The sequence below is a fragment of the Nocardioides sp. 31GB23 genome (genome assembly GCF_040012395.1).
GTDB classification, from domain to species: domain Bacteria; phylum Actinomycetota; class Actinomycetes; order Propionibacteriales; family Nocardioidaceae; genus Nocardioides; species Nocardioides salarius.
In genome coordinates, this window is record NZ_JBDYKJ010000027.1 from 1 (window position 1) to 53,688 (window position 53,688).

At 73.6% G+C, this 53,688-nt stretch carries 48 protein-coding genes and 1 tRNA gene; 14 read left to right on the forward strand and 35 right to left on the reverse strand.

Translation table 11 applies throughout. The features are described from left to right. Positions 1-87: 87 nt before the first annotated feature. The 3 genes from ABKW28_RS10440 to ABKW28_RS10450 all read right to left on the reverse strand — a co-directional run bounded on the left by ABKW28_RS10440 (position 88) and on the right by ABKW28_RS10450 (position 2,272). The gene (locus ABKW28_RS10440; RefSeq protein WP_193669705.1) at positions 88-384 is read right to left on the reverse strand and encodes a WXG100 family type VII secretion target; all 297 of its coding nucleotides are present in this window, start codon (positions 382-384) and stop codon (positions 88-90) included. Positions 385-426: 42 nt separating this feature from the next. Next, complete coding sequence (locus tag ABKW28_RS10445; protein WP_193669706.1) at positions 427-753, reverse strand: WXG100 family type VII secretion target; 327 nt, start codon at positions 751-753, stop codon at positions 427-429. A gap of 148 nt (positions 754-901) precedes the next feature. Then, positions 902-2,272, reverse strand: a complete 1,371-nt coding sequence (locus tag ABKW28_RS10450; RefSeq protein ID WP_193669707.1) for a hypothetical protein — start codon at positions 2,270-2,272, stop codon at positions 902-904. A gap of 120 nt (positions 2,273-2,392) precedes the next feature. Here ABKW28_RS10450 and eccCa point away from each other — a divergent pair, with 120 nt between their 5' ends. Further along, entirely contained in the window at positions 2,393-6,454 is a 4,062-nt protein-coding gene (eccCa, locus tag ABKW28_RS10455) for a type VII secretion protein EccCa (RefSeq protein ID WP_348609082.1), read from the forward strand. Positions 6,455-6,490: 36 nt separating this feature from the next. Here eccCa and ABKW28_RS10460 read toward each other — a convergent pair whose 3' ends face one another. Then, complete coding sequence (locus tag ABKW28_RS10460) at positions 6,491-7,000, reverse strand: nuclear transport factor 2 family protein (RefSeq protein ID WP_348609085.1); 510 nt, start codon at positions 6,998-7,000, stop codon at positions 6,491-6,493. Between the two features lie 150 nt (positions 7,001-7,150). On the opposite strand from ABKW28_RS10460, the gene ABKW28_RS10465 reads away from it, so the two are divergent. Both ABKW28_RS10465 and ABKW28_RS10470 read left to right on the forward strand, forming a co-directional pair. Beyond that, positions 7,151-7,411, forward strand: a complete 261-nt coding sequence (locus ABKW28_RS10465; RefSeq protein ID WP_193669804.1) for a hypothetical protein — start codon at positions 7,151-7,153, stop codon at positions 7,409-7,411. 133 nt (positions 7,412-7,544) lie between these two features. Beyond that, on the forward strand, positions 7,545-8,072 hold the full coding sequence (locus ABKW28_RS10470) for a LytR C-terminal domain-containing protein (protein WP_193669708.1): 528 nt from the start codon (positions 7,545-7,547) through the stop codon (positions 8,070-8,072). 22 nt (positions 8,073-8,094) lie between these two features. Here ABKW28_RS10470 and ABKW28_RS10475 read toward each other — a convergent pair whose 3' ends face one another. Then, a complete protein-coding gene (locus ABKW28_RS10475) occupies positions 8,095-9,606 on the reverse strand; it encodes a potassium/proton antiporter (RefSeq protein ID WP_193669709.1) in 1,512 nt (503 codons plus the stop codon). A 78-nt stretch (positions 9,607-9,684) separates the two neighbouring features. On the opposite strand from ABKW28_RS10475, the gene ABKW28_RS10480 reads away from it, so the two are divergent. The 4 genes from ABKW28_RS10480 to ABKW28_RS10495 all read left to right on the forward strand — a co-directional run bounded on the left by ABKW28_RS10480 (position 9,685) and on the right by ABKW28_RS10495 (position 14,590). Beyond that, positions 9,685-11,172 carry an FAD-binding protein gene (locus tag ABKW28_RS10480; RefSeq protein ID WP_348609087.1) on the forward strand — a complete coding sequence of 496 codons (1,488 nt, stop codon included), beginning with the start codon at positions 9,685-9,687 and terminating at the stop codon, positions 11,170-11,172. A gap of 94 nt (positions 11,173-11,266) precedes the next feature. Next, positions 11,267-12,499, forward strand: a complete 1,233-nt coding sequence (locus tag ABKW28_RS10485) for a pyridoxal phosphate-dependent aminotransferase (protein ID WP_348609090.1) — start codon at positions 11,267-11,269, stop codon at positions 12,497-12,499. Between the two features lie 148 nt (positions 12,500-12,647). Continuing rightward, positions 12,648-13,079 (forward strand): hypothetical protein, encoded by a 432-nt coding sequence (locus ABKW28_RS10490; protein ID WP_348609093.1) that lies wholly within the window; start codon positions 12,648-12,650, stop codon positions 13,077-13,079. After that, a complete protein-coding gene (locus ABKW28_RS10495) occupies positions 13,076-14,590 on the forward strand; it encodes a hypothetical protein (RefSeq protein ID WP_348609096.1) in 1,515 nt (504 codons plus the stop codon). Before ABKW28_RS10490 ends, ABKW28_RS10495 begins: the two co-directional genes overlap by 4 nt. 3 nt (positions 14,591-14,593) lie before the next feature. On the opposite strand, the gene ABKW28_RS10500 is transcribed toward ABKW28_RS10495, so the two are convergent. Further along, positions 14,594-16,003, reverse strand: coding sequence for a PQQ-binding-like beta-propeller repeat protein (locus ABKW28_RS10500; RefSeq protein WP_348609098.1), 1,410 nt, complete (start codon positions 16,001-16,003; stop codon positions 14,594-14,596). A gap of 221 nt (positions 16,004-16,224) precedes the next feature. Between ABKW28_RS10500 and ABKW28_RS10505 the strand changes: the two genes are divergently transcribed. The 3 genes from ABKW28_RS10505 to ABKW28_RS10515 are packed head-to-tail and all read left to right on the forward strand — an operon-like array spanning position 16,225 to position 19,089. Next, complete coding sequence (locus ABKW28_RS10505; RefSeq protein ID WP_348609101.1) at positions 16,225-16,677, forward strand: hypothetical protein; 453 nt, start codon at positions 16,225-16,227, stop codon at positions 16,675-16,677. Between the two features lie 34 nt (positions 16,678-16,711). Further along, positions 16,712-17,680, forward strand: a complete 969-nt coding sequence (locus ABKW28_RS10510; RefSeq protein WP_348609103.1) for an ESX secretion-associated protein EspG — start codon at positions 16,712-16,714, stop codon at positions 17,678-17,680. Next, a complete protein-coding gene (locus ABKW28_RS10515; RefSeq protein WP_348609106.1) occupies positions 17,677-19,089 on the forward strand; it encodes a hypothetical protein in 1,413 nt (470 codons plus the stop codon). The genes ABKW28_RS10510 and ABKW28_RS10515 overlap by 4 nt, the downstream gene beginning before the upstream one ends. Before the next feature lie 43 nt (positions 19,090-19,132). On the opposite strand, the gene ABKW28_RS10520 is transcribed toward ABKW28_RS10515, so the two are convergent. Both ABKW28_RS10520 and ABKW28_RS10525 read right to left on the reverse strand, forming a co-directional pair. After that, positions 19,133-20,596 (reverse strand): VWA domain-containing protein, encoded by a 1,464-nt coding sequence (locus tag ABKW28_RS10520; protein WP_348609108.1) that lies wholly within the window; start codon positions 20,594-20,596, stop codon positions 19,133-19,135. 4 nt (positions 20,597-20,600) lie between these two features. Beyond that, positions 20,601-21,476, reverse strand: coding sequence for a MoxR family ATPase (locus ABKW28_RS10525; protein ID WP_348609111.1), 876 nt, complete (start codon positions 21,474-21,476; stop codon positions 20,601-20,603). A gap of 36 nt (positions 21,477-21,512) precedes the next feature. Between ABKW28_RS10525 and ABKW28_RS10530 the strand changes: the two genes are divergently transcribed. Continuing rightward, entirely contained in the window at positions 21,513-21,950 is a 438-nt protein-coding gene (locus ABKW28_RS10530) for a hypothetical protein (protein ID WP_348609114.1), read from the forward strand. Between the two features lie 40 nt (positions 21,951-21,990). Then, positions 21,991-22,353, forward strand: a complete 363-nt coding sequence (locus tag ABKW28_RS10535) for a hypothetical protein (RefSeq protein ID WP_348609117.1) — start codon at positions 21,991-21,993, stop codon at positions 22,351-22,353. A 25-nt stretch (positions 22,354-22,378) separates the two neighbouring features. On the opposite strand, the gene ABKW28_RS10540 is transcribed toward ABKW28_RS10535, so the two are convergent. The 18 genes from ABKW28_RS10540 to ABKW28_RS10625 all read right to left on the reverse strand — a co-directional run bounded on the left by ABKW28_RS10540 (position 22,379) and on the right by ABKW28_RS10625 (position 44,395). Continuing rightward, entirely contained in the window at positions 22,379-22,912 is a 534-nt protein-coding gene (locus ABKW28_RS10540; protein ID WP_193669721.1) for a gamma carbonic anhydrase family protein, read from the reverse strand. A gap of 655 nt (positions 22,913-23,567) precedes the next feature. After that, a tRNA-Ser gene (locus ABKW28_RS10545) sits at positions 23,568-23,655 on the reverse strand. A gap of 83 nt (positions 23,656-23,738) precedes the next feature. After that, positions 23,739-25,253 carry a mannitol dehydrogenase family protein gene (locus tag ABKW28_RS10550; RefSeq protein ID WP_348609119.1) on the reverse strand — a complete coding sequence of 505 codons (1,515 nt, stop codon included), beginning with the start codon at positions 25,251-25,253 and terminating at the stop codon, positions 23,739-23,741. After that, positions 25,250-26,209 carry a carbohydrate ABC transporter permease gene (locus tag ABKW28_RS10555; RefSeq protein WP_348609122.1) on the reverse strand — a complete coding sequence of 320 codons (960 nt, stop codon included), beginning with the start codon at positions 26,207-26,209 and terminating at the stop codon, positions 25,250-25,252. Before ABKW28_RS10555 ends, ABKW28_RS10550 begins: the two co-directional genes overlap by 4 nt. Continuing rightward, entirely contained in the window at positions 26,206-27,210 is a 1,005-nt protein-coding gene (locus ABKW28_RS10560) for a sugar ABC transporter permease (protein ID WP_348609125.1), read from the reverse strand. Before ABKW28_RS10560 ends, ABKW28_RS10555 begins: the two co-directional genes overlap by 4 nt. A gap of 102 nt (positions 27,211-27,312) precedes the next feature. Then, the gene (locus tag ABKW28_RS10565) at positions 27,313-28,677 is read right to left on the reverse strand and encodes a sugar ABC transporter substrate-binding protein (protein ID WP_348609128.1); all 1,365 of its coding nucleotides are present in this window, start codon (positions 28,675-28,677) and stop codon (positions 27,313-27,315) included. Between the two features lie 102 nt (positions 28,678-28,779). Next, positions 28,780-29,541, reverse strand: coding sequence for a DeoR/GlpR family DNA-binding transcription regulator (locus ABKW28_RS10570; RefSeq protein ID WP_348609131.1), 762 nt, complete (start codon positions 29,539-29,541; stop codon positions 28,780-28,782). A 299-nt stretch (positions 29,542-29,840) separates the two neighbouring features. After that, positions 29,841-32,168 carry an LUD domain-containing protein gene (locus tag ABKW28_RS10575; protein ID WP_348609134.1) on the reverse strand — a complete coding sequence of 776 codons (2,328 nt, stop codon included), beginning with the start codon at positions 32,166-32,168 and terminating at the stop codon, positions 29,841-29,843. Further along, complete coding sequence (locus tag ABKW28_RS10580; RefSeq protein WP_348609137.1) at positions 32,165-32,956, reverse strand: (Fe-S)-binding protein; 792 nt, start codon at positions 32,954-32,956, stop codon at positions 32,165-32,167. The genes ABKW28_RS10575 and ABKW28_RS10580 overlap by 4 nt, the downstream gene beginning before the upstream one ends. Continuing rightward, a complete protein-coding gene (locus ABKW28_RS10585) occupies positions 32,956-34,434 on the reverse strand; it encodes a rhamnulokinase family protein (RefSeq protein WP_348609139.1) in 1,479 nt (492 codons plus the stop codon). The genes ABKW28_RS10580 and ABKW28_RS10585 overlap by 1 nt, the downstream gene beginning before the upstream one ends. Continuing rightward, complete coding sequence (locus tag ABKW28_RS10590) at positions 34,431-36,476, reverse strand: bifunctional aldolase/short-chain dehydrogenase (protein WP_348609142.1); 2,046 nt, start codon at positions 36,474-36,476, stop codon at positions 34,431-34,433. The genes ABKW28_RS10585 and ABKW28_RS10590 overlap by 4 nt, the downstream gene beginning before the upstream one ends. A 28-nt stretch (positions 36,477-36,504) precedes the next feature. Beyond that, positions 36,505-37,683 carry an L-rhamnose isomerase gene (gene rhaI, locus ABKW28_RS10595; protein WP_348609144.1) on the reverse strand — a complete coding sequence of 393 codons (1,179 nt, stop codon included), beginning with the start codon at positions 37,681-37,683 and terminating at the stop codon, positions 36,505-36,507. 59 nt (positions 37,684-37,742) lie between these two features. Next, positions 37,743-38,078 (reverse strand): L-rhamnose mutarotase, encoded by a 336-nt coding sequence (locus ABKW28_RS10600; RefSeq protein WP_341230482.1) that lies wholly within the window; start codon positions 38,076-38,078, stop codon positions 37,743-37,745. Between the two features lie 8 nt (positions 38,079-38,086). Beyond that, a complete protein-coding gene (locus ABKW28_RS10605) occupies positions 38,087-39,556 on the reverse strand; it encodes an L-fucose/L-arabinose isomerase family protein (protein WP_341230481.1) in 1,470 nt (489 codons plus the stop codon). Between the two features lie 124 nt (positions 39,557-39,680). Then, positions 39,681-40,736, reverse strand: coding sequence for a rhamnose ABC transporter substrate-binding protein (gene rhaS, locus ABKW28_RS10610; protein ID WP_348609146.1), 1,056 nt, complete (start codon positions 40,734-40,736; stop codon positions 39,681-39,683). Positions 40,737-40,768: 32 nt separating this feature from the next. Next, positions 40,769-41,833, reverse strand: a complete 1,065-nt coding sequence (locus ABKW28_RS10615) for an ABC transporter permease (RefSeq protein WP_348609149.1) — start codon at positions 41,831-41,833, stop codon at positions 40,769-40,771. Then, positions 41,826-42,779: an ABC transporter permease gene (locus ABKW28_RS10620; RefSeq protein WP_348609152.1), complete on the reverse strand. Its 954-nt coding sequence runs from the start codon at positions 42,777-42,779 to the stop codon at positions 41,826-41,828. The genes ABKW28_RS10615 and ABKW28_RS10620 overlap by 8 nt, the downstream gene beginning before the upstream one ends. Before the next feature lie 110 nt (positions 42,780-42,889). After that, the gene (locus ABKW28_RS10625) at positions 42,890-44,395 is read right to left on the reverse strand and encodes a sugar ABC transporter ATP-binding protein (protein ID WP_341229132.1); all 1,506 of its coding nucleotides are present in this window, start codon (positions 44,393-44,395) and stop codon (positions 42,890-42,892) included. Positions 44,396-44,604: 209 nt separating this feature from the next. Here ABKW28_RS10625 and ABKW28_RS10630 point away from each other — a divergent pair, with 209 nt between their 5' ends. After that, positions 44,605-45,630, forward strand: coding sequence for a LacI family DNA-binding transcriptional regulator (locus ABKW28_RS10630; protein WP_341229133.1), 1,026 nt, complete (start codon positions 44,605-44,607; stop codon positions 45,628-45,630). A 45-nt stretch (positions 45,631-45,675) separates the two neighbouring features. Here ABKW28_RS10630 and ABKW28_RS10635 read toward each other — a convergent pair whose 3' ends face one another. Genes ABKW28_RS10635 through ABKW28_RS10645 form a run of 3 tightly spaced genes read right to left on the reverse strand, consistent with a single transcriptional unit; the run spans position 45,676 to position 47,914 of the window. Beyond that, entirely contained in the window at positions 45,676-46,944 is a 1,269-nt protein-coding gene (locus tag ABKW28_RS10635; RefSeq protein WP_348609155.1) for a D-arabinono-1,4-lactone oxidase, read from the reverse strand. After that, positions 46,941-47,390, reverse strand: coding sequence for a nucleoside deaminase (locus tag ABKW28_RS10640; RefSeq protein ID WP_348609168.1), 450 nt, complete (start codon positions 47,388-47,390; stop codon positions 46,941-46,943). Before ABKW28_RS10640 ends, ABKW28_RS10635 begins: the two co-directional genes overlap by 4 nt. A gap of 38 nt (positions 47,391-47,428) precedes the next feature. Continuing rightward, positions 47,429-47,914, reverse strand: a complete 486-nt coding sequence (locus ABKW28_RS10645) for a tRNA adenosine deaminase-associated protein (RefSeq protein ID WP_193669731.1) — start codon at positions 47,912-47,914, stop codon at positions 47,429-47,431. A 137-nt stretch (positions 47,915-48,051) separates the two neighbouring features. On the opposite strand from ABKW28_RS10645, the gene upp reads away from it, so the two are divergent. Beyond that, the gene (upp, locus tag ABKW28_RS10650; protein WP_193669732.1) at positions 48,052-48,693 is read left to right on the forward strand and encodes a uracil phosphoribosyltransferase; all 642 of its coding nucleotides are present in this window, start codon (positions 48,052-48,054) and stop codon (positions 48,691-48,693) included. Positions 48,694-48,776: 83 nt separating this feature from the next. Here upp and ABKW28_RS10655 read toward each other — a convergent pair whose 3' ends face one another. From ABKW28_RS10655 to ABKW28_RS10680, 6 genes are all read right to left on the reverse strand, one after another. After that, a complete protein-coding gene (locus ABKW28_RS10655; protein WP_193669735.1) occupies positions 48,777-49,208 on the reverse strand; it encodes an organic hydroperoxide resistance protein in 432 nt (143 codons plus the stop codon). A 97-nt stretch (positions 49,209-49,305) separates the two neighbouring features. Next, positions 49,306-50,676 carry an NAD(P)(+) transhydrogenase (Re/Si-specific) subunit beta gene (locus ABKW28_RS10660; RefSeq protein ID WP_348609157.1) on the reverse strand — a complete coding sequence of 457 codons (1,371 nt, stop codon included), beginning with the start codon at positions 50,674-50,676 and terminating at the stop codon, positions 49,306-49,308. Continuing rightward, complete coding sequence (locus ABKW28_RS10665; RefSeq protein ID WP_348609163.1) at positions 50,676-50,990, reverse strand: NAD(P) transhydrogenase subunit alpha; 315 nt, start codon at positions 50,988-50,990, stop codon at positions 50,676-50,678. The genes ABKW28_RS10660 and ABKW28_RS10665 overlap by 1 nt, the downstream gene beginning before the upstream one ends. Further along, positions 50,987-52,126, reverse strand: a complete 1,140-nt coding sequence (locus ABKW28_RS10670) for an NAD(P) transhydrogenase subunit alpha (protein WP_348609166.1) — start codon at positions 52,124-52,126, stop codon at positions 50,987-50,989. The genes ABKW28_RS10665 and ABKW28_RS10670 overlap by 4 nt, the downstream gene beginning before the upstream one ends. 37 nt (positions 52,127-52,163) lie before the next feature. Beyond that, positions 52,164-52,730 (reverse strand): RNA 2',3'-cyclic phosphodiesterase, encoded by a 567-nt coding sequence (thpR, locus tag ABKW28_RS10675; protein ID WP_193669738.1) that lies wholly within the window; start codon positions 52,728-52,730, stop codon positions 52,164-52,166. Positions 52,731-52,917: 187 nt separating this feature from the next. After that, positions 52,918-53,625: a VIT1/CCC1 transporter family protein gene (locus ABKW28_RS10680; RefSeq protein WP_348609171.1), complete on the reverse strand. Its 708-nt coding sequence runs from the start codon at positions 53,623-53,625 to the stop codon at positions 52,918-52,920. Between the last annotated feature and the right edge of the window lie 63 nt (positions 53,626-53,688).

The window sequence follows — 53,688 nt, forward strand, 5'->3', positions numbered from 1 at the left end:
TCTCGTCTCCCTCACCGGGGGTGTCGACCGGACGGTGATGCTACTGCGCCACGGCCCCCTGGTCGTGGGATCGTGCTCGGCGCTGGATCAGCCGTTGAACAGAGATGCGCCGCGCTGGTCGGCCGAGCGGTAGTCCTGGTTGGCCTGCGAGACCGCCAGGCTCGTCTTCTGCAGCAGGTCCTTCATCTCGAGGATCGCCTGGTCCCACTTGGCCTTGGCGACCGTGTAGGAGTCCTTGGCGTTGCCGACCCAGGCGCCCTTGAGCTCCTTGAGGTCGTCCTCGAGGCGGTTCATGCGGTCCTCGATCTGCTTGACCCCGGTGGCGAGGTCGCTCGCGCCGGTGTCGAGGCCGGCGTGGTTGACGCGGATGCCGTCGTTCATCATCGGTTGTTCTCCTGGTCCGTGGAAGGTGGGTCGAGGGGTGGCTCAGCCGTTGGGCAGCTGGCCCAGGCTGTTCTGCAGCGACGTCATGGCCGAGGACTGGGAGTCGTCGGTGGCCATGTTGTCCTTCTCGGTGGTGACCAGGTTCGACTCGAACTCGTTGAGGGCGCTGACGATCTTCTGCTGCTTCTCGCCCCAGGCCATCGCCAGCGTCTGGAAGGCCACCGACCCCTGCCCGCCCCACTGCGCGCGCATCGACTCGACGTTGCCCATCAGGTTCTTGCTGATGGCGTCGAACTCGCCGCGCGCCTGCGCGACCATGCCGGCCGCGCGGCTGAGGGTCTTCTCGCCCTGTCCGTACTCGTTGCTCATGTCCTGCTCCTCACCCCGCGCGGCGTCGCCGCTGCGGGAGTCTGCGTTGGGTGCGCTGGATGTTCGCTCAGCCTGCGGGCCGATACGTGTCTTCCTCGCGGACCCGGCATGGAGCTGTCGGGCAGTCCTCTACCCCCGTCTTTACCCTCTAAACGTCGGGGATGGTTTCCCACAGGCCGCGGAAGAAACCGGACGCCACGACCAGGGCGGCCAGGGCGAGCGCCGTGGACAGCCCCTCGGCCACCTCCGCCCGGCGCGCCCACCACGGCGAGCGCCAGCCGCGGCCGGTCGCCACGGCCACGACCACGACCAGCCCGGCGAGCACCACCGCGGCCAGGGCCAGCGCCATCCCCAGGGAGCCCTGGAGGGCCGGTGCGACGGACCAGCCCAACGCGGCCCAGCAGGTCAGCCCGGCGAGCCGCAGCAGCGCCCGGGCGGCGCGGTGCCGGTAGCTGCGCGCGGCCAGCAGCACGGCGGCCCCGGCGAAGAGCACCATCAGCCGGGCGCCCACGACGTCGACCTCGGCCTCGACGGAGCCGAGGAGACCGGTCGCGGCGACCGCGGCCACGACCAGCACGCCGGCACAGGCCGCCGTCACCGTCCGGGCGCCGGAGGCGGCCACGGCCGCCACGGCCTCGGGCGCGACCAGGGTGCGCCCTCGCCGCCCGGCAGGACGCTCGCGGGCCGACCAGGCGGTGACCGCCAACCGCTCGAGGTCGAGCAGGAGCTGGTCGGGCACGTCGACGGCCAGCCCCGGCACGAAGCGTGGTGCGAGCACGGCGAGGAGCAGCAGCAGGCCCCAGACCAGCGGGGTCGGGGCGCCGACGAGGGCACCGGCGACGGTGACCACGAAGACCCCCGCGCCGGTGACCACCCACACCCGCAGCGCCTCCTCCTGCGCGCGTGACAGGGCACGGCCCACGGCGGCGGCCAGGGCGGCGACCAGCGCGCTCACGCCCACGACGGTGGGTCGCAGCACCACCTCGGGCTGCCACACGACGGCGAAGGCGGCCGCGGCTGCGGCGGCCGGCGCCACCGGCAGGCGGTACGCCGCGAACCGCCCGACCGGCAGCACCGCCACGAGCGCGGCGAGCACGAGCACCCCGACGCTGGCCAGGTGCAGGCTGCCGTCGACGCGCGCGGCGCACCACCCGGCGAGGCCGGCCAGCCCCGCGGCCACCCCCACCCAGGCGCCGGCCCCGAGAGGCACGGTCGGGTCGGAGACGTCGGCGGTCGCGCCGGGGTCCTCGCCCGGCGCGCGCACGGGCGCCGCCGGTGGGTCGAGCGCCACCAGCAGCGCCCCGCTGCGCAGCCCCGTGCCCGCCAGCGGCGCGTCGGGGTCGAGGAGCCGGCCGTCGACGGTGCCCAGGGCGGGGACGCGGTGCAGGCCGGCCTGCGCGGCGTACTCGCGCGCGACGTCGGCGACCCCGGCCACCAGAGGGACGACCAGGTCGACCGCGCCGGCCGGCCCGTGCACCGTCAGCGCCACGCGCTGGGAGGCGTCCTCGCCGATCGACATGACCACCTCCGCTCCCGGTCGGGCGTCGTGCAGGACGGTTTGGCCCGTGGTGAGGCAGGGTAGTGCTTGGCGCGGGCGACGTGGCCACCCCAGCGCGTGCCCGGAGCAGCGAGGAGAGCAGTGACCACCACCTTGCGGGGCCCGCGCCTCGAGGAGCCGGAGATGCCCTCCGGCGAGATCCAGCTCCAGGCCCCGCCCGAGCTCGACCGCTCCGAGGGCGCGGCCGGCGTGCTGATGAACGCCATCCCGATGCTGGGCAGCCTCGGCTCCATCGTGCTGGTCGCCACCATGGGCCAGTCGTCGGGCAACGGCGGGCGCAGCTTCATCGCCGCGGGCATGTTCCTCTTCGCCACCCTCGGCTTCATCGTGGTGCAGATCGACCGGCAGCGGAAGCAGCGGGCGCAGAGCGTCACCGGCTCGCGCACCGAGTACCTGCGCTACCTGGGCAGCGTGCGCCAGGTGGCCCGTGACGCCGCCGACCAGCAGCGCCGGGCGCTCACCTGGCGCCACCCCGACCCCGCCGCGCTGCCCGCGCTGGCCGAGGACCGCACCCGCGTCTGGGAGCACGGTGCGGGCGACCCGGAGTTCCTGCACGTGCGCTACGGGCGCTGCAGCCAGGAGCTGGCCCTCGCGCTGGTGCCGCCCGACAGCGCCCCCATCGACCAGGTCGACCCGGTGGCGGCCTCCGCCCTGCACCGGCTGCTGGTGGTGCACCGCAACCAGCCCGACCTCCCGGCCTCCGTCGACCTGCGCGCCTTCGACCGGATCGAGGTCTGCGGACCCGACGAGCCGGCGCGCTCGCTGGCGCGGGCGCTGGTCTGCTCGGCGGTGACCTTCCAGTCCCCCGAGCACCTGGTGGTGGCGGTGCTGGCCTCCGAGCAGAACCTCGCCCACTGGGACTGGGTCAAGTGGCTCCCGCACGGGTTGTCGGCGCAGCGCTCCGACGCCGTCGGGGCGCAGCGCATGGTCACCACCTCGCTCGACGACCTCGCCGACCTGCTGCCCCCCGACCTCGGCGACCGGCCCCGCTTCGGGGCCGACGAGCGGCCGGCCACCCCGCACATCCTGCTGGTCACCGACGGCGTCGCGCTGCCGCCCGGCAACCACGTCGTACCGCCCGACGGGCTGCACGGGGTGACGGTCCTCGACCTGCCCACCCGGTGGGACGAGCTGGAGGACGCCACCCGGCTGCGCCTCGAGGTGGCCGCGGCGCCCGACGCCGCCGGCCGGCTGCCGCTGCTGGCGCTGCGGGTGCGCGAGGCGCCGGTGCGCGCGAGCGCCGACCAGTGCGACCTGGCCACCGCGGAGGCGCTCGCCCGCCGCCTCACCCCGCTGCACAGCACGGGGTCGGGAGGCTCGACCTCCGCCGCGGAGGCCGGCGCCGGCACGGGCGAGATCGCCGGGCCCACCGACTTCATGGAGCTGCTGGCGCTCGGCGACGTGCACACCCTGGACCCGGCGGCGGCCTGGCGGCCGCGGCCTGCCCGCGACCGGCTGCGGGTGCCGATCGGCCTGGGCGAGTCCGGCGCACTGGTCCACCTCGACATCAAGGAGTCGGCGCAGCAGGGCATGGGCCCGCACGGCCTGGCCATCGGCGCCACCGGCTCGGGCAAGTCGGAGTTCCTGCGCACCCTGGTGCTCGGCCTCACCCTCACCCACTCCCCCGAGCAGCTCAACCTGGTGCTCGTCGACTTCAAGGGCGGCGCGACCTTCGCCGGGATGGCGCAGATGCCCCACGTCTCGGCCGTGATCACGAACCTGTCGCAGGAGCTGACCCTCGTCGACCGCATGCAGGACGCGCTCTCGGGGGAGATGGTGCGCCGGCAGGAGCTGCTGCGCGAGGCCGGCAACTTCGCCTCGGTGCGCGACTACGAGAAGGCCCGCGCCGCCGGGGAGGACCTGGCCCCGCTGCCGTCGTTGTTCATCGTGGTCGACGAGTTCTCCGAGATGCTCTCGGCCAAGCCGGAGTTCATCGACCTCTTCGTGGCCATCGGCCGGCTGGGCCGCTCGCTGGGCCTGCACCTGCTGCTGGCCTCGCAGCGGCTCGAGGAGGGTCGCCTGCGCGGCCTGGAGTCGCACCTCTCCTACCGGATCGGGCTGCGCACCTTCAGCGCCCAGGAGTCTCGTGCGGTGCTGGGCGTGGCCGACGCCTACGAGCTGCCGGCCGTGCCGGGCCTGGGCTACCTCAAGCCCGACCCGACCAGCATGCTGCGCTTCAAGGCCGCCTACGTGTCGGGGCCGCCGACCGGCCGCGTCCGGGTGCGCCGCGACGAGGGCGGGCACGTGGCGGGCATCCTGCCCTTCACCATCTCGGAGGTCCAGCAGCTCGAGCTGCCGGAGCCGCTCGGGGAGGTCGCGCCGCCCGAGCCCCCGACCACCCGGGCCAGCGGCCAGGACGACACCCAGGACGGCACCCAGCTCTCGCTGCTCGACGTCGCCGTGGCCAGGATGCAGGGCCACGGACCCGCCGCCCACCAGGTGTGGCTGCCGCCGCTCGACGTGCCCGACACCCTCGACGACCTGCTGCCCGACCTGGTCGAGGACCCCGCCCTGGGCCTGGTCTCCCCGGCCTGGCGCCGGCTCGGCGGTCTCGCCATCCCCCTCGGCACCGTCGACCGGCCGCGCGAGCAGCGCCGCGACACGCTCACGGTCGACCTGGCGGGCGCCGCCGGCCACGTCGCGGTGGTGGGCGGCCCGCGCAGCGGCAAGAGCACCCTGCTGCGCACCATCGTGGCCAGCACCTCGCTCATCACCACGCCGCTCGAGTCGCAGGTCTTCGTGCTCGACTTCGGCGGCGGCACCTTCGCACCGCTGGTCGACCTCCCGCACGTGGCCGGGGTGGGCACCCGCTCCGAGCCCGACGTCGTACGCCGCATCGTCGCGGAGGTGCACGGCATCGTCGACCGCCGCGAGGCCTACTTCCGCGCCCAGGGCATCGACTCCATCGAGACCTACCGCGCGCGCCGGGCGGCCGGCCGGGTCGACGACGGCTACGGAGACGTGTTCCTGGTCGTCGACGGCTGGAGCACGCTGCGCGCCGACTTCGACGACCTCGAGCTCGCGCTGCAGCAGCTCGCCGGGCGGGGCCTGACCTTCGGGCTGCACGTGGTCGCGGGCGCGGCCCGCTGGTCGGACTTCCGCGCAGCGATGCGCGACGTCTTCGGCACCCGGCTCGAGCTGCGCCTGGGCGACCACATCGACTCCGAGGTCGACCGCAAGCTGGCGGCGCTCGTGCCGACCGGGCGGCCCGGACGCGGCCTGGTGCAGTCGAAGCTGCACTTCCTCGGCGCGCTCCCGCGCGTCGACGCGGACCACGACGGCGCCACCCTCGGCGACGGCATCGAGGACCTGGTGGCCCGGGTCCGGCGCGCCTGGACCGGACCCCGCGGACCCAAGCTGCGCCTGCTGCCGGACCGCATCGACCTCGCGCGGGTGCGCGAGCTGGCGCAGGTCGACCCCGAGCCCGAGCACGCCGCCAAGGCGGGCGGGCCGCTGCTGCTCGGCGTCGACGAGAAGGAGCTCGCCCCGGTCGCGCTCGACCCCGACACCGAGCCCCACCTGCTGGTCTTCGGCGACGGCCGCTCGGGCAAGAGCGCCCTGCTGCGCACCTACGCCCACGAGGTGATGCGCACCCGCAGCCCGCAGCAGGCGCAGCTGATCGTCGTCGACTACCGGCGCTCGCTGCTCGGCGAGGTGCCCGAGGAGTACCTGCTCAACTACCTCACCTCCGCGACCCAGGCGGGCCCGGCGCTCACCGACGTCGCGGCCTACCTGCAGCAGCGGCTGCCGGGTCCCGACGTCACCCCCGACCAGCTGCGCCACCGCTCGTGGTGGCAGGGCGCCGAGGTCTTCGTGCTCGTCGACGACTACGACCTGGTCGCCACCCAGCAGTCCTCGCCGGTGCAGGTGCTGGCACCGCTGATGGCCCAGGCCCACGACGTCGGCCTGCACGTGGTGCTGGCCCGGCGCTCCGGCGGCGCGTCGCGGGCGCTCTACGAGCCCGTGGTCCAGTCGCTGCGCGACCTGGCCATGCCGGGCCTGCTGCTCTCGGGCTCACCCGACGAGGGCCCGCTCATCGGCACCCTGCGCCCGACGCCGACCGCCCCCGGTCGCGGGCGGCTGCTGACCCGCGACCGCGGCACCGAGGTCGTGCAGACCGCCTGGACCGAGCCGACGCTCTGAGCGCGGGCGGTCGGGCCGCCGCCGGCACCGCTCGGGTCACACGTGCGTGTGCTCCCCCGGGCCCCGCACGCGCAGGCCCGGCAGGTCGGCGAGCCGGTACGTCGCCTCGTAGGTGCGGCGGTAGCCGGTGTGCGCGATCCGCCAGCCCTGCGGGGTGCGCACGTAGCGGTCGTCGTAGATCGCGGCGCCCTCGAGCATGAAGCCGTGCTCGGCGACGATCACCTTGTCCTGCAGGTACCAGCGGCCGGTGGCCAGCTCGCCGTGCACCTCGACCTCCGGGTGGTGCGCCTGGTGCAGCGAGATCAGGCCCGGGCCCATGTGGGTGCGCATGTAGTCGACCAGCGCGGCACGGTCGTCGAAGACCAGGCCGTTGTAGTCGCCGGTCGCGTCGGGCACGAAGCAGTCCTCGAACTCCTGCCACTGCTTGGTGTCGAGGCAGCGCAGGTAGCGGTGCTTGAGCGCGCGCACGTCCTCGAGGGCGTGCAGCCGGTCGAGCTCGGCGCCGAGGTCCCGCCCATGACTAGAACGCGTATCAGTTTCGGTCACGGTCGCAACCTACGACACCGACGTGGCGCAGGTCACGGCCTCCGGCCGAACCCGAAACCCCCGCGTCACCTGCCGTCAACACCCCGGCGACCTGGCGGGGCGAGGCTGGGACCACCCACCCGCCAGCGATGGCCGACCCGAGGAGAACTGATGACCCAGCAGCTCCGCACCACCCCCGACACCCCGACCCGCAGCACCCAGCCGCCGCCGCCCCAGCTCACGTTGATCCACGGCCGGCGCGACCCGGCCCTGGAGACGGCGCCGGACCCGGCCCGCGAGCGGGCCCGCGCCAACGCCCTGCGCGACCGGCACTCCGAGGGGCTCACCCGGCTGATGAGCGAGCGCGCCGACCTGCGCGGCGTCAACGCGCTGGCCGACCTGGTCGACGACGCGGTGCGCTGGTCGGTCTGACCCGCGACCCCTGCGACGACCCCTGCGACGACCACTGCCGCGACCACTGCCGCGACCGCGCGCTCGGAGGCGCACCCGGGTCCCTCGTTACACTCCCGGGTGTGACCTCCGAGCGCGTGGACCCCGTGGGCCGATGACCGAGATCCCGGCCGCGGCCCGCTCCGCCCTGACCCTGGCCGTCCTGGGCCTGCTCCTGGTCGTGGGCGTCGTCTGGGGCTGGTCGGCGGCCACCGAGCCGCTGCCGGAGACGACCGGCTCCTCCGAGGGCTGCACCCCCACCACGCTGGGCCCCGGCGACAAGCTCTACCCCGACCAGGTCGAGGTCAGCGTGCTCAACGCCGGCAACCGCGGCAGCTTCGCCGCCCGGGTGCTGTCCCAGCTCTCCGCCCGCGGGTACGCCGAGGGCACCAGCGGCAACGCCCCCGGCGACGCCGAGGTCGAGCGCGTGCAGGTCTGGGCGCCCGACCGCAACGCTCCCGAGGTGCGTCTCGTGCTCTCGACGCTGGGCAAGAAGGTGCCGGTGGTGGACCGCGAGGTGACCGCTCCCGGCGTCGTGGTCGTGGTCGGCGACCGCTTCGACAAGGTCACCAAGGGACGCAAGCGGATCAAGGTCCAGGACGAGGTCGAGGTCTGCGTCGCGCCGCCCCCGACCGCCGGCTGAACGGCGACCTCGAGCGGCGGGCTCAGCGCTCGCGCTCGTCGTCCTCGTGCAGCCACTGCGCCAGCCGCCCGCCGCGGCTGACCTGGCGCAGCCGCGACTCGGTGCGCTCGCGGACCTTGCGGGGCGTGACCACCAGCAGCTCGTCGCCGTGGCGCAGCGACGTCGAGCGCTCCGGCACCAGCGTCGCACCCTCGCGGATCACCAGCGAGACCGAGGCCCCCGGCGGCAGGCGCAGCTCGCCCACCTCGACGCCGTGCAGGCGCGAGACGGGGCTGATGGTGATCTGCAGCAGGTCGGCCGCGATCCGCTCCAGCGGCGCGGCCTCGAGCTCGAGGTCGCGCGGCTCGGAGCGCCGGGCGACGCGCAGCAGCCGCGCCACCAGCGGCAGGCTGGGGGCGGTGACGACGGTGAAGACCACCACCATCACGAAGACCAGGTCGAAGAGGCGCTCGGCGCCCTCGACCCCCTCCGACAGCGGGATCGTGGTCAGCACGATCGGCACGGCGCCGCGCAGGCCCGCCCAGCTCATGAAGGACAGCTCGCGCAGCGGCATCGGCTGCACCAGGGCGCTCACGGCCACCGAGACCGGCCGGGCGACCAGGGTCAGCAGCAGCCCGGCCGCCAGCGCGAGCCCGACCGTGTCGAGCGTGATCCGCCCCGGGCTGAGCAGCAGCCCGAGCACCACGAACAGCCCGATCTGGCTCAACCAGGCGACGCCCTCGGCGAAGGAGCGGGTGGCGGCGCGGTGCGGCAGCTCGGAGTTGCCCAGCACCAGCCCGGCGACGTACACCGCCGCGAAGCCGCTGCCCTGCAGCACCGCCGCCGAGCCGTAGCCCAGCAGCGCGATGGACAGCACCGCCAGCGGGTAGAGGCCGGCGGTGGGCAGCGCGACGCGACGCATCAGCCAGGCGCCGCCGAAGCCGGCGACCAGGCCGACCGCGATGCCCAGCACGAGCTGGCCCAGCACGATCAGTGCCACCACGCCGGGGTGGTGGTCACCGACGGTGCCGACGGAGATGAGCGTGACCAGCACGACGGTGGGTGCGTCGTTGAAGCCCGACTCGGCCTCCAGCGCGCTGCTGACGCGCCGCGGCAGCGGCACCACCCGCAGCACCGAGAACACCGCGGCCGCATCGGTGGGCGAGCAAACCGCGCCCAGGAGGACCGCGAGCTCCCAGGGGAGCCCGAGCAGGTAGTGGGCACCCACGGCCACCACGGTGATCGAGACCACGGTGCCGATCGTCGCCAGCGACAGGCCCAGGCGCAGCACCGGCCGGGTCTCGCGCCAGCTGGTGGTCAGGCCGCCCTCGGCCAGGATGATCGCCAGGGCCGCGAAGCTGAGGACCTGGGCGAGCATGGCGTCCTCGAAGGGCACGCCGATGAAGGACTCCCCCAGCAGCACGCCCATCAGCAGGTAGACCAGCAGGCTGGGCAGGCCGGCCCGGCTGGAGAGCCGCACCGCCAGGATGGCGAGCAGCAGCACCGCGGAGCCCACGAGGACGAACTCGTTGAGCGCCTGGACGTCGATGGTCATCTCATCCGATCTGGACGGTGGGCCGCGAGGTCGCAGCCTACCGTCGCCACAGACTGGAACATGTTCTAGATTTGGCCCATGGACAGCCCCGGCACCACCATCCCCGCGACCATCCCGGCCGCCGGCGTCCCGCCCGACGCCCCGGCGTACGACGTCGTGGTGGTCGGCTTCGGCATCGCCGGTGGCTGCGCGGCGCTGGAGGCCGCGCGCGCCGGGGCGCGGGTGCTGCTGCTGGAGCGCGCGGCCGTGCACGGGGGCACGTCGTCGATGTCGGGCGGGCACTTCTACCTCGGCGCCGGCACCGCCGTGCAGCGCGCGACCGGCCACGACGACACGGTCGAGGACATGGTCGCCTACCTGACCGCCTCGTCGAAGGCCCCCGACGAGACCAAGATCCGCGCCTACTGCGAGGGCTCGGTGGCGCACTTCGACTGGCTCGAGGCGCTGGGCTTCGAGTTCGAGCGCTCCTACTACCCCGAGAAGGCCGTCATCCAGCCCGGCACCCAGGGCCTGATGTACACCGGCAACGAGAAGGTGTGGCCGTTCCGGGAGCTCGCGCGCCCGGCGCCGCGCGGGCACAAGGTGCCGGTCGCCGGCGACACCGAGGGCACCCGGCTGGTGATGGACCTGCTGCGCGAGCGGGTCGAGGAGGCCGGGGTCGAGGTGCGCTACGAGACCGGCGCCGCCGCGCTGGTGCTCGACGGGGCCGGGGTGGTGCGCGGTGTGGGCTGGCGCAGCTTCGACCGCACCGGCGTGGTCCTGGCCGGCGCGGTGGTGCTGGCGGCCGGCGGCTTCGTGATGAACCCCGACATGGTCGCCGAGCACACCCCGGCGCTCGGCGAGAAGCTCTTCACCCTCGGCTCGACGTACGACGACGGGCTGGGCATCCGCCTGGGCCGCTCGGCCGGCGCGGCGCTGCAGCACATGGACGAGCCGTTCATCACCGCGCCGGTCTACCCGCCGGCGACCCTGCTGACCGGGGTGATCATCAACAACCGGGGCGAGCGGTTCGTGGCCGAGGACAGCTACCACTCCCGCACCAGCCAGCACGTGATGGCCCAGCCGGGCTCCGAGGCCTACCTCGTGGTCGACAGCGAGCACGTGGAGTACCCCGACTTCCCGCTCGCGCCGCTCCTCGACGGCTACGAGACCCTCGAGGAGCTCGAGACGTCCCTGGGCCTGCCCGACGGGTCGGTGCGCGCGACCCTGGCCCGCTACGACGAGCACGCCGCGCGCGGCGAGGACCCCGACCTCCACAAGGCGCCGCAGTGGCTGGCGCCGCAGTCGGTCGGACCCTGGGCGGTCTTCGACCTGCGGCTGGGCAAGGCGCTCTACGCCGGGTTCACGCTCGGCGGCATCGCCACCGACGTCGACGGCCGCGCCCTGCGCGACGACGCCTCCCCCGTGCCCGGGCTGTACGCCGCCGGCGCCTGTGCCTCCAACCTCGCCCAGGACGGCAACGGCTACTGCTCGGGCACCCAGCTCGGGGAGGGCTCGTTCTTCGGCCGCCGCGCCGGCCTGGCCGCTGCGGAGCTGGCCCGCAATGGTTCATCGGGGACCCGATGAAACTGGCGCTGCCCGACTGAACCTTCGTGCGGGTGACGCTAGATCCATCGGGCACCCGATGAACCTCCCGGCCGCCTGACCTAGCCTCGGGGAGGTGAGCCAGCCCGAGCCGCCTCCCGTCCAGCGCCTGCAGGTCGCCTCGCGCGCCAACGTGCCGCCCTTCCACGTGATGGACCTGCTGGAGGCCTCGACCCGCCGCCAGCGCACCCACGGCGACGTCGTCAACCTGCTGGCCGGGCAGCCCAGCACCGGCGCGCCCGAGCCGGTCAACGCCGAGGCGGTGCGGCTGCTCGGGTCGGGCGACCCGCTCGGCTACACCCCCGCGACCGGGGTGCTCGAGCTGCGCGAGGCGATCGCGGGCCACCACGCCCGCGCGCACGGCGTCGACGTCGACCCCGACGAGGTGGTGGTCACCACCGGCAGCAGCGGCGGGTTCCTGCTGGCCTTCCTGGCGGCGTTCGAGGCCGGCGACGCGGTGGCGATGGCCCGGCCGGGCTATCCCTGCTACCGCAACGTGCTGGCGGCGCTGGGCTGCGAGGTCGTCGAGGTCGGCACCGGGCCCGGGACCCGCTTCCAGCCCACCGTCGAGCAGGTCGCCTCGCTGCACGCCGACCTCGCCGCCCGCACCGGCCGCGGACTGCGCGGGCTGGTGGTGGCCAGTCCGGCCAACCCGACCGGCACGATGCTGCTGCCCGAGGAGCTGGCCGCGCTGGCGCGCTGGTGCGAGGAGCACGGCGTGCAGCTGATCTCCGACGAGATCTACCACGGCATCGAGCACGCCGTCCTCGACGGCGGCCCGCGCCTGGCGCGCTCGGCGTGGGAGACCAGCCGCGAGGCGGTCGTCTTCTCCAGCTTCAGCAAGTACTTCTCGATGACCGGGTGGCGGATCGGCTGGATGCTGGTGCCGCAGCGGCTGCGCCGCGCCGTCGACGTGCTGACCGGCAACTTCACGATCTGTCCGCCGGTGCTGGCCCAGCGGGCCGGGGTCGCGGCGTTCTCCGAGGCGTCGTACGCCGAGCTCGACGGCCACGTCGCGCGGTACGCCGACAACCGCCGCGAGCTGCTCGAGGGCCTGCGCGGGCTCGGCGTCACCGGGCTGGCCCCGGCCGACGGCGCGTTCTACGTCTACGCCGACGTCTCGCACCTGACCGACGACTCGATGGCCTTCGCCCACCACCTGCTGGCGACGACGGGCGTGGCGCTCGCGCCGGGCGTCGACTTCGACACCGTGCACGGGCACCGCTCGCTGCGCTTCTCCTTCGCGGGGCCGCGCAGCGACGTGGAGACCGGTCTCGCGCGGCTGGCGCCCGCCTTCTCGGGTCGCTGAGGGCCGACTCCCGACCCGGGCACCGGGTCCCGTCGCCCTCGACAGGGGACCTCTCCCGCGCGGTCCTCCACAGGCGGGTCGGCAGCACTGCCAGCGTCCGGCTCCCGCGGCCAGCATCGGGGGACCGTCCTCGACCTCGGGAGGCCCCGTGACCGCCGACCCCGCCGCCATCCGCCACCTGGCCCGCGAGCTGCGCGAGCAGGGCACCGACATCCGCGCCGAGGCCGACCGGCTGGTCGCGCTGACGGTGGCGGCCGGCTGGCAGGGACGCGCCGGCGAGGCCCTGCAGGCGCGGGTGCGCGACCAGGCAGCGGCCCTGCGCCGCGCGGCCGCGCGCCACGACGACGCGGCGGACTCGCTCGAGCGGCACGCCGCGGTCGTCGAGGAGCGGCTGGCGCTGCTGCTCGCCGCGCAGCGCCGTGTCGGTGAGCTGCTCGACGCCGCCGGTGAGCTCGCGGGAGGTCTGCCCGACCTCGTCGAGCGCTTCGTGCCACCACCTCCAGGCGACCCGGGCTGGCTCGGCGTCGACGTCGACGCCCTGGCCCGGGCCCTGGACGCCTCCTCGGGGAGCGCGAGGTGACCGGGTCCGACGGCGCCGTCGTGGTGTCGGTGACCGGCGGCGTCACCGGGGTGTCGGCGACGTACGAGCGGCTGCTCGCGCTGGCCGTGACCCTCGAGGCCGCCGCCGAGCGGATGCGGGCGTGGGCGGCGGACGGCGCGAGGGTGCTGGTCGACGGCGACCTCCTGGCCTCGGGGCTGCTCGCCCCGCTCAGCCTCGCCGAGGCCGAGGTGGCGGTGGTGACGGCGACGACCGGCCCCGACGGGGTGCTCACCGAGTCCGCCGGCTGGTGGCTCGACGCCGAGGCGCTGCGCCTGGCCGTGCGGCTGCTGCAGGAGGCCGACGAGCTGGCCGGGCACTCCCTCGCCGCCATCGACCACGCGCTGGGCCGCGCCCTGGGCCAGACCCTCGCCGCCGGCGCCCCGCTGTGGGTGCCGGCTCTCGCCGGCGGCCTCACCACCGCGGCACTGCTGTGGCCGCAGGTGCCCGGGCCCGGCCGCGACCACCTGCTGGAGCGCCTCGACGGCGAGGGCGACGACCTGCAGGAGTGGGTGACCGAGCACCCGCGACTGGTCGAGCGGCTCGCCGCCGGGGGCGGTGGTCTCGTCGACGGGCTGCGGGGCGCCGGGCTCCCCCTGGGCCCGGCGGCACCGCTGCCGCCCCTGGGCCTGCTCGGGCTGCTGGGCCCGCTGCCACCCACCCGTGACACGGCCGCGGCGGCCCGGCTGCTGGCCAGGGCCTACGCCCCCGGGCGCCCCCGCACCCGGGCGCTGCCCGGCGTGACGGTGCCGGCCTCGGCCCAGCGGCCCGGCAGCGTCGAGGACCTCGTCGAGCACCTCGCCCAGCTCAGCGAGCTGTCGGCTCCCGGGCGGCCCGACATGAACGGCACCATCGAGGTGCAGAGCTTCACCGGCGACGACGGGGTCGCGCGGCACGTGGTCTACCTGCCCGGCACCGACGACATGACGACCTGGCCGTGGACCCAGGACGACGACGTGCGCGACATGGGCGCCAACCTGGCGCTGGTCGGCGACCAGCCCACCGCCTACGGCGCCGGGGTGCTCGAGGCCATGCAGGCGGCGGGGATCGGCCCCGACGAGCCGGTGCTGCTGGCCGGCCACTCCCAGGGCGGGCTGCAGGCGGCCCAGCTGCTCGACGAGCAGCACGGCTACCGGGTCACCCACGTGGTCACCGCCGGCGCCCCCGTGGCCCACCTGGGCCCCTTCCCCGACGGCAGCCACGTGCTGTCGCTCGAGCAGCGGGGCGACGTGGTGCCGCTGCTCGACGGCGCGCCCAACCCCGACTCGCCCGAGCAGGTGACGCTGACCTTCGAGGCCGGGCCGCTCGCCGGCCGCGACGTGGCCGGCCACCACGGCTTCGCGGCGTACGCCGCCGGCGCGGCCGCCGCCGACACCAGCACGCACCCCGGCGTGCAGGAGCAGGTGCGCAGCCTGCACGAGTCAGGGTTCCTGGGCGCCCAGCCGCCCGACGGGGTGCGGCACGGCGTCTACCGCATCACCCGCGAGCCGTGAGGATCAGCGCAGGTGGCTCTTGCGAACCACGCCGTTGCGCACCCGCTGGGGATGGTCGCCGACGCTGGTGGTGCGCACGACCTGCCCGGTGCGGTAGGAGACCTTGGAGACCTCGTCGGTGCCGCTCCAAGAGATGTAGCAGTGCCTGCCGTCGTGGCTCGGCGTCACCCAGTAGGGCTTGCCGCCCTCGCGCACGACCAGGTCGGTGCGGCGGAAGGAGCGGGCGTCGACGACGGTGACGTAGTCGGACATCGTGCCGGCGACGCAGATCCGGCGACCGGCCGGGTCCATCGCGATGCCGTGGTGGGCCGAGTCGAGCAGGTAGAGCTCGCGGGGCAGGTCGGGCACCAGGTCGGGCAGCCGCTTGACCCGCACGATCTCGCCGCTGCGCCGGTCCATCTGCACGAAGCCGTGCATGAACGAGAGCTGGAAGTAGACCTGCTCCTCGTCGGGCGAGAGCGTCAGCGGCCGCACCGCGGTCGAGGCGTCCTCGAGCCCCGCGGCGTCGAGGGCGGCGCGCAGGTCGTAGCGGCGCACGACCTCGTAGGTGCGCGCGTCGACGACCTGCAGCACCCGCTCGTCCTTGGTCGGGTCGAGCGCGGGCTGGTCGAAGGGCGTGTAGACCATGCCGATGCTGGCGTGCAGGATGCGCCGGCCACCGTCGATGTAGACGCTCTCGTGCGGGGAGCCGCCGGACTCGAAGCGGCCCACCTCCGCGCCGGTGCGCACGTCGAGGGCGTGCACGACGTTGCCGGTGGAGGCCGAGACGACCACGGTGCGCCCGTCGGGCGAGAGGGCCATGTGGTCGGAGCGGTAGCCGTCGACGGCGAAGCGCCACACGATCTCGCGGGTGCGCAGGTCGATCGCGACGACGTCGGCGAACGAGGGACGCGAGACGACCAGCAGCCGTCCGTCGTTGGAGGAGTACATGTCGTCGACCAGCTGGTCGTGGCCCTCGCCGATGAACTGCTGGATGGCGGCGTAGAAGGCCAGCCGCACCGGGTTCGAGAGGATCTCGCCCATCCGCTCCTCCCGGTCGGGGACGACGTCGACGCGCGCGATCCGCTTGAAGGAACCGGGGCGCAGCAGGTCGGCGGTGCCCGCCCAGTTGTTGCCCACGAAGACCACCCGCCGCTTCGCGCGCCCGACCCGCACGGTCTGCGCGGCGCCGCGACCGGCGTCGGCCCGCGCGCCGTCGAGCGTCACGGCGCCCGAGTCGGTGCTGGGGACGGTGCTGGGGACGGTGCTGGTGACGGTGCTGACGACGGTGGCCGCGGCCCCGGCCGGCGCGCTGCCGGCGAGACCGGCCACCGGTCCGGCGGCCAGCGCCAGCGCGAGCGCGGTGCGGGCCAGGCGGCGCGCGGGGCTCGGCCCGGCGGGTCGGCGGGCGGGCAGGCGGGTGGGCAGCGACATGGGGGTCCTCTCGCAACGGGCGCGGCACCCCTCCAACGAGCGCGGTGTGCCGGCGGTCACGCCTCCGGGGGTGATCGCCCTCACGTCAGGCGGGGGTGGGCACACTGTCCGCAGCGCACCGGCGTGCCGGCGCCGACCGGTCTGGTCCGGCGTTTGCCCGCCAGGGGCCGGGGAAGGGTCCCAGCGACCATCCCGGGCCGCGAGCAGAGCAGGGAGGCGACGTGCACGGCGACACCGACGTGATGCGCAGGCGCGTCGCCCAGCTGCGCGAGCAGGGCGGCGACGTGCGTGCGCTCGCCGACCGGCTGGTCTCGCAGGCCGAGACCGTGGCCTGGAGCGGACGGGCGGCGGAGTCGATGCGCGAGCGGGTCCGCGAGCGGGCCGGGCAGCTGCGCGCCTGCGCCGGTCGCCACGACGTCGCCGCCGACGCCCTGCAGCGACACCTGCAGGAGGTGGAGCGCGTCGCCGAGCTGATCGCGGCCCGGGAGCGCCGGGCCCGCTCGCTGCGCGACGAGGCGCGCGCCCGGGTCGACGCGGTGCTCGCGCACGCCGAGGCCGACCGCGAGCTCGGCGTCGTGCGCGAGCCCGACGCCGCTGACCGCCGGCTGGTCGAGTGCGACCTGCCGCCCACCGGGCACCGCGACTGGCTCGACCTCGAGCTGCCGGGCCTGTGACCGCACCCGTGCCCCCGACCCCCGCGAGGACCCCGTGCCGACCGTCGACCTGAGCAGCCCGCCCCCGGCGCCCCCGGCGGCCGAGGGCAGCCTCCACGCACTGCCCCGCCGGGTCACCCTGAGCCTGGCCGAGCTGCGGCACGTCGCGCGGGCCGCGGGCGGGGCACCGCTGCCCTTCGAGACCGCCGAGCGCGTGGCCCCCACCCTCGAGGGTCGGCTCGGACGGCTGCGCGGCGGCGCCGAGGACGCGGCGTACGCCGCCGCGCTGGGCTCGCTGCACGACCCCGCCGACAGCCTGGCGCGCCGAGGACTGCTGGACGGCGACCGGGTCGACGACGGCCTGGCCGGCGCGGTCGGCCTGCTCGCCACCCCCGAGGTGGCCCTCGACCTCGACCTGGCCGTCGGCACGGCCCGCGCCCGGGCCTGGCACCGCCAGGCGGGGGCCGCGGTGGCCAACCTGGCCACCGCCGACGGCCTGGTCTTCGAGCTGGCCTGGCTGGGCGTCGACCAGTGGCCGCTCGAGCTGGCCCGCGTGGCGGTGCTGCCCGAGGACGTCGCGACGGCGCCCAGCGGGGTGCCGGCCGTGCTCGAGGCGCCCTACGAGCTGCTCGACACCGCCGGCGAGGCGGCACGTGCCGGCCGACCCGACCTGCTGCCGGTGCTCGTCGCCCAGCACCTCGGCGCGCTGCGCGACGAGGACGGCCGGGCGCTCGACGAGGCCACGTCGGCCGCCGCCCTGACCGCGCTGTCGCAGGCGTCGCGGGGACGGTTGCGGGCGCTGGTCGCCGACGTCTCGGGCCCGCGCACGACCGTGGCGGGCGTGGTGTCGTGGGTGCTGCTCGCCGACGGGTGGCACGCGCTGCGCCCCCGCGGCGACGACGCGGGCCACCGCGTGGAGGTCGCGCGGGTGGAGCCCGCGGGCCTGGCCACCGACCTGGCCCCGGTCCTGGCCCGGGTGCAGGACGAGACACGGGGCCGGGCGCAGGGCGAGGTCGGCGCATGAGCGAGCCGCCCGACCTCGACGAGCGCGCCGGCCTCGACGACAAGTACGAGCAGATGCTGCACCTGGCCGACCTGTTCTCCCGCGCCGGCGGCGACCTGCGCTCCCGCTCCGGGCTGGGCCCCGAGGTGCTGGACGACCCCGACCTGGCCGACTCGGAGCCGCTCTCGCCGGCGACCTGGCGCGAGGCCGAGGACGAGGTCCGCGCCGCCACCACGGGCCGCGGCGGGCTGGTCGGCCGGTCGGTCGAGCTCGACGCCGACGCCCTCGTGGTGCGCGCCACCGTGCTGACCTACCGCTGGATCGACGACCTGGCGAGCGCCGCCTACGAGACGCTGGGCGCCATCGCCGGGCGGGCCATCGGCTACCTGGCGCCCGAGGTGGCGCTCGGCGGGTCGATCGTCTCGGCCGGCCTGATCGAGACCGACGCCGCCGACCGCGACGAGGTCGCGGGCTACCTGGGCGAGCTCGCCGGGATGCACCCCGCGCTGATGGACCACGTCAGCAGCGGTGGCGGCGGGCTGCTCGACTCGCTGCAGCTGCGCTCGCTCCTCTCGGTCAGCGCCCTCGCCCGCGACGACGCACCGCTGGCCGCTGCCGCCGGGCTGCGCGCGCTGGGCATCGAGGACCTCGGTCTCGACGTCGGGTCGGCGGCGCGCGACATCGCCGGCGGGCTCCTCGACGCCGACGCCGACGCCGACGCAGACACCGACACCGACGCCGCGACGGGCCGCAGCACCGACGACGGCGGGCCGGACGAGGCTGCCGAGGCTGCCGGGGCTGCCGGGGCGCCCCGGGGTCTCGAGGAGCTGCTGGTCAGGTTGGTCCACGCCCGCAGCAGCGTCGAGGTGCGCGCGGTCGGCGGCGGCCGCTTCGTCGCCTACCTGGCGGGCCCCGACGCCGGTCGACGCGGGCCGCTCCGGCTCGTCAGCGGCGACCGGGCGGCGTACGCCGACGTGGTGGTCGGCGCGCTCGAGCGGGCGGTGCGCGGGGTGCCCGACGCGCGGGTGATGCTGGTGGGCGGCGCGCACGGCGGCGCCACCGCGGCCGAGGTCGCCGCGGGCGTCGCGACCGGCGCGGTCCCGGCCTCGTTCAGCGTGGAGCAGGTGGTCACGGCGGGGGCGCCGGCCGCCCAGGTGCCGCGCATCCCGGCGCCGACCCGGGTGCTGAGCCTCGAGGACCGCTCCGACCCGGTGGCGCTGCTCGGCTCGCTGGTCAACGCCGGCGCCGAGAACCGGCTGACCGTCGTCTTCGACGCCCGGGTGACCTCCGGCGATCCCGACGCCGGGGCCGGGCACGGGCGGCGGGGCCAGGTCTACGTCGCCGGTGGGCGGGCAGCCGACCGGGCCCGCCACGCCCCGGTCGTGGCCGAGCTCGAGCGGCTGCGCGCCCTGGGCTACCTGGCGCGCTGACGGGCGGGCTGCCGGGCGGGCTGCCGGGCGGACCGGGTCCCGCTCAGAGCAGGTCGTGGACCAGCTCGGAGAGCTGGGTCAGGTTGCGGCACTCGACCATCGGCACCACGTCGGCGTACCTGCTGGCGGCCGAGTCGCCGGTGTCCCAGTGCCGGCGGTGCTCGGGGTTGAGCCACCAGGCGTGCCGGCACTGCCCGGCGAGCTCGGCGAGGGTGGTCAGGGCCAGGTCGGAGTAGTTGGAGCGGGCGTCGCCCAGCACCAGCAGGGAGGTGCGCGGGCCGATCGCGTCGGCGTGCTGCTCGGCGAACTTCTCGATCGCACGGCCGTAGTTGGTGCGCCCCCACAGGGCCGCGTGCGAGGCGCTGGCCGCGAGGTCGGCCATCACGTCGACCACGTCGGCGCCCGGCTTGAAGTGGTGGGTCACCTCGTGCACGTGGTCGATGAAGGTGAAGGCGCGCACCTTGGTGAACTGCTCGCGCAGCGCGAAGACCAGCAGGAGGGTGAACTGGGCGAAGTTCGCGACGCTGCCGGAGACGTCGCACAGCACCACCAGCTCGCTGCGGTGCGGGCGCTTGGGCTTGTGGTGGGTCGTCAGGGGCACGCCACCGGTCGACACCGAGGCCCGCACCGTGCGCCGGAAGTCCAGCGGGCCGCGCCGCTGGGCGTGGTGCTCCTGGGTCAGCCGGGTCGCGAGCCGGCGCGCGAGCGGGTAGATCTCGCGGCGCATCTGCTCGAGGTCGGTGCGCCGCATCTGCAGGAAGTCGAGTCGGTCGATGGAGGGGCGCAGGGCGGTGCGGGCCACGTGCTCGGCGCCCTTCTCCTCCCCGATCCGGCGGCGGGCGTCGGCCTCGACCCGGCGGGTGAAGCCACCCACCCGCTGCGCCGCGGCGCGGCGGGCCTCCTCGTCGCCGCGGCCCTCGGCGAGCAGCCCCTGGACCAGCCGGTCGACGATCTCGCCGGGCGCGACGCGCTGCAGCGCCGTGTAGGCCGACCAGGACGACAGGCCCGGTCCGCGCCCGGGCATGGCACCGAAGCGGCCCACGGCCTCGGCGGCGAGCCGGGCCAGCTGCTGCTCGTCCCCCGCGGTCATCGCGGCCTCGAGCCGCTCGCGGAAGTCGCGCAGCGCCTCGGCGTTGTCGCGCGCCCCCGGCACGTCGCCGTCCTGCGGGCCACCGGCCGCGGCGTCGGCGTCGCCGCCCTCGCTGTCCTCCGGGCCCGCCTCGTCGGCGCCGAGCCGGTCGGCGCCGTTGCCGACCAGCGGCGGGAAGTAGAGGTCGAAGAGCGCGTCGAAGGTCGGCCGCTGGGCGTGCCGCTTGACCACCGCGGCGGCGTACCCCTCGCGCACCACGGCGCGGTCGTCCCACGGCAGCGCCGTCAGCACCGCGACGGCGTCGAGGTCCTCGGCCAGCGAGACGGGCAGGCCGGCCGCGCGCAGCGCCTCGAGGAAGGCGATGTGGCGGTCGAGCAGGCCGGACCTGGCCTCGTCCTGCGGGTCGGGGGTGGGCATCGGCTCAGCGCCCGGCGCGGTCGAGGCGCAGCTCCTTGACCGCGCGCTCCTGGTCGGAGACGTGCTTGAGCACCACGCCCAGGGTGGCGTTGACCGCGTCGTCGTCGAGGTCGCTGATCTCGAGGGCGATCAGGGTGCGTGCCCAGTCGACGGACTCCGCGATCGAGGGCGCCTTCTTGAGCTCCAGCTCGCGCAGCCGGGCCACCATCGCCACCAGCTGGGTGGCCACGGCCTCCTCCAGGCCAGGCACCTGGGAGACGACGATCTCGCGCTCGCGCTCGGCGTCGGGGTACTCCAGGTGCAGGTAGAGGCAGCGCCGCTTGACCGCCTCGGAGAGCTCACGGGTCGCGTTGGAGGTCAGCACCACGAAGGGGCGGCGCACCGCGGTGACGGTGCCCATCTCGGGGATGGTGACCTGGAAGTCGGAGAGCACCTCGAGCAGCAGGCCCTCGACCTCGACGTCGGTCTTGTCGACCTCGTCGATGAGCAGCACCGTGGGCTCCTCGCGGCGGATCGCGGTCAGCAGCGGGCGGGTCAGCAGGAACTCGTCGGTGAAGATGTCGTCGTGGGTCTCGTCCCACGTGGCGTCGCTGCCCTGGTTGGCCTGGATGCGCAGCAGCTGCTTCTTGTAGTTCCACTCGTAGAGCGCGCGCGCCTCGTCGAGCCCCTCGTAGCACTGCAGCCGCACCAGGTCGGCGCCCGTCGCCCGGGCCACCGCCTTGGCCAGCTCGGTCTTGCCGACCCCGGCCGGGCCCTCGATCAGCAACGGCTTCTCCAGGGCGCCGGCGAGGTACGTCGTCGTCGCGGTGGCCGCGTCGGTGAGGTAGCCGGTGGCGCCCAGGCGGTCGGCGGCGTCGGACGGCGAGCTGAACCAGGTCATGGGCCCATCCTGTCCCACCCCCGGACCAGACCGGCCGTGACCCGGCTCACCAGGACTCGTTGGACCGGTGTGCCCGCCTCCCGCACCGGCCTCGCCCGCACCGGCCCGGCCTCCACCGGTCTCGCCGCCCCCACCGCGCCGCGCGGGGTGCTGCGTGGGCTGCGGGCCCTGCGGATGGGCGCCCTGGCGGCGGTGCTGAGCGTCGCGGTCGCGGCGCACGTGCGCGCCGAGACCGCCCCGCCGCCGGTGCCCAGCGAGATCGGCGCCGCCCAGCTGGAACGGCTGATGAGCGACCACCGCTGCAGCCCCACGGGGTTCGCCGACGGCTCGCTGCCGGCCGCGGCGCTGCTGCGCACCGAGCGCGGGCAGCTGCGCGTGGTGGGGTTCGCGCGCGGTTGGCAGGCCCACGAGGGGATGCTCCCCGGCACCCTGGTCGCGGTCTGCCTGGGCACCCGGGCCGTCGAGCGGTCCTGAGCCCGGCGACGCCCACCACCGTGCTCGTAAAGTGAAGACGATGAGTGCACCGAGGTCCCCCGGCCCCGTCGCCCCCGCCCCGCTCGCGGGCCGGCGACGCCTGCTGGGGGTCGTGAAGCTCGGGGTCGTGGTGGCGATCATCGCCGTCGTCACCGGCACGATCGTCAGCGGCACGACGCCGTCGCGCGCCCCCGTCGACCCGCGCAGCGACCGTCTCACGAGTCTCATGGCGGCCTACGACTGCTCCACCACGGGTCTCGACGACGGCGTGGTGCCTGGCTCGGCCGTGCTGCGCTCCCCCGAGGGCGCCCTGCGGATGGTCACCTTCGAGCGCGGCTGGGCGTCGTACGACGGCAGCCGGCCGGGCACGCTGGTCGCCGTCTGCGCCGCGCCCCTGCCCTGACGCGAGACCGCGGCCGGGTGCCCGGCTAGGCCGTCTCGACCCGCTTCGCGCTGGTCGCGTGGTGCTTGGCCAGCTGCTGGTAGCCGGCGGCGTTGTGCTCGACCCACTGCTGGGAGCTGGTGCCCTCGATCGGCTTGACCACCTTGCACGGCACGCCCGCGGCCACGACGCCCGCGGGGATCCGGGTGCCGGGGGTCACCACCGACCCGGCGGCCACGAGCGTGCCGCCGCCGATGTGCGCCCCGTCGAGCAGCGTCGAGCCGTTGCCGACCAGCGCCTGCTCGCCGACCTCGGCGCAGTGCACGACGCAGCCGTGCCCGATCGTGGCGTTCGGGCCGATCGACAGGTGCTCCCCGGGGGCGGCGTGCAGCACCGAGTTGTCCTGCACGTTGGTGCCCTCGCGCACCACGATCGAGCAGACGTCGGCGCGCACCACGACGCCGTACCAGATGCTGGCGTCCTTCTCGACGACCACGTCGCCAATCAGGGTCGCGGTGGGGGCCACCCAGGCCTCGGGGTGCACGGAGGGACGCTTGCCGTCGAGCTCGAAGAGGTTCACGGGGCACATCCTGCCCGGGGTGCCCCGCCCCTGTTCGGGAGTGTCCGGGATGTCCCGACCCCACCGTGGCCGTCCCCCGCGCTGGTTGTACTGGTCCACCACGTCCCAACCGAGGAGAGACATGCGCATCCTGCTGGTCCTGCTGAGCACGACGCTCGGCGCTGTGCTCCCGCTGAGCGTCGGCGGCGTCGCCGAAGCCGCCCCGAAGCCCACCACGGGCTCGTGGCAGTGGTGGAAGAACGTCGACTGCGCCAAGGGGGAGGAATGTGTCGGGGCCTCGCACCTGGTCGGCTTCAACGTGCCGTCGGCGCGCAAGGTCGACCTGCGGGTCGCCGGCGCGCGCTGCGCGGACACCATGGTCTCGGCCGACCTCGCCGACCAGGCGCCCGTGCGGATCAAGAAGGGCACCGTCCGGACCGCTGTGGACTTCGACCAGCACGAGACCACCTACACGCTGCGGCTCAAGATGACCTTCAAGAGCGCCAAGCGCGCGAAGGGGTGGTCCGCATCAGCGGCGGCGACTGCGACGACACCCGCACCAGCTTCGTCGCGCGGCCGGGTGGGTACTACCTGCGCGTCGGCTGAGCACCGACCGGCGCTCGCCCCGGACAACGACGAACGCCCCGGAGCGGTGCTCCGGGGCGTTCGGTCCAGCTGGCGGTGGCGGTGGGATTTGAACCCACGGTGGGTTGCCCCACACATCATTTCGAGTGATGCACCTTCGGCCTCTCGGACACGCCACCGCCGGTGAATGTACCGGAGGCGCCGCGCTCGGGCGAAATCAGTCGGGCACACGGGGTGGTGGCCCGGGGGCCTGGCCGCCCGGCTACGCCGACAGGCCGCCCACCCAGCGCCGCAGCGTCTCCTGCGCGCCCACCTCGTGCAGCAGCCGGCGGGCCTCGAGGTAGGGCCCGGTGAACCGGGCCTCGTCGGCGAGGGCGCCGAAGAGGTCGGGGTCGCGCAGGAAGGCCAGCGGGTCCTGGGCCTGCGCCTGGGCGCGGGCCAGCACGGCCTCGCGGCGCCGGTCGACGACGTCGATCGGCCGGCCCTGCTCGTCGACGCCCTCGGCGTAGCGCGACCACGCGGCCACCACGAGGGCGGCGTGCCTGACCTCGCCGCCGGCGGCGAGCCTCTCGCGGACCACCGGGAGCAGCCACTTGGGGATGCGGTCGGAGCTCTCGGCGCACAGCCGGGCCAGCGTGTCGCGGACCTCGGGGTTCGCGAACCGCTCGACGAGCTGGTGCCGGTAGGCGTCGAGGTCGACGCCGGGCAGCTCGGCCAGGGTCGGGCTGGCCTCCTGCTCCATGTAGCCGAGCAGGAATCGCTCGAAGAGCGGGTCGGCCGACGCCTCGTGCGCGTAGGTGTAACCCGCCAGCGCACCGAGGTAGGCCAGCGCCTGGTGCCCGGCGTTGAGCAGCCGCAGCTTCATCAGCTCGTACGGCGTCACGTCGGGCACGACCTGCACCCCCACGTCCTCCAGCGCAGGCCGCCCCAGCGGGCCGAAGTCGTCCTCGAGCACCCACTGGGTGAAGGGCTCGCAGACCACCGGCCACGCGTCGGAGACCCCCCACCGCGCCGCGAGGTCCTCGCGGTCGTCGTCGGTGGTGACCGGGGTGATCCGGTCGACCATCGAGCTCGGGAAGCGCACCTCGGCGGCGATCCAGTCGGCCAGGTCGGGGTCGCGCAGCCGGGCGAAGGCGGTGATCATCCGGCTGGCCACGTGACCGTTGCCCTGGATGTTGTCGCACGACATCACGGTGAACGGCGGCGTCCCGGCGGCCCGGCGGCGCGCGAGCGCCTCCACGACGTACCCGAACGCGGTGACCGGCAGCTCGCCCGGGCCGGCCCGCAGGTCGCGCTGCAGGCCGATGTCGTCGGGGTCGAGCTCCCCGGTGACCTGGTGGACGTGGTAGCCACCCTCGGTCACGGTCAGCGACACGATGCGGGTGCTGGCGTCGGCGAGCAGGTCGAGCACCCTGGCCCCCTGCTCGGGCGCGAAGAGGTAGTCGACCATCGCCCCGACGACACGCGGCTCGCGCGAGCCGTCGGGGTGCTTGACCACGACCGTGTAGAGGTTGTCCTGCGCGGCCATCGCGTCGGCCATCGCGACGTCGCCGGGCATCAGCCCGACGCCGGTGACGGCCCAGTCGAGCGCCTCGCCCCGGTTCATCAGCGCGTCGAGGTACATCGCCTGGTGTGCGCGGTGGAAGCCGCCCACCCCGAGGTGGGCGATCCCGTGCCGCAGGCGACCGCGGTCGTACGACGGCACCGGCAGCCGGTCGGCGAGCCGGGACAGCGAGTCCTGGCCCAGCGCGGTGGCGGCGGAGGCCGGCAGGCTCACTTGACCGCTCCCAGCGACAGGCCCCGCACCAGCTTGTCCTGGGCCGCGAAGCCGGCGATCATCACCGGCAGCGAGACCAGGGTCGCGGCCGCGCACAGCTTGGCCAGGAACAGCCCCTGGCTGGAGATGAACCCGACCAGGAAGATCGGCGAGGTCGAGGAGACCGTGGCCGTCAGGTTCACCGCGAACATGAACTCGTTCCAGCTGAAGATGAAGCAGATCAGCGCGGTCGCGGCCAGGCCCGGGGAGGCCATCGGCGTCACGATGCTCCACACCGTGCGCAGGAAGCCTGCGCCGTCGACCTGCGCCGCCTCGAGGATCTCGGGCGGGATCTCGGCCAGGAACGACTGCATCATCCACACCGCGATCGGCATGTTCATCGCCGTGTAGAGCACGACCAGCGTGTAGATGTTGTCGAGCCCCCCGATCTGCTTGACGATCAGGTAGACCGGCAGCAGCGCCGCGATCGGCGGCAGGAACTTGGTGGAGAGGAAGAAGAACATCACGTCGGTCCACTTCTCCACCGGCCGGATCGACAGCGCGTACGCCGCCGGCACCGCCAGGACCAGCACCAGCAGCGTCGAGACCCCGCTGGCGATGGCGGAGTTGATCAGGAAGGTGCTGGCACCGCGGTCGAAGACTGCCGCGTAGTTGTCGAAGCTGAGCGGCGCGAAGATCGACGGCGGGTTGGTCGCCGCGTCGGACTCCTGGTGCAGCGAGGTCAGGACCATCCAGACCACGGGGGCGACGAAGAGCAGGGTCAGCACCCAGGCGAGGGTGGCCCAGCGCCAGCCGGCCCGGTCGCCGTCGCCGCTGTTCCTGCGGGCGCGGCGCCGCTTCTGGGCCGGGGGCGGGGCGACACCGGAGGCGACGTCGCCGGGAGCGGCCCCGTGGGAGTCGAGGGTGCCGGCCGGGTAGCGGCTGCCGGCGGTCTGGTCGGGGGCGCGTGTGCTCATCGGCTGTGCTCCTCGCTGAAGAGGGACGAGATGACCCGGAGGGCGAAGGTCGCCACGACGATGGATCCGATGACGACCACGACACCGGCCGCGGCGGCCTCGCCGTACTCGAACTTGCGGAACAGGGTCAGGTAGATCTCGTAGGGCAGGTTGGTCGTCGCCGAGCCGGGCCCACCCTGGGTGATGGTGAAGATGGCGTCGAAGGTCTGCAGCACGTAGATCGAGCCGAGCAGGATGGACAGCTCGATGTAGCGGCGCAGGTGCGGCAGCGTGATGTAGCGGAAGGTCTGGATGCCCGAGGCACGGTCGATCTTGGCGGCCTCGACCACGTCGCCGGGCTGCGACTGCAGGCCGGCGAGCAGGATCAGCATCATGAACGGCGTCCACTGCCACACCAGCGCGGCGATGACCGCCGGCATCGGGGTCGTGGACACGTAGTCGATGACCGGGCCCTCCTCGGCCCCGAAGAGCCGCCACACCCAGTTCAGGGCGCCGTTGAACAGCCCGTAGTCGGGGTTGTAGAGGGCGTGCTTCCAGATCAGCGCGGAGGCCACCGGCATCACCAGGAACGGCGCGATCAGCAGCGTGCGGGCCAGGCCGCGGCCCGGGAACCTGCGGTCGAGCAGGATCGCGAGGACCAGGCCGAGCACGAGGCTGATCAGGACCACCGAGACGGTGAGCACCATGGTGTTGACCACGGCGTCGCGCAGCCGGCTGTCGGTGAAGACGGTGCGGTAGTTGTCGAACCCGGCGAACGAGCTGTAGTTGCCCATCCCCAGGAAGTTCTTGCTGCCCGGCTGCAGCACGTTCCAGTTGAGCGTCGAGATGACGATCGTCAGGAGGAACGGCAGCTGGGTGACGATGATGGTGAAGATCAGTGCCGGCAGCAGGGGCCCGCGTCGGCGCCACTTCTGCCCTCGGCTGAGCTCGTGGCGGGGCGGGCGGGAGCGCTGGCCGGATCGGACCTGCTCCTTCGGCTCCGGGGTGGCGGTGGCACTCATGTGTCCTCCGGTCGGACGGTGCGAGGTGGTGCGGGACGGACGTCGGCGAGCCGACGTCGGGGCCCGGGCGGACCGGCGCCTGCCGGCCCGCCCGAGCGTGTGTCAGCGGTAGTCGGCCGCGGCTTCCTCGGCGAGCTCCTGGCCCTGGGCCAGCGCCTGCTCGACCGTGCCGTTGCCGGCGATCACCGCGGAGATCTCCTGCGAGACCTTGGTGCCGAGGTCGGCGAACTCGGGGATGCCGACGAACTGCACGCCCACGGTCGGACGGGGCTGCACCCCGGGGTCGGTGGGGTCGGCCTCCTCGATCGACTGCAGCGTGATCGGGCCGAAGTCACCGGCGGCATCCTGGTACTCCGGGATCTCGTAGGTGCTGGCCCGCTTGCCGGCCGGCACCCGGGACCAGCCCAGCTCCTCGCCCACCAGCTCCTCGTACTCCGAGGAGGTGGCCCACTTCATGAATTCCGCGGCCGCGTCCGAGTTCTCCGTGGTCTCGGGCATCGCCCACGACCAGGTCCACAACCAACCGCTGGAGTCGGTCTCCTTGACCGGGGCGAAGGCGTAGCCGACCTTGCCCGCGACGTTGCTCACCGCGGGGTCCTCCAGCGAACCGGCGGCCGAGGTGGCGTCGTACCACATCGCCACCTTGCTCTGGCTCATCGCGTTGAGGCACTCGGTGAAGCCCGACTGGGAGGCGCCCGCCTGACCGTGCTCGCTGACCAGGTCGACGTAGAACTGCACGGCCTCGGTGAACTCCGGGCTGTCGACCTGGGCCTCCCAATCCTCGGTGTACCAGGTGCCGCCGAAGGTGTTGACGACCGTGGTGAGCGGGGCGAACAGCTCACCCCACCCGGGCAGACCACGCAGGCAGATGCCGCGCATGCCCGGCTGGGACCGGTCGACCTCGGCAGCGATCTCAGCGACCTCGTCCCAGGTGGGCCGCTCGGGCATCTCGAGGCCCTGCTTCTCCATGACGTCCTTGCGGTACATCAGGAACGACGACTCGCCGTAGAACGGGAGCGCGTAGAGCTGGTCGTCGACCGACAGCGACTCGACCATCGGGTCGAGCAGGTCGTCGACGGCGTACTCGTCGTCACCCTCGACGTACTCGTCGAGGGACTTGAGCCAGCCGTTCTGCGCCCAGATCGGCACCTCGTAGGCGCCCACCGAGACCACGTCGTACTGGCCGGCGCCGGTGGCGACGTCCTGGGTGACCTTGTCGCGCAGCTCGTTCTCGGGGAGCACCGTGTAGTTGACCTCGATGCCGGTGTCGGCGGTGAAGGTGTCCTCGGTGATCTGCTGGATGTCCTGCATCTGCGGGTTGCCGACCATCAGGACGGTGATGGCGCCACCCTCGCCGTCGGTGCCGGCCTCGCCGCCGCCTCCGGCGCCGGCACAGCCGCTGAGTACGAGTCCTGCCACCGCCGGAGCGATGGCTGCTGCGGCGAGCCGCCTCTTCGTGATGCTCATCTGGGTCCTCCCTGGGGTCGTGCGTGTCCGATCGAGCACCGGCCACGGGCGTGGCCGGCAGGCCGACCGTCGACGACGGCCAGCGGGGTGGGGATGTGCGGGCTAGGCGCGCACCACGTGGGGTCCGAGCGCGGCATAGCGGTGCGCCTCGGTGGCGCTGAGGCCCGTGTCGGTGACCAGGACCTCGAAGTCGGCGACGTGTGCGAAGCGGCAGAAGCTCGAGACGCCGAACTTCTTGTGGATGCCGACGAAGACGCGGCGCCGCGAGCGCTGGACGACCCGCCCCTTGACCGCGGCCACGGCCGGGTCGGGGGTGGTCAGCCCGTGCTCACGGGTCACGCCGTTGGCGCCGAGGATGGCCAGGTCGATGACCAGGTCGGCGAGCATGTGGGTGGCCCAGTGGTCGACGGTGGCCATGGTCCGACCACGCACCCGTCCCCCGAGCATCAGGACGGTCACCTCGGGGCGGGCCGCCAGCGCGGTGGCGGTCAGCAGCGACGACGTGACGATGGTCAGCGGGCCGTCGGGGCGCAGCGCCTCGGCCACCAGCTGGGGGGTGACGCCCTCGTCGACGTAGACCGTCTCCGCGCCGTCGAGGTGCTGGGCGGCCGCGGTCGCGATGCGGCGCTTCTGGTCGAGACCGCTGGCGCTGCGGGTGGCGACGTCGGTCTCGTAGCCGGCGCTCTCGACGGGGTAGGCCCCGCCGTGCACCCGCTGCAGCACGCCGCGGTCGACGAGGTGGCGCAGGTCGCGGCGCACGGTCTCGGGCGCCACCCCCAGCTCGGCGGCCAGGCCGCCGACCTCGACGCGCCCCGACGACCGGGCCCGCTCGAGGATCTCGCGGTGGCGTCTGGTGGCCTCCATCGCGTCCATCTCCCCTCGACCGCTCGGGCTGGTGTCCCCGGTGCTGCTGTCGATCTGTGACTGGTGTCACAGGCTCGTGACAACCATGGTGCGCCCGCTGTCCACCATCTGACCAGCCCGATCGGGCGGTCGCGGATGCCCGAGTGCTGCCCACTTCGATCGCTCGAAGCCGCACTGCTGCGCACATCTCGGCGCCGCCCCCGTCCGGAACCGGCCGTCCGGGCCGCCCGGATGTCCGTTCGGTGCCCGGTCGGGCGTGCCGGCCCTCACGGCCGGGCGCCCGGTGCAGCGGGTTGTCCTCAGCCCACCGGGTCGACCAGCAGCACGTGCAGCCGGCGAGGGCCGTGCACCCCCTCGACACGGTCGAGCTCGATGTCACTGGTGGCCGAGGGCCCGCTGATCCAGGTCAACGCGCGCCCCGCGCGCACCGCGGAGGCAAGCCGGTCGACGGCGTCGGGGACGTCGGGCACGACCTGGTCGGCGCGCACCACCACGATGTGGCGGTCGGGCACCAGGCTCAGGGCCCGGCGGCCCTGGCCCGGCCCGTGGTCGAGCACGATCGTGCCGGTCTCGGCGATCCCGGCGCTGGCGGTGGTGAGCACCGCGTCGACGCGGTCGAGGTCGGCGGCCGACAGGTGGTCGTCAGGCATCCCGCGCTCCCCCAGCGCCTCGAGGAGCGCCTCGTCGAGCCCGTCAGGTACGACGACCCGGTCGGTCGGCGCGAGCAGGCCGGCGACGTGGGCGGCCAGGTCGGCGGCCGTCACCCGCTCCACCACGGCGCGGTAGTCGGCCACCCGCTCGGCGAACAGGTCGAGCACCTGGGCGGGCGTGCCCGCGGGACCGGCCGGCGCCGGGACCGGCTCGGGCGTGGGGACGACCCCCGTCAGCGCCGCACGCACCCGGTCGAGCACCTCGGCGCGGGCGCCGGTCGGGTCGGCCGGGTAGCGGTGAGCTGGCAACTGTTCCGGCTCCGGGACCGGTTGCTGGCCCACCGCCGGGGCGGGCTCAGCGGCGGGCGGCTCGGGCGGCGGTGCCTCAGCAACCGGACTGCTGGGCAGGCCGGTTGCCTGCTCACCGCCGACCCCGGGGCCGGCGCCGGCGCCGGGCTCGGTGCGGCCGCCGTCGGTGCGGGCCCACCAGGCCCGGAACGACTCGCGGGGTGGGGCGGGCAGGTCGCGGGCGCCGGTCCAGGCTGCGGCGCCCGGGCCGGGCAGGCGTCCCGCCGCGGGGCGACCGCCCGGCAGCGTCGTACGCGACAGGCGCGCCAGGACCCGCCCCGAAAGACCGGAGGCCTTCTCGACCAGGCCCAGCCGCGAGGCGTCGGAGAAGGCCCAGGCGGCGGCCTTCATGGCCAGCGCCTCCGCCTTCGGCACCCGGTCGCCGCGGTGGGAGTCGACGACCTTGGAGCGCAGGTGCACCAGCACCTCGGGGATGTCGATGCGCACCGGGCAGGCCTCGAAGCAGGCCCCGCACAGCGACGAGGCGTAGGGCAGCGAGTCGGTCTGGGCCCGGGCCCTGGCGTCGGGCTCCTGGGGATCGGCCAGCAGCGGGTTGAGGATCGCCCCGATCGGGCCCGGGTAGACCGAGCCGTAGGCGTGGCCGCCGGTGCGCTCGTAGACGGGGCAGACGTTGAGGCAGGCCGAGCAGCGGATGCAGCGCAGCGCCTGGCGGCCGGTGTCGTCGGCCAACGCACGGGTGCGGCCGTTGTCCAGCAGCACCACGTGCACCTCCCGCGGCCCGTCCGCGCCGCCGTCGGGGTCGGTGACCCCGGACCAGGTCGATGTGTAGGGGTTCATCCGCTCCCCGGTCGAGGAGCGCGGCAACAACCGCAGCAACGGGTCGAGCTCGGCCCAGGTCGGCACCACCTTCTCGATCCCGACGACCGAGACGAGCACCTCGGGCAGGGTCAGGCACATCCGCCCGTTGCCCTCCGACTCCACCACCACGAGGGTGCCGGTCTCCGCGACCGCGAAGTTGGCGCCCGAGACCCCCACCTTCGCGCGCAGGAACTTCTCGCGCAGGTGGTCGCGTGCCGCCCCGGCCAGCACGGCCGGCTCGTCGGACAGGTCCGCCGGCGCGGGGCGGCCGACCTCGGCCATCCGGCGCAGGAAGATCTCACGGATCTCGGCGCGGTTGCGGTGGATCGCCGGCACCAGGATGTGCGAGGGCAGGTCCTCGCCCAGCTGCACGATCAGCTCGGCCAGGTCGGTCTCCCACGCCGCGATCCCCTGCGCCTCCAGCGCCTCGTTGAGCCCGATCTCCTGGGTGGCCATCGACTTCACCTTGACCACCTCGTCGGCCCCGTGGGCCCGCGCGACCTCCACGACGACCGCGTTCGCCTCCGCGGCATCACGCGCCCAGTGCACGGTCGCACCGGCCGCGGTCAGCGTGCGCTCCAAGGTCTCCAGGTGGGTGGCCAGGTCGTCGAGGGCACGCTGCTTGACCGCCGCCCCGGCCAGGCGCAGGTCCTCCCAGATCCCCGCCTGCTCCAGCTCGCCCACCACCGCGGCACGCTTGCCCCGGATCACCCCCGTCGCGTGCGCCAGGTTGTGGCGCAGCTGGGTGTCGCCCAACGCAGCCCGTGCCGCCTCCGGGAAGGCCGGCATCCCCACGAACGTCCCGCTCACGACTGTCCCTCCGTGCCCTCGGTCGCCGCCAGCACCTCGGCCAGGTGCACCACCCGCACCCCCGAGCGCTGCCGCGACAGCACTCCACCCACGTGCATCAGACAGCTGTTGTCACCGGCCACCAGCACCTCCGCGCCCGTCGAGCGCACATGACGCGCCTTGTCCGCACCCATCGCCACCGACGTGTCGGCGTTCTTGACCGCGAACGTCCCGCCGAAGCCGCAGCACTCCTCGGCCTTCGGCAGCTCCACCAGCCGCAACCCCCGCACCGCCTCCAGCAGCCGCCGAGGCCGGTCGCCCACCCCCAGCATCCGCAACGAGTGGCACGTCGGGTGGTAGGTCACCGTGTGCGGGAAGTACGCCCCCACGTCGGTCACCCCCAGCACGTCGACCAGGAACTCGCTCAGCTCGTACGTCGGTGGCGCCGCCGCCACCGCCCCCACCAGGCCCGGGTCGCTGCCGTTCGCGGCCCCGCGCCCGGCCACCAGCCCGTGCTGGTGACGCGCCGAGCCCGCGCACGACCCGCTCGGGGACACGATCGCGTCATACCCCGCGAACGCGTCGACATAGGTCCGCACCACGGGCACCGCCTCGTCGAGGTAGCCCGTGTTCACCATCGGCTGCGCACAGCACGTCTGCGCCGCCGGGAACTCCACCTCGCAGCCCAACCGCCGCAGCAGCCGCACCACCGCCCTGCCCGTCTCCGGGAACATCGCGTCGTTGACGCACGTGACCGACAGGGCTACTCGCATGGGACCACTCTCCGGGGCAGGGACGGTGCGTGTCATCAGTGCCGCGCCACGCGCGCCTCGGCAGCGTCCCAGTCGAGGCCGGGACGCGGCTCGAAGCGCCGCAGATCGTGCGTACGTCGCACCAGCGCCCGCATCGCCGCCAGGTCGGGCAGGTCGGCGCCGAGCGCTCGAGCCTGCACCAGCACGTTGCCCAGGGCCGCGGCCTCGGCGGGGCCGGCCAGGACCGGGAGCCCCAGTGCGTCGGCGGTGAGCTGGCACAGCAGGTGGTTCTGCGACCCGCCGCCCACCACGTGCACGACCTCGAAGGAGCGGCCCGAGAGCTCGGCGGCGCTGCGCAGGTGCCGGCGGTAGGCCAGCGCCAGGGAGTCGAGGATCGTGCGCGTCACCTCTGCCGGCGTCCGGGGCACCACCTCGCCCGCCTCGTGGGCCAGGGCACGGATGCGCGCGGGCATGTCACCCGGAGGGAGCAGCCGCGCGGCGTTGATGTCGACGACGGTGCGCAGGGGCGGCAGCCCCGCGGCTGCCGCGAGGAGCGTGGCCAGGTCGGCGTCGGCGACCCGCTCGTGCTGCCACTGGCGCACCGACTCCGAGAGCACCCACAGCCCCATCACGTTCTTGAGGAAGCGGATGGTCCCGTCGACACCGCCCTCGTTGGTGAAGTCCGCCAGCCGAGCGGCCTCGGTGAGCACCGGGGCGTCGAGCTCCAGCCCGACGAGCGACCAGGTGCCCGAGGAGATGTAGGCGACGTCGTCGCCCTCGGCCGGCACGCCGACGACCGCCGAGGCGGTGTCGTGCGAGCCCACGGCCACCACAGGCGTGCCCGGGTCGGCGCCGACCACGTCGGCCACCTCGGGCAGCAGGGGCCCGACCAGCGACCCGGGGTCGCGCAGCGGCGGCAGCACCGCCCACGGCAGGCCGACCCGCTTGGCCAGCTCGAGCGACCACTCCTGGGTCGTGACGTCGTAGAGCTGCGTGGTCGAGGCATTGGTGCGCTCGGCCCCGACCTCGCCGGTGAGCCAGTAGCCCAGCAGGTCGGGAAGCAGGAGCAGCGACTCCGCCGACTCCAGCGCGGCGGTCCCCCGGGCCGACACCAGCTGGTAGAGGGTGTTGAACGCCAGCTGCTGCAGACCGGTGATGGCGTACAGCTCGTCGGCGCCCACCTGCTCGAGGACCTGCGCCATGACGCCGTCGGTGCGCGCGTCGCGATGGCTGTAGGGGTTGCCCAGCAGCTGGCCGTCGCGGTCCAGGAGCCCGTAGTCGACCGCCCAGGAGTCGATGCCGATGCCGTCGAGGCGTCCGGTGCGGGCCACCCCGGCGACGCCGGCGAGCACCTCGCGGTGGATGCCGAGCACGTCCCAGTACAGCGCCCCACCGGCGCGCACCCCCCCGTTCGGGAAGCGGTGCACCTCGTCCAGTCGCAGGGTCGCCGGGGTGACGCTGCCGACCATGACCCGACCGCTCGTGGCGCCCAGGTCGACGGCCGCGACACGCACCCCGGCGCCCCCGCCCCTCATCGGAGGAAGGCCGCGGCGACGCCTGCGTCGACCGGGATGTGCAGGCCGGTGGTGTGCGTCATCTCGGGCCCGCACAGCACGAACACCGCGTTGGCGATGTTCTCGGGCAGCACCTCGCGCTTGAGGATGGTGCGCTGGGCGTAGAACTTGCCCAGGTCCTCCTCCTCGACGCCGTAGACCGCGGCCCGGTTGGCGCCCCAGCCCGAGGCGAAGATTCCCGAGCCCTGCACGACGCCGTCGGGGTTGACGCCGTTGACCTTGACACCGTGGGCGCCCAGCTCGGCCGCCAGGAGCCGCACCTGGTGGGCCTGGTCGGCCTTGGTGGCCGAGTAGGCGATGTTGTTGGGGCCGGCGAAGACGGAGTTCTTCGACGAGATGTAGACGATGTCGCCGCCCATCTCCTGCTCGATCAGGACCTTGGCCGCGGCCTTGGACACCAGGAACGAGCCCTTGGCCATCACGTCGTGCTGCAGGTCCCAGTCGGCCTCCGTGGTCTCGAGCAGCGACTTCGACAGCGAGAGCCCGGCGTTGTTGACGACCAGGTCGAGCCCGCCGAAGGCGAGCACCGCGGCATCGACCATCGCCTGGACGGCGTCGGCCTTGCTGACGTCGGCGGCCACACCGACCGCGACGTCGGGACCGCCGATCTCGGCGGCGGCCGCCTGGGCCCTGGCCAGGTCGAGATCGGCGACGACCACGCAGGCCCCCTCGGCGGCGAGCTTCTGCGCCGTGGCCTTGCCGATGCCGCCGGCGGCGCCCGTGACCAGGGCGATGCGGGTGGCGAGCGGCTTCGGCTTCGGCATCCGCTGCAGCTTGGCCTCCTCCAGCGCCCAGTACTCGATGCGGAACTTCTCGGCCTCGTCGATAGGGGCGTACGTCGAGAGCCCCTCGGCACCGCGCATCACGTTGATGGCGTTGGTGTAGAACTCGCCAGCCACGCGGGCGGTCTGCTTGTCCTTGCCGAAGCTGAACATGCCCACGCCCGGCACCAGCACGATGAGCGGGTCGGCGCCGCGGATGGCGGGCGAGTCGGGAGTGGCGTGGCGGTCGTAGTAGCCCTGGTAGTCGTCGCGGTAGGCGCTCGCCAGCTCCTTGAGCCGGGCGATGCTCTCCTCCACGCCCGCGCCGGCGGGCAGGTCGAGCACGAGCGGCTTGACCTTGGTGCGCAGGAAGTGGTCGGGGCAGGAGGTGCCCAGCGCGGCCAGGCGGGGGTGCTCGGAGGCGGCCAGGAAGTCCAGCACCACGTCGGAGTCGGTGAAGTGGCCGACCATCGGGCGGTCGACGGAGGCGATGCCGCGGATGGTGGGGGCCAGGGCGGCGGCCTTGGCGCGACGCTCGTCCTGCGGCAGGGCGGCGTACCCGTCGAGGGCGGGGCCGAAGGGTTCGGCCCGCGAGTGCTCGGCGATGTGCGCCGCGGCGGTGTCGATGATCCACAACGAGTTCCGCTCGGCCTCCTCGGAGGTCTCGCCCCACGCGGTGATGCCGTGCCCGCCGAGGATGCAGCCGACCGCCTGCGGGTTCTTCTCCTTGATCTCGGCGATGTCGAGACCGAGCTGGAAGCCCGGACGGCGCCACGGCACCCAGACCACCCGGTCGCCGAAGATCGTGGCGGTCAGCTCCTGGCCGTCGGCGGCGGTGGCGATCGCGATGCCGGAGTCGGGGTGCAGGTGGTCGACGTGGGCGGCGTCGACGAGCCCGTGCATGGCGGTGTCGATCGAGGGTGCCGCGCCGCCCTTGCCGTGCAGGCAGTAGTCGAAGGCGGCGACCATCTCGTCCTCGCGCTCGACGCCGGGGTAGACGTCGACCAGCGCTCGCATCCGGTCCAGGCGGAGCACGGCCAGGCCCTTCTCGGCCAGGGTGCCCAGGTCGCCGCCGGAGCCCTTGACCCACAGCAGCTCGACGGGCTCGCCGGTGACCGGGTCGGTCTCGGTGCCCTTGGCCGAGGTGTTGCCGCCCGCGTAGTTGGTGTTCTTGGGGTCGGCGCCGAGGCGGTTGGAGCGCGCGATCAGCGCGGCTGCGGTGCTCGGGGTGGGGTTGGTCATGATGCCTCTCACGTCCTCTGGGGAAGGGTCAGTTCCAGCTGAGCTGGGTGCCGCCGACGCGGCTGGACTCGATCTGCTGCTGGTGTCCGGACTCGGCGTAGGCCCGCATCGGGTTCGCCGGCAGGCCGCGCTCCTCGCGCCAGGCAGCGAGGTCGGGGCGCACGTCGGTGCTGAAGGCGTCCATGAAGATCTCGTGCGCACCCAGGACGTCACCGGCCTCCTGGGCCGCACCCAACGCCTCGCGGTCGACCAGCAGCGCCCGGGCGGTCATCTCCTGCACGTTGAGGACCGAGCGGATCTGCCCGGGGATCTTCTTCTCGATGTTGTGGCACTGGTCGAGCATGAACGCGACGTCGCTGTGGCCGTCGGGGTTCGCCGGCCCGTAGCCACCGCCGCGGATCACCTCGAAGAGGATCCGGAAGAGCTGGAACGGGTCGGCCGAGCCCACGATGAGGTCGTCGTCGGCGTAGAAGCGCGAGTTGAAGTCGAAGGAGCCCAGCTTCCCGAGCCGCAGCAGCTGCATCACGATGAACTCGATGTTGGTGCCCGGCGCGTGGTGGCCGGTGTCGAGGCAGACCACGGCCCGCTCCCCCAGCGCGGCGACCTGGGCGTACGACGTGCCCCAGTCGGGCACGTCGGTGTGGTAGAACGCCGGCTCGAAGAACTTGTACTCCAGCACCAGCCGCTGCTCGGCGCCGATCCGGTCGTAGATCGTCGCCAGCGACTCGGCGAGCCGGTCCTGGCGTCCACGCAGGTCGGCCTGGCCCGGGTAGTTGCTGCCCTCGGCGAGCCAGATCTTCAGGTCCCGGCTGCCGGTCGCGTCCATCACGTCGATGCACTCGAAGTGGTGGTCGATCGCCTTCTGGCGGATCTTGGCGTCGGTGTGGGTCAGGGCGCCGAGCTTGTAGTCGTCGTCCTGGAAGGTGTTGGAGTTGATCGTCCCCAGGGCGACACCGTGCTCCTCGGCGTGCGCCCGCAGCGCCACCCAGTCGTCGGTGAGGTCCCACGGGATGTGCAGGGCCACGCTGGGCGCCAGCCCGGTGTACCGGTGCACGGTGGCGGCGTCGGCGATCTTCTCCTGCACCGAGCGCGGGGTGCCCGGGGTGCCGAAGACCTTGAAGCGGGTGCCGGAGTTGCCGAACGCCCAGGAGGGCAGCTCGATGGCCTGGCCCTCCAGCAGGGGTGCGATCTCGCTGAAGCGTGTCATGTCATTCTCCTAGTGAAACGTTACAAGTCAGGAGTGGCACCTGCCGCTCCTGGTTCCGCCTACCGCGCCAGCTGGTCCTCGAGGTGGAAGACCTCTCTCAGCCGCACGAAGCCGGTGTCGGGCCGTTCGGCACCCAGGTCGACGAAGAGGTCGGCCATCTCTGCCTGCCAGCGCGCATTGACCTCCGTGGTCTCCATCGCCGCCTGGGCCTGCGCCAGGTCGTCGACCTCGACGTAGCCGATCAGCAGGCCGTCGTCACGCAGGAAGAGGGAGTAGTTGCGCCAGCCGGCCTCGGCGAGCGCCTCGAGCATCTCGGGCCACACGGCCGCGTGCCGACGGGCGTACTCCTCGATGCGGTCGGGACGCACCTGGAGCTGGAAGCAGACACGGGGCACGTCGCGCCTCAGCCCATGCTCACGTGACGGTGCTCGAGGCCGAGCAGGCTGGCGGCCGCGCCCAGGTCGGCGGCGCGGTGGCCTACGCACAGCGCCCAGTGGTGACCGATGCCCGTCTGGCTCCAGGCGTCGACCCACTCCCCCGGGTCGCCCCCGAAGTCCACCCGTGAGGTCGTGTTGCCGATCTCCAGCAGTGGGCCCGGGACGACCTCCCCCTCCGAGGTGATGAAGCTGTAGCTGCCGTCGCGGTCCTGGCCGATGCCGAAGGTGGTCACCGGACCCTGCTGCACGTCGAACTCGACGCTGACGCCCCACCCGCGCTTGCCGTGGAAGACACCCAGTCCGCGCAGGAGCGGGTCGCGGGCGCTGACCGCGAGGTGGGCAGGACCGTCGTGGCCCATCTCGACGACCCCATCGCGGAAGTTGAGCGCCTGGATCTCGGTGAACGAGCCACCGGCCCCGATCGCCTGCGCCGCCACCTGGGCGATGGACGTGCGCAGCTCGTACTCGCCGGCCATCGGGAGGCCGCGGGCGGTCAGCAGCGAGGAGCCCAGGATCATCCCTGCCCCCAGGCGTTCGTGCTGCTCGCCGTCCAGACCGCGGTGGTAGTAGGCGACCGAGTCGAGGTCGAAGTCCTCGACCAGCCGGTCGAGGCCGACCGAGACACGCGCGCCCCAGGCGAAGTCCTCGTCGTCGACGGACCCGTCGAGCGTGAAGACCTGCCGGGCCAGCTCCATGCGCTCGGCGACCTCGGCACTGCTGACCTGGTCGACACGCACGCGCAGGTCGTCGAACTCGAGTACCTCGACGTGCGAACCGAAGGTCGTCGAGACCCCGGTCAGGTCCGTCGACACGTCGAGCATCCCTGGGTAGAGGTGGCCCATCAGACCGTGCCTGGCGTGACGCAGGCGGCCCCGGACGCCGGCGGCGTGGACCCACTGCTCGATCCGGCTCCATGCGCGCTCCTGCTTGAGGTGACCGGAGACCGAGCGGAACTCGATGCCGGCTCGCCGGAAGACGTTGCCCACCTCTGGGACCGGGCACTGACCGCAGTAGGCCAGCCACTCGCCGGTGCCGAAGGAGGCATGGTCCATCGCCTCGGTCGGTTGCAGGTCGATGACGAGCACCGGGGTGCCCGCGCGCTGTGCGATCGGGAGCACCATCGAGGCAGTGAGGTACGTGGTCAGGAAGATCACGATGAGGTCCGGGTCGGCGACCCGCAGCCTCTCACCCGCCGCGGCGGCCTCCTGCGCGTCCGACACGAACCCGACGTCGACCACGTCGGCGTCGAGCCGGTCGAACCGGTCGGCGACGTAGCGGGTCGACTCCTGCAGCTGGGGCAGCAGCTGGGGGAACTGGGGCCAGTACGCCGCCAGACCACCCGCGACGAGACCGATGCGCGTGCGCCGTCGGGTGAAGGGTGGCAGCAGCGCGGCCAGGTCGGCGGGTCGGGCGGCAGGGTCCACGGTGCTGGTCATGACACTCCTGGGTCGAGAGATCGCGCGGTGCGACCGGGGCGGGGGGCTCCTCCCCCACCCGCAGGTGGGGGAGGAGCCGTCAGGTGGTGCTCAGGCTCGAGCCGGGGACCTCGTCCCCATCTGCTCAGAAGTCGTACTCGTCGATGTTGTCGGCGTTGAAGCGCGTCGGCGGCCCGACGATGACGACACCGTTCTCACCGATCGTGCGCTCCCCGAGGTCGCCGGCCTCGAACGAGTCACCCTCGGCACCGGTGATGTCGCCGTCGACCAGCGCCTGTCCGGCGTGCGCCGCGACATAGCCCAGCTGAGCGGGGTCCCAGAGGGCGAACTCGGTGACGGTGCCGTCCTTGACGAACTCACGCATCTCGTTGGGCAGGCCGAGCCCGGTCAGGGACACCTTGCCCTTGTACCGGGAGGTGGAGAGGTACTTGGCCGCCGCTGCGATGCCGACGGTCGTCGGCGAGACGATGCCCTTCAGGTCGGGGTAGGACTGCAGGAGGCCCTGCGCCTCCTTGAAGGACTTGTCCGCGTCGTCGTCGCCGTAGACCTTGGTGACGATCTTGATGTCGGCGTAGTCGGGGTTGGCGGCGATCTCCTCCTCCATGAACCTGATCCACTCGTTCTGGTTGGTCGCCGTGGCGGTGGCCGACAGGATCGCGATGTCGCCCGCGCCGCCGATCTGCTCGGAGATCATCTCGAGCTGCACCAGCGCGACGTCCTTGGCCTCGACCTGGCTCACGAAGAGGTCGCGGTAGTCAGGGTTGGTGTCAGAGTCGAAGGCGACGATCTTGGCGCCGCCGTCACGGGCCGCCTGGAGCGCCGGGCCGACCGCGTCGGGGTCGTTGGCCGCGATGACCAGGACATCGGTGCCCTCCTGGGTCGCCTGCTCGATGAAGGGGACCTGCGCGCTCGCGCTGGCCTCGAGCGCCCCGAGCACCGACGAGTCGAGGCCGAGCTCCTCGGCGCCCTCCTCGCCACCCCCGAGCACGACGTCGGTGTAGGGGTTGTTCAGCTGCTTGGGCAGGAAGACGATGCTGGCGGCGGAGTCCTCTCCGTCGCTGCCGGAGTCCGCGCCCACCGAGCCGCAGGAGGCGACGGTCAGGGAGAGGGCAGCCGCGGTGGCCGCCAGGGCGACCGCCCGACCGCGACGGCGCCCGAACGCCTGGGAGAACAACTTCATGGTGGATCCTTTCGTTCTGACGCTGGGCGTCGTCACCCGCCGGCGGGCGCCGACGGGGAGCTGGTGGAGGTGAGCCGGGCCAGCCTGCGGCGCTCGCGCAGCGCCGCGAGGAGGCTGGGGGTGACCACCGAGAGGATGAGCAGGGCGCCGGTGACGATCGTCAGCGCGGTCTCCGGCACCCGGGCCAGACGCAGCGCGTAGGTGACGGTGCCGATGAGCAGCACCCCGGTGACGACGCCGAAGACGGTGCCACGGCCACCGAAGATCGACACGCCGCCGAGCAGCACCGCAGCGATCACGGTCAGCTCGAGACCGGTCGCGTTGTCGGGTCCCGCGCTCGCGTAGCGCAGCGTCCAGAAGACACCAGTGACGCCGGCGATCGCGCCGGAGACCGTGAAGAGGACCAGCTTGGCCCGGTCGACCCGGATGCCCGCGAAGCGAGCCGCCTCGCTGCTGAAGCCCAAGGCGTAGAGGGAGCGGCCGAAGGGGGTCTGGTGCAGGACGACGGCGAAGACCGCCACGAGCACGACCACTCCGACCATGGCGACCGGCACGCCGGTCTCGCCGATCCGTCGCGTCGCCAACCGGGTCAGCTCCGACGGGAAGTCGGAGACCTTCTGGTCCCCGATGACCACCAGGGCCAGTCCCCGGAACAGTGCGAGGGTGCCGATGGTGACCGCCAGCGACGACAGTCCGAGCCGGGTGATCAGCAGCCCGTTGAACGCGCCGCACAGGGCCCCCACCGCGACGCAGATGGTCATGACGACCCAGATGCTCAGGTCGGTGTCGCGCCACAGCACGCCCATGACCGCACTGGCCAGGCCGGCGGTGCTCGCCACGGAGAGGTCGATCTCGCCGGTGATGATGATGAGCGTCATCGGCATGGCCAGCAGCAGGACCGGGATGACCCCCACGAGGAGGAAACCGAGCGTGACCGTCGAGGCGAAGTTGACGATGATCCCGGAGGCCAGGGCGACGACCAGGACGAGGGCCGCGAAGAGACCGACGTCCGGTCGGTGAAGGAGCCGGGCGACCAGCGATGGGCCGGACTCCGGCACCGCGGGTGCGGCGGGGAGTGGGGTGCGGGTCTCAGTCATCTCGGGCCTCGCTGACTCGGAGCTTGTTGGCGCGACGGATCGCTGTCACGCGGTCGACCACCACGGCGGCGAGGATGAGCACACCGACGATGGCCTGCTGCCAGAACTTGTCGACCCGGGTCGCGGTGAGCGAGCTCGTGATCGTGCTGAGCAGCACTGCACCGACCGCGGCCCCGGCCACGCTCCCGACCCCACCCGAGATGGCCACGCCGCCGACGACCGCAGCCGCGACCACGTCGAGCTCCAGGCCGCTGCCGGTGAGGGCGCCCACGGAGTTGTACCTCGACGCGTACAGCACCCCGGCGAGGCCGGTCAGCGCCCCGCACGCTGAGAACGCGAGCAGGACCCGAGCCTGCACCCGGATGCCGAACAGTCCGGCCGCCTCGGGGTCCGAACCGATGGCGTAGAGGTCTCGACCAGACCGGCGGTAGGCCATGAACACCGCTACGGCCACCACGACGACCAGGGCGAGCAGGGTGATCAACGGGACACCCAGCACGGTGTCGACGGAGAGCCGTCCGAAGGCGCGGGGGTTGTCACCGGAGAAGTACTGCTTGCTCCCGGCCCAGCTCGACAGGACCCCCCGATAGACGTAGAGCGTCCCGAGCGTGATCACGAGGGCCGGCACCTTGGCGACGGTGACCAGGACCCCGTTGACGGCGCCCAGGGCGCCACCCAGGACCATCCCGGCCAGCACCACGGCTGGGATCGGCAGACCGGGGGCGGACTCGAAGATGGCGCCGACGCTGAAGGCGACGATGCCCAGGATCGCTCCCACGGAGAGATCGACGTTGCGGGTGATGAGCACGACCGCCTGGGCCACCGCGAGGATCACCAGGATCGTGGAGTTGAGCATCAGGTCCTTGACGCTCTGCGGCGACAGGAACTGGTCGTTGACCAGCCAGGTGACCAGCACGAGCACCACGAGTGCGATGGCCACAGGCATCTCGCGGGCCCTGAGCAGGGGCGCGACACGCTGGCGGCGCGGGCGTCGGGGAGGTTCGTGCGCCCCGGCTGCGTCCCGGGTGTCGCCGGGGACGCTCGTGGTTGTGGACATCAGGCGACAGCTCCCTCGGTCGTGCCGGTGGCCGCGTGCATGACCCGCTCGGCGGTTGCCTCGTCGCGGGACAGCTCGGCACTGACCCGCCCCTCGTGCATGACCAGCACCCGGTCGGCCATGCCCAGCACCTCGGGCAGCTCGGAGGAGATCATCACGATGGCGACGCCCTGGCCGGCCAGGTCCGAGAGCAGGCGGTGCACCTCGGCCTTGGTGCCCACGTCGATGCCACGTGTCGGCTCGTCGACGATGAGCAGCCGCGGCTCGGTGGCCAACCACTTGGCCAGGACCACCTTCTGCTGGTTCCCACCTGACATCGTCGCGGCGGCATGGTGGGGACTACCCGTCTTCACCTGGAGCCGCCGGGACCAGATCTCGGCCGCCTTCCTCTCCGAGCGGTTGCTGATGAGCCCGAACCTGGCCAGCCGGGACCTCAGCGTGAGGGTGAGGTTGCGCGCGACGCTGAGCTCGAGGACGAGTCCCTGGCGGCGACGATCCTCCGGCACGAAGCCCATGCCGGCGGCGATCGCAGCACGCGGGGAGCGACCAGGCACGACCTGCCCGTCCATGAGCACGCGCCCCTGGTCGTAGGCGTCGACCCCGAAGACGGCCCGGGCGACCTCGCTGCGCCCGGCACCCACCAGGCCGGCCAGGGCGACGATCTCCCCCGACCGCACCTCGAAGGTGACGTCGCGGAACAGCCCCACGCGAGACAACCCCTCCACCTGGAGCACCGGATCGCCGATCTGGGCCACCTCCTTGGGGAAGAGGGCGTCGATGTCGCGGCCAACCATCTCGTTGACCACCTCGTCGACGCTCACGTCCTCGGTGCGGTGGGTGGCCACGTAGGCGCCGTCCCGCATGACGGTGAGGGCGTCGCAGAGCTCGAAGACCTCCTCGAAGCGGTGCGAGATGAAGATGAGACCGGCGCCGCGGTCACGCAGGCTGCGCGCGACGCCGAAGAGCCGCTCGACCTCCACACCGGAGAGCGCCGCCGTCGGCTCGTCCATGATCAGCAGCCGGGCGTCGAGGCTGATGGCCTTCGCGATCTCGATGATCTGCTGGTCGGCGATGGACAGGCCCTCTGCCTGGCGGTCCGGGTCGATCGGCACACCGAGGCGCGCGAAGAGGCGGTGGGCGTCCTCACGCATCCGGGCCCGGTCGATCAGCCCCAGCCTGGTCAGCGGTTGGCGCCCCACGAAGATGTTCTCAGCGACGGAGAGGTCGGGGAAGAGGGTCGGCTCCTGGTAGATCACGGCGACACCGGCGGCCTTGGCGTCCGCGGTCGACCCGAAGTCCACGTCGCGGCCCTCGAGGCGCAGCACGCCGGTGTCGCGTCGGTAGAGACCACCGATGATCTTGACCATGGTCGACTTGCCGGCGCCGTTCTCACCGATGAGGGCATGGATGGACCCCGGCTCCACGCACAGTCGCCCGGCGCTCAGCGCCGTCACCGACCCGAAGGACTTGGACACGTCCTCCAGGACCAGGATGGGCTCCGCCATGGTCGACTCCTTGATGTGAAAGGTTTCAATGGGACGTCGTCACGGTAGGTGAGCACAGTCACAGGCGTCAAGGAGCACAGGGAAAAATTCACTGGCAGCAGTGCATCGTGTCGGGTCCCGAACATGCATGATCGTCCCCAGTTGTGGTAGATCGTTTCAAGGAGATGGCGCGGGCCCTCGCTCGTACCCGGACCAGGCCAGGAGGCCTCATGCCCACCGACTCGGCCCGAAGTGCTTCGGTCAAGGACGTCGCCGTGGCGGCGGGGGTCTCCCTGGGCACCGTGTCCAACGTGCTCAACCGGCCAGACCGCGTCAGCCCTGCCACCCGCGACCGGGTTCGCCAGGCGATGCTCGACCTCGGCTTCGTCCGCAACGAGTCCGCCCGTCACCTCCGGTCGGGCACCAGCCGGACCCTGGCCTTCGTCATGCTCGACGCCGGCAACCCGTTCTTCACCGATGTCGCACAGGGCGTCGAGGGCGCCGCCGAGGACGCCGACCTGACGGTCATGCTCTTCAACAGCGCCAATCGGTCCGATCGCGAGGGGGCACATCTCGCCCTGCTCGAGCAGCAGCGAGTCCAAGGGGTCCTGGTCACGCCCGTCGATCCGGACTCGACCTCGCTCGACGAGCTCGCCGCCCGCGGCACTCCTGTGGTCATCGTCGACCGTCGTCGACAGGACGACTCCTTCTGCTCCGTGGCCGTCGACGACGTCCTCGGTGGGCGTCTGGCCGTCGAGCACCTCCTCGACCGGGGCCACACCCGGGTCGCCGTCATCGGTGGGCCCGACGACCTGGGACAGGTGCGCGACCGGCTCAAGGGCGCCCGAGAGGCCTGGGCGGAGGCCGGCCGCCCGGACGAGGCACTGGTGCACCTCGCCACGCCGGCGCTCGACGTGGCGGCGGGTCGCGAGGCCGGCGACCGCCTGGCTGGGCTCCCCGCCGCTCGTCGCCCGACGGCCGCCTTCTGCCTCAACGACCTGGTCGCGCTGGGTCTGCTCCAACAGGCGATCGGTTCGGGCACGAGGGTCCCCGAGCAGCTGGCGATCGTCGGGTACGACGACATCGACTTCGCCGCTGCTGCTGCAGTGCCCCTCACCTCCGTGCGCCAGCCGCGGCAGGAGCTGGGGCGCCGGGCCGCTGCCCTCGTGCTCGAGGAGGCCACGGATCCCAGCCACACGCACCAGCAGGTGCTCTTCACCCCCGAGCTGGTCGCCCGGCAGTCGACGCGCCGGTAGACGCGACCGCCCCACCCAGCCGCCCGAGCCGGGTCTGAGGAGCCCTCAGGCCAGCCCGACCCGCTGCACGAACTCGTTGACGAAGACCCCGACGGGGTCGACGCGTCGCCGCAGCGCCCGGAAGTCCTCGGCCCGCTCGTACGCCGCCGCCGCGTCGAATCCGGGCCCGAAGACCTTGCCCCAGTGCGGACGCGGCGCGAACGGAGCCAGCGCGGACTCGACCCGCTCGACAGCGGCCGCGACCTCGGTCGGGCGGTTGCGCCAGGTGAAGTGCAGGGCCAGCGAGTCACGGCCCTGGGCCGGCGAGAGCCACAGGTCGTCGGCGGCGACCGTGCGCAGCTCGCTGGCGTGCAGCAGCGGGTCGAGCTCCTCGCCCAGGCCGCGCAGCGCGGCGAGCGCCGCGCCGGCCCGCTCGAGGGGCACGAACCACTCGCTCTGGATCTCGTCGCCCTGGCTGGGCTCGCGGTCGTGGCGGAAGTGCGGGAGCCGTTCGATCCAGGGGCCGTCGGTGCCCCGCAGGGTCATCGAGTCCCCCAGCCCGAGCAGCGGCGACCCGGCGCCAGCGGCGACGGCCTCCCCCATCAGCCCAGCGGCGCGGTCGAGGTCGCCGCTGGGGTCCGGCACCCGGGCCTTGACCAGCACCTCCCCCACGAGGTCGCCGCTCCACCGGGTGAAGACGCTGGTGCTGAAGCCGAGGCCGAGCACCCCCACGGGGTCGGCGAGCAGGGCGTCCCAGCGCAGGTCGAGGTGCAGCTCCTGGCGCAGGTCGTAGGGCGCCACCAGGTCGAGCTCGACCTCGACGACCACGCCCAGCGCCCCGAGCGCGACCACGCTCCCGAGGTGGTCGGGCTCCCCGCGGCGCACCGTGCGCAGCGCCCCGTCGGGCCCCACCAGCACCAGCGCCGCGACCGCAGCGCCCAGGGCCTGGTTGGCGGTGCCCGAGCCGTGGGTGCCGGTGGCCACGGCCCCGGCGGTCGAGATGTGCGGCAGCGAGCCCATGTTGGGCAGCGCCAGGCCCGCCTCGTGCACGGCGCGGGCCACGACGGCGTACCGCTGGCCGCCGCGGACGGTGACCCTGCGCGCAGGCGCGTCGACGACGACGGGGTCGGGGAAGCCCGTGGTGCTCAGCAGCGTGCCGTCGGTGTCGCAGAGGTCGTTGAAGGAGTGCCGGGTGCCCAGCACGCGCACCTTCGTCGCCGCCTCGACCTCGCGCTGGACCTCGGCGACGCTGCGGGCCTCCACGAAGCGGGCCGCGCGATAGGTGTGCGAGCCCGCCCAGTTGCGGATCGACCCGGCCGGGCCGGCCCCGTTCACGACCCCGCCCCGGCCCCGCGGTGCGCGGCGAAGAACTCCTGCAGCAGCGCGGCCGACTCGTCGGCGAGCACCCCGGCGACCACCTCGGGGCGGTGGTTGAGACGGCGGTCGCGCACCACGTCCCAGAGGCTGCCCACGGCCCCGGCCTTGTCGTCGTACGCCGCGAAGACGACGCGCTCGACCCGGCTCAGCACCGCCGCGCCGGCGCACATCGTGCACGGCTCGAGGCTCACCACGAGGGTGCACTCCTCCAGCCGCCACTCGCCGCGCGCCTGCGCCGCCGCCCGCAGCGCGACCACCTCGGCGTGCCCGGTGGGGTCGGCCTCGGCCTCGCGCACGTTGCGGCCGCGGCCCAGCACGGCACCGGTCGCATCGACGACCACGGCGCCGATCGGCACGTCGCCGGTGGCCAGCGCGGCGCGCGCCTCGTCGAGGGCAGCGCGCATCTCCGGCTCCCAGGGGCCGGTGGGGCGGGGGGTGGCGCTCACGCCGAGGTCAGGCCGACCACGTCGTCGAAGAGCTCGCCGAAGCCCAGGCGACGCGCGACCTCGGAGAGCAGCTCGTCGGGGTAGAGCTCCTCGTCGTCGATGAGCTCGGCCATGGTCGCGGCGCTGACACCCAGGTCGGCCAGCAGGCCGACCTCACCGGCCGGCTCCGGCTCGTCGTCGTCCTCGGGGTCGGGCAGGTGCAGGTGCTCGAGCACCGAGGCCGCCAGCTCCCACTCCTCGGCCGCCGTCACGTCGGAGAGCAGCAGACGGGTGGTGCCGCCCGAGACGCGCACCAGCACGAAGAAGTCCTCGTCGATCGCGACCAGGCCCAGGGTCCCGGCGTCGCCGGGGAAGCGCCGCAGCGCGCTCGCGAGCACGTCGACGTCCTCGAGGTGGTCGTGGGTCAGCTCGGCGACCACCCACTCGCCGTCGGTGCGGTAGGCCGCCAGCGCGAAGTCGACCTCGTCGAACTGCTCGACCATGGGGACACCCTCCGGGACGGACGAACCACGCTGCTGCACGGACGTGCGGCACTTCCTACAGTGACAGACGTCCGGGTGCGGCGACCAGTCCCTTTCCCGCGGCCCACCCCTCCGGGCAGGCGCACTAGGGTGTCGCCATGCGCACCCACGTCGTGGACCACCCGCTCGTCACCCACAAGCTCACCACGCTGCGGGACCGGAGCACCGACTCCCCGACGTTCCGGGCGCTGACCGACGAGCTGGTCACCCTGCTGGCGTACGAGGCCACCCGCGACGTGCGGGTCTCGACCGTCGAGATCCAGACCCCCGTCTCCCCCGCCACCGGCGTCCGGCTCGACTCCCCGAAGCCGCTCGTGGTGCCGATCCTGCGCGCCGGCCTGGGCATGCTCGACGGGATGATGCGCCTGCTGCCGACCGCGGAGGTCGGCTTCCTGGGCATGGTGCGCAACGAGGAGACGCTCGAGGCGTCCACGTACGCCGAGCGGCTGCCCGACGACCTGTCGGGCCGCCAGTGCTACGTGCTCGACCCGATGCTGGCCACCGGCGGCACCCTGGCCGCCGCCATCCGCTTCCTCACCGACCGCGGCGCCGACCACATCACCGCGATCTGCCTGCTCGCCGCCCCCGAGGGCTGCGAGCGCCTGGCCGCCGACCTCGAGGGCCTCGACGTGCCGGTCACGGTCGTCACCGCGGCGATGGACGAGCGGCTCAACGAGAAGGGCTATATCGTGCCCGGGCTCGGCGACGCCGGCGACCGGCTGTACGGCGTGGCCGGCTGAGCCACGGCGCCGCGGGGGACGTCATACGGGCGGGACGTCCGTCCCTCCCGACCGTATGACGTCCCGTGGCGCAGCCGTGGCGCTCAGGCGCCCTTGCCGGTGACCGTCACGGGCACGTTGCCGCGGGTGGCCTTGGAGTAGGGGCACACCTGGTGGGCCGCCTCGACGAGCTCCTGGGCCCTCGCGTCGTCGACGCCGGGGATGGTCGCGGTGATGTCGACGGTGACGGCGAACGACTCGCCCTCGGGGCCGAAGCCGACCGCGATCTCCAGGGTCGAGTCCGCGGCGTCCACGCCGTGCTTCTTGGCGACCAGGCCCAGCGCGCCCTGGAAGCAGGCGCCGTAGCCGACCGCGAACAGCTGCTCGGGGTTGGTGCCGGTGCCGGGACCGCCGGTCTCCTTCGGCGCGGTCAGGGTCAAGTCGAGGATGCCGTCGTCGGACTTGGCGTGGCCCTGTCGGCCGCCCTTCACGGTGGCGCGGGCGGTGTAGACGATCTTCTCCGGTGTGTTGGTCATGGCTCCAGCCAACCCGGCCGCGCAGCGAGCTGTCTCACCCCCGTGGCGCCGGCGGTCGTGAGTTTCATCGGCCGGCCGACGGAGCTGGCGGCGGCCGTCAGAGCGCCTTGACGGCCGCGAGCAGCTTGGCCAGCGAGTCCTTGGCGTCACCGAAGAGCAGGGTGGTGCGGGGGTCGAAGAGCAGCTCGTTCTCGATGCCGGCGAAGCCCGGGCGCATCGAGCGCTTGAGGAAGACCACCTGCCGCGCCTGGTCGACGTCGAGGATCGGCATGCCGTAGATCGGCGCCGAGGGGGTGCTGCGGGCGGCCGGGTTGACCACGTCGTTGGCGCCCACGACCAGCACCACGTCGGTCTGCTTGAAGTCGCCGTTGATGTCGTCCATCTCGGCGAGCTGCTCGTAGGGCACCTGCGCCTCGGCGAGCAGCACGTTCATGTGGCCCGGCATCCGCCCGGCGACCGGGTGGATCGCGTAGTCGACCTTCGCCCCGCGGGCCAGCAGCACCTCGACGAGCTCGCGCAGGGTGTGCTGGGCCTGGGCCACGGCGAGCCCGTAGCCGGGCACCACGATGACCCGGTCGGCGTACGCCAGCAGGATCGCGACGTCCTCGGGTCCCGAGGAGCGCACCGGGCGGTCGGAGGCCTCGCCGGCGCCCAGGGTCGAGCCGCCGCGCAGCGCCCCGAAGAGGATGTTGGCCACCGACCGGCCCATCGCCCGCGCCATCAGCAGGGTCAGGAAGGTGCCGGCCGCGCCGACCAGGGTGCCGGCGACCAGCAGCACCACGCTGCCGAGCACGTAGCCGCCAGCGGCGACGGTCAGGCCGGTGAAGGCGTTGAGCAGCGAGATCACGATCGGCACGTCGGCCCCGCCGACCGGCAGCACCAGCAGCACGCCCAGTGCCAGGCCCACCAGCGCGAGCACGACGCCGAGCGCGAGGGACGCCTCGAGCACCACCAGCACCGAGAGTCCGACGCCGCCCAGCAGCGCGGCTGCGAACGCGACCGGGAGCCCGGGGAAGACCACCGGGCGCGAGGTCATCAGCTCCTGCAGCTTGGCGAAGGTGACCGCCGAGCCGGCGAAGGAGACCGAGCCGACCACGATCGTGAAGGCCGTCGCGACGAGGTCGAAGCCAGGGGTGCCCGCACCCATGTGCTGCAGCTCCAGCAGCGCCACCAGGGCCGCCGCGCCACCACCGACGCCGTTGAAGAGCGCCACCATCTGCGGCATCTGGGTCATCTGGACCCTGCGCGCGCCCACGACCCCGACCAGCGAGCCGAGCGCGATCGCGGCCAGCATCTGCGGCACGTGGTCGAGCTCGAGGTAGACGAACGGCACCGTCACCGCGACCACCGCGGCGCCCGCGCCGACGAGGTTGCCCAGCCGTGCGGTGCGCGGGCCGGAGAGCCCCTTGAGGGCCAGGACGAAGCAGACCGCGCAGCCCAGGTAGACCAGCTGCACCCAGGTCGGCATCACCGGTCGGACCGATCGGCGGGCGCGGGGCGCGGCTTGCGGCGGGAGAACATCTGCAACATGCGGTCGGTGACCACGAACCCGCCGACCATGTTGATGGCGGCCAGCACGATCGCGACCAGCCCGACGACCAGCGCAGGTGTGGAGTCGGTGGCGCCGGTGACGATCACCGCGCCGAGCAGGATGATCCCGTGGATCGCGTTGGCCCCCGACATCAGCGGCGTGTGCAGCGTCGAGGAGACCTTCGAGATCACCTCGGTGCCCACGAAGACGCTGAGCACGAAGATGGTCAGCCAGACCACGCCCTCGCTCACTGGACCTCCCCTTCCGCCGGGCCCTCGACGAGCACCCGGGTCGGCTCGTGCCGGATCACGCCGGCGTGGGTCACGCAGGCACCGGCCAGGATCTCGTCGTCGAGGTCGAGCACCAGCTCGCCCTCGGGCGCGAGCAGCGTGACCAGGTTGACGACGTTCTGGGCGTAGAGCCGCGAGGCCGGGCCGGGCATCTGGGCCGGCACGTTGCGCCCACCCCACACCTGGGCCTCCCCGATGCGCACGACCTCCCCGGCGACCACGCCCTCGACGTTGCCGCCCGAGTCGGCCGCGAGGTCGACCACGACCGAGCCGGGCCGCATCTGCTCGACCATCGCCCGCGTCACCAGCACCGGCGCGGTGCGCCCGGGCACGGCCGCGGTGGTGATCAGCCCGTCGGCGGCGGCGACGTACGGCGCCAGCAGGTCGCGCTGCAGCCGCGAGCGCTCCTCGCTCATCTCGCGGGCGTAGCCGCCGGCGCCCTCGAGGGTGGGCAGGTCGAGCTCGATGGCCTGCGCGCCCATCGAGCGGATCTCCTCGGCGGCGGCCGCGCGCACGTCGTACGCCTTGACGACCGCGCCGAGCCGCTTGGCGGTCGCGATCGCCTGGAGGCCCGCGACGCCGGCGCCGAGCACCACGACCTCGGCGGGCGGGACGGTGCCCGCGGCGGTCATGTTGAGGGGGAAGAAGCGGCGCAGCAGGCCGGCGCAGACGATCGCGCAGCGGTAGCCGGCGACCAGCGACTGCGACGACAGCGCGTCCATCGACTGGGCTCGCGAGATCCGCGGCACCAGCTCCATGGCCAGGCTGGTCACCGACAGGTCGCGCAGGTCGCGCACCAGGTCGGGCTCGAGCGCGGTCGGCAGGAACGAGACCGTCACGGCGCCGGCGGGCAGCCGCCGGGCCGCCTCGCGGGTCAGCGGCTGCACCGAGAGCACCAGCTCGGCATCGGGGAGCGGGTCGTCGACGACGCTCGCGCCCGCCTCGGCGTACGCCGCGTCGTCGGCCAGGGCGCCCAGCCCGGCGCCGGTCTCGACCAGCACCTGGTGGCCCAGCCCGGTCAGCTTGGCCACGAGCTCGGGCACCAGCGCCACCCGGGCCTCGGCCTCCCGCGTCTCGCGCACGACTGCGACTCTCACCCTGGTCAACCTAGGGGAGATCGCCGGCGACCGCGCGTCACTCGCCGGAGCCGACCTCGACGCGTTCGAGCACCTCGTGGCGGGGCCGGCGGCGGGCACCCTGCCCCAGGTGGGAGGCCACGAGCGCGACGCTGCCCGCTCGCCAGGTGGGCCCGCGGTAGCCGTCGAGCAGGCGCACCCAGTCGTCGACGTGCCCGGCGCGCCGCAGCCGGGCCACGGTCACGTGCGGGCGGAAGCGCTGGCCGTCGACCCGCGCGCCGCTGACCGCGCCGGCGGTGCGGCAGCCCACGGCGAGGCGTTCCAGCTCGTCGTGCGGCTCGGCGTCGACACCGGCCCACAGCACCCGCGCCGCGGCGGGGTCGGGGAACGCGCCGCCCCCGGCCACGCGGGCCTCGACCGGCGTACGCCGCGCGGCCGCGGAGCGCAGCCGCTCCGCCACCTCGTCGAGGCGCCACTCCTCGACGTCGCCGTAGAAGGCCAGGGTGACGTGCAGGTGCTCGGCCAGGCTCCACCGGAAGTCGGCGGCCCCGCGCCGCACCTCGAGGAACGCGTCGAGGTGCTCGACCGCCTCGGTCGGTGGCACCAGTGCAGCGAAGAGACGCACCCCGCCAACCTAGCCGCGACCCGGCCCGGATCTCCCGCCCACCCGGCCCGTTCTTCGCGTCGAGCCGGCGCAGATCTCCCACCGAGCCGGCCCGGACCTGCACGGGGAGGTTCGGGCCGGGTCGGTGCGAGGTCTGGGCCGGGTCAGCGCGAGATTCAGGCCGGGTCGGCGCGAAGTTCGGGCCGGGTCAGACGACGTGGGCGCCGAGGAGGGTGCCGATCAGGTAGGTGACGGCCATGGCGAAGAGGCCGCCGGCGACGTTGCGCAGCACCGCCCGGCCGGTGGGGCCGTAGCCCAGCTTGGCGCTGGCCCAGCCGGTGAGGGCCAGGGCCAGGGCGACCGTGCCCATGGTCACGCCCACGCGCAGGTCGGCGACGACGAGCAGGATGGTCAGCAGAGGCAGCAGCGCGCCGATGGTGAAGGCCAGCATCGAGGCGCCGGCCGCCGCCCAGGGGCTGGTCAGGTCGTCGGGGTCGATGCCGAGCTCGGCCTCGGCGTGGGCGCCCAGGGCGTCGTGCCCGGTCAGCTGCAGGGCGACCTGCAGCGCCAGGTCCTCGTCGAGCCCCTTGCCGACGTAGATGGCGGCGAGCTCGGCGAGCTCCTCCTCGGGCTCCTCCTCGAGCTCGCGGCGCTCCTTGTCGAGCAGCGCCTGCTCGGAGTCGCTCTGGGTGCTCACCGAGACGTACTCGCCCGCCCCCATGCTCATCGCCCCGGCGGCGACCGCGGCGACGCCGGCGACCAGGATCGCGTTGCGGTCGGTGGTCGCGCCCGCGACGCCGACGACCACGCCGGCGGTCGAGACGATCCCGTCGTTGGCGCCCAGCACCGCGGCGCGCAGCCAGTTGAGACGGTTGTTGATGCCGCTGCCGTGCGGCTCGTCGTCGTGACGGGCCACCTCGCCCGTGGACAGGTCGAGATCGGGGTCGAGCGCGGATCTCGTCTCGGGGGGGGGGGGGGG

Bases quoted from the DNA above. Each gene is read 5' to 3' on its own strand.
- ABKW28_RS10440 (WP_193669705.1), bottom strand. From the start codon at position 384: ATGATGAACGACGGCATCCGCGTCAACCACGCCGGCCTCGACACCGGC.
- ABKW28_RS10445 (WP_193669706.1), bottom strand. From the start codon at position 753: ATGAGCAACGAGTACGGACAGGGCGAGAAGACCCTCAGCCGCGCGGCC.
- ABKW28_RS10450 (WP_193669707.1), bottom strand. From the start codon at position 2,272: ATGTCGATCGGCGAGGACGCCTCCCAGCGCGTGGCGCTGACGGTGCAC.
- ABKW28_RS10465 (WP_193669804.1), top strand. From the start codon at position 7,151: ATGACCCAGCAGCTCCGCACCACCCCCGACACCCCGACCCGCAGCACC.
- ABKW28_RS10470 (WP_193669708.1), top strand. From the start codon at position 7,545: ATGACCGAGATCCCGGCCGCGGCCCGCTCCGCCCTGACCCTGGCCGTC.
- ABKW28_RS10475 (WP_193669709.1), bottom strand. From the start codon at position 9,606: ATGACCATCGACGTCCAGGCGCTCAACGAGTTCGTCCTCGTGGGCTCC.
- ABKW28_RS10480 (WP_348609087.1), top strand. From the start codon at position 9,685: ATGGACAGCCCCGGCACCACCATCCCCGCGACCATCCCGGCCGCCGGC.
- ABKW28_RS10500 (WP_348609098.1), bottom strand. From the start codon at position 16,003: ATGTCGCTGCCCACCCGCCTGCCCGCCCGCCGACCCGCCGGGCCGAGC.
- ABKW28_RS10515 (WP_348609106.1), top strand. From the start codon at position 17,677: ATGAGCGAGCCGCCCGACCTCGACGAGCGCGCCGGCCTCGACGACAAG.
- ABKW28_RS10520 (WP_348609108.1), bottom strand. From the start codon at position 20,596: ATGCCCACCCCCGACCCGCAGGACGAGGCCAGGTCCGGCCTGCTCGAC.
- ABKW28_RS10525 (WP_348609111.1), bottom strand. From the start codon at position 21,476: ATGACCTGGTTCAGCTCGCCGTCCGACGCCGCCGACCGCCTGGGCGCC.
- ABKW28_RS10535 (WP_348609117.1), top strand. From the start codon at position 21,991: ATGAGTGCACCGAGGTCCCCCGGCCCCGTCGCCCCCGCCCCGCTCGCG.
- ABKW28_RS10555 (WP_348609122.1), bottom strand. From the start codon at position 26,209: ATGAGCACACGCGCCCCCGACCAGACCGCCGGCAGCCGCTACCCGGCC.
- ABKW28_RS10560 (WP_348609125.1), bottom strand. From the start codon at position 27,210: ATGAGTGCCACCGCCACCCCGGAGCCGAAGGAGCAGGTCCGATCCGGC.
- ABKW28_RS10565 (WP_348609128.1), bottom strand. From the start codon at position 28,677: ATGAGCATCACGAAGAGGCGGCTCGCCGCAGCAGCCATCGCTCCGGCG.
- ABKW28_RS10570 (WP_348609131.1), bottom strand. From the start codon at position 29,541: ATGGAGGCCACCAGACGCCACCGCGAGATCCTCGAGCGGGCCCGGTCG.
- ABKW28_RS10580 (WP_348609137.1), bottom strand. From the start codon at position 32,956: ATGACACGCACCGTCCCTGCCCCGGAGAGTGGTCCCATGCGAGTAGCC.
- ABKW28_RS10585 (WP_348609139.1), bottom strand. From the start codon at position 34,434: ATGAGGGGCGGGGGCGCCGGGGTGCGTGTCGCGGCCGTCGACCTGGGC.
- ABKW28_RS10590 (WP_348609142.1), bottom strand. From the start codon at position 36,476: ATGACCAACCCCACCCCGAGCACCGCAGCCGCGCTGATCGCGCGCTCC.
- rhaI (WP_348609144.1), bottom strand. From the start codon at position 37,683: ATGACACGCTTCAGCGAGATCGCACCCCTGCTGGAGGGCCAGGCCATC.
- ABKW28_RS10605 (WP_341230481.1), bottom strand. From the start codon at position 39,556: ATGACCAGCACCGTGGACCCTGCCGCCCGACCCGCCGACCTGGCCGCG.
- rhaS (WP_348609146.1), bottom strand. From the start codon at position 40,736: ATGAAGTTGTTCTCCCAGGCGTTCGGGCGCCGTCGCGGTCGGGCGGTC.
- ABKW28_RS10615 (WP_348609149.1), bottom strand. From the start codon at position 41,833: ATGACTGAGACCCGCACCCCACTCCCCGCCGCACCCGCGGTGCCGGAG.
- ABKW28_RS10620 (WP_348609152.1), bottom strand. From the start codon at position 42,779: ATGCCTGTGGCCATCGCACTCGTGGTGCTCGTGCTGGTCACCTGGCTG.
- ABKW28_RS10625 (WP_341229132.1), bottom strand. From the start codon at position 44,395: ATGGCGGAGCCCATCCTGGTCCTGGAGGACGTGTCCAAGTCCTTCGGG.
- ABKW28_RS10630 (WP_341229133.1), top strand. From the start codon at position 44,605: ATGCCCACCGACTCGGCCCGAAGTGCTTCGGTCAAGGACGTCGCCGTG.
- ABKW28_RS10640 (WP_348609168.1), bottom strand. From the start codon at position 47,390: ATGCGCGCTGCCCTCGACGAGGCGCGCGCCGCGCTGGCCACCGGCGAC.
- ABKW28_RS10645 (WP_193669731.1), bottom strand. From the start codon at position 47,914: ATGGTCGAGCAGTTCGACGAGGTCGACTTCGCGCTGGCGGCCTACCGC.
- upp (WP_193669732.1), top strand. From the start codon at position 48,052: ATGCGCACCCACGTCGTGGACCACCCGCTCGTCACCCACAAGCTCACC.
- ABKW28_RS10655 (WP_193669735.1), bottom strand. From the start codon at position 49,208: ATGACCAACACACCGGAGAAGATCGTCTACACCGCCCGCGCCACCGTG.
- ABKW28_RS10660 (WP_348609157.1), bottom strand. From the start codon at position 50,676: ATGCCGACCTGGGTGCAGCTGGTCTACCTGGGCTGCGCGGTCTGCTTC.